This window comes from Pseudomonas paraglycinae (assembly GCF_021601625.1).
Taxonomy (GTDB): domain Bacteria; phylum Pseudomonadota; class Gammaproteobacteria; order Pseudomonadales; family Pseudomonadaceae; genus Aquipseudomonas; species Aquipseudomonas paraglycinae.
In genome coordinates, this window is the sequence record NZ_BQHR01000008.1 from 170,966 (window position 1) to 228,636 (window position 57,671).

Below are 57,671 nucleotides of genomic sequence, written 5' to 3' on the forward strand. Positions count from 1 at the left end.
TGGCGCCCAACGGGTTTTCGTTGCTCGCCAGCTTGACGATGCTTGCCGGATCCAGATCCAGCTCGCGCGCCAGTTCGTCCACGGGCTTGCCCGGTACGTAGGGCGAAAGTTGTTGCACGCCCGGCTGTGCCAGAGCGAGGAAGTTGCCACTCATTGCTACCACCCCTTAAAGAACTGCTTTCGGGTAGGAACCCAGCACCTTGAGTGCTACTGCTTCCTGACTGATCTTTTCCAGTACACCTTTGATCAGCGGATCACGGTGATGACCGACGAAGTCGATGAAGAACACGTAGGTCCATTTGCCGCTGCGCGACGGACGGGTTTCGATCCGGGTCAGGTCGATCCCGTTGTCATGGAACGGCACCAGCAGCTCATGGAGCGCGCCAGGCTTGTTGCTCATGGACACGATGATCGAAGTCTTGTCGTCGCCGGTCGGTGGCACTTCCTGGTTACCGATCATCAGGAAGCGCGTGGAGTTGTCCGGGCGATCTTCGATCTTCTCGGCCAGACGGGTCAGGCCATACAGCCCGGCCGCCATGTCGCCGGCGATCGCCGCCGAGTTCCACTCACCCTTGACCCGCTTGGCCGCTTCGGCGTTGCTGGACACCGCCACGCGCTCGACATTCGGGTAATGGGCGTCCAGCCATTTGCGGCACTGGGCCAGCGACTGAGCGTGGGAATAGATGCGGCTGATGCTGTCGGTCTTGGTGTTTTCACCGACCAACAGGTGGTGGTGAATGCGCAACTCGACTTCGCCGCAGATCACCATGTCATGTTCGAGGAAGCTGTCGAGGGTGTGGTTGACCGCGCCTTCGGTGGAGTTCTCCACCGGCACCACGCCAAAGTTCACCGCACCGGCCGCCACTTCACGGAACACTTCGTCGATCGCCGCCATCGGCTTGCTGATCACCGCGTGACCGAAGTGTTTCATGGCCGCCGCCTGGGTGAAGGTGCCTTCCGGACCGAGATATGCAACTTTCAGCGGGTTCTCGAGGGCCAGGCACGAAGACATGATTTCGCGGAACAAGCGCGCCATCTCTTCGTTGCCCAACGGCCCCTTGTTGCGTTCCATCACACGCTTGAGAACCTGCGCCTCACGCTCGGGACGATAGAACACTGGCTGCTCGCCTTCGGCCAGACTGGCCATCTTGACCCGGGCAACTTCTTCGGCGCAGCGCGCGCGATCGCTGATCAGCTGGAGGATCTTCTCGTCCAGGTTATCGATGCGAACGCGCAGCGCCTTGAGCTCCTGCTCGGACATCAGGAATGCTCCTTCTCGAATTCAGCCATGTAGCCAACCAGCGCTTCCACGGCGTCCAGACCCAGAGCGTTGTAGATCGAGGCACGCATGCCGCCAACCGAGCGATGGCCCTTGAGGTTGAGCAGGCCACGGGCGTCGGCGCCAGCCAGGAACGCCTTGTCCAGGCGCTCGTCAGCCAGACGGAACGGCACGTTCATCCACGAGCGGGCGTTGACGCTGATCGGGTTGGTATAGAAGTCACTGTTGTCGATGAAGCCGTACAGGCGATCTTTCTTCGCCTTATTGCGCTGCTCCATCGCGGCGACGCCACCCTGCTCCTTCAGCCACTCGAAGACGAGGCCCGAGAGGTACCAGGAATAGGTGGCCGGGGTGTTGTACATCGAGCCGTTATCGGCCGAGACCTTGTAGTCGAGCATGGTCGGGCACGAACTGCGGGCGCGGCCCAGCAGGTCTTCACGGACAATCACTACCACCAGACCGCTCGGGCCGATGTTCTTCTGCGCGCCGGCGTAGATCAGGCCGTACTGCGACACATCGATCGGACGCGAGAGGATATCGGAGGACATGTCGACCACCAGCGGAACGTCACCAGCCTCGGGAACCCAGTCGAACTGCAGGCCGCCGATGGTTTCGTTGGACGCATAGTGCAGATAGGCCGCACCGGGGGTCAGCTTCCACTCGTTCTGGCCAGGGATGGCCAGGTAGTCATAAGGCTTGGCGCTGGCGGCAACATTTACGTTGCCGAAGCGACGCGCTTCCTCGATGGCTTTCTTCGACCAGATGCCGGTTTCGACATAGTCGGCAGTGCCGTTCTCGGGCAGCAGGTTCAGCGGAATCTCGGCGAACTGTTGGCTCGCACCGCCCTGCAGGAACAGCACTTTGTAATTGGAGGGGATGGACAGCAGATCGCGCAGGTCTTGTTCGGCCTTCTCGGCGATGGCCACGTAGTCATCGCTGCGATGGCTCATTTCCATGACCGACAGACCCTTGCCGTGCCAGTCGAGCATCTCGGACTGGGCACGCAACAGGACAGCTTCAGGCAGCGCAGCGGGACCTGCGCAGAAGTTATAGGCTCGTTTGCTCACATCCACTCTCGCTATGCAATCACGGTAGCGGACAGAGCAAACACTCTGCCCTGCTACGATTTGGTTAGTCTTGCGACTTTTCTTCGTCTGCGGCGTCCGCCTGCAGGTTGTCGACCGCATCGTCCGGTTCGGCGCCGATCACGCCCTCTCCCAGTTCGACACCTTCTTCACCTTCAAGCTCTTCACCCTCGACTTCCGACGGCTCCTGGACCCGCTCCAGACCGACCAGGGTCTCATCCTTGGCCAGCTTGATCAGGGTCACGCCCTGGGTGTTACGACCCAGGCTGGAAACTTCGTCGACACGGGTACGCACCAGCGTGCCCTGGTCGGAAATCAGCATGATCTCCTCGCCATCGAGCACCTGAACCGCACCGACCAGACGGCCGTTACGCTCGTTGCTGACCATGGCGATCACGCCCTGGCCGCCACGTTTGTACTCAGGGAACTCGGTGATCGCGGTGCGTTTGCCGTAGCCACGCTCGGAAGCGGTGAGGATCTGGCTGCCTTCTTCCGGGATCAGCATCGAAATCAGCTTCTGCCCTTCCGGCAGACGCATGCCGCGCACACCGCGGGCGGTACGGCCCATGGCACGCACGTCGGATTCCTTGAAGCGGGTGACCTTGCCGCCGTCGGAGAACAGCATTACTTCACGCTCGCCATCGGTGATGGCCGCGGAGATCAGCACGTCACCTTCGTCCAGTTCCAGCGCGATCAGACCGACGCTGCGCTGACGGCTGAAGGATTCCAGCGGGGTCTTCTTCACGGTGCCGTTGGCGGTGGCCATGAAGATGTAGTGACCTTCGGTGTATTCCTCGACCGGCAGCATGGTGGTGATGTACTCACCATCATCCAGCGGCAGCAGGTTGACCAGCGGACGACCACGGGCGGCGCGGGACGCTTCAGGGATTTCGTAGGTTTTCAGCCAGTACACCTTGCCCTTGCTGGAGAACAGCAGCAGCGTGGTGTGGCTGTTGGCGACCAGCAGGTGAGCGATGTAGTCCTCATCCTTCACGCCGGTAGCCGATTTGCCTTTACCGCCACGACGCTGGGCCTGGTACGCAGCCAGCGGCTGGGTCTTGGCATAGCCACCGTGGGAGATGGTCACGACGCGCTCTTCTTCCGGGATCATGTCGCCCAGGGTCAGGTCGAGACGGGCATCGAGGATTTCGGTGCGGCGCACGTCGCCGTATTCGGCACGGATCACTTCCAGCTCTTCGCGGATCACTTCCATCAGGCGCACGGCGCTGTTGAGGATGCGGATCAGCTCGCCGATCTGGTTGAGGATCTCTTGATACTCGGCCAGCAGCTTTTCGTGCTCCAGGCCGGTCAGACGGTGCAGACGCAGTTCCAGAATGGCTTGTGCCTGTTCCGGCGACAGGAAGTACTTGCCGTCGCGCAGCCCGTATTGCGGATCGAGGTTTTCCGGACGGCACGAATCGGCACCGGCACGTTCCACCATCGCCACCACAGCCGAGGATTCCCACGGCGTGCTGACCAGCGCTTCCTTGGCTTCCGACGGCGTCGGCGAAGCCTTGATCAGGGCGATCACCGGGTCGATGTTCGACAGGGCAACGGCCTGACCTTCGAGGATGTGACCGCGCTCGCGCGCCTTGCGCAGTTCGAACACGGTACGGCGGGTAACCACTTCGCGACGGTGACGGACGAAGGCTTCCAGCAGGTCCTTGAGGTTCAGGATCCGCGGACGGCCGTCGATCAGCGCAACGATGTTGATGCCAAATACCGATTGCAGCTGGGTCTGGGCGTAGAGGTTGTTGAGGATCACCTCAGGCACTTCGCCGCGACGCAGCTCGATCACGACGCGCATACCGTCCTTGTCGGACTCGTCGCGCAGTTCGGTGATGCCTTCGAGTTTCTTCTCTTTTACCAGCTCGGCGATCTTCTCGATCAGGCGTGCCTTGTTCAGCTGGTAAGGGAGTTCGGTGATGACGATCTGCTGACGGCCACCGACCTTGTCGATGTCTTCGATGATCGAACGGGCGCGCATGTAAATGCGGCCACGGCCGGTGCGGTAGGCTTCGATGATGCCGGCGCGACCGTTGATGATCGCGGCAGTCGGGAAGTCCGGACCGGGAATGTATTGCATCAGCTCATCGACGGTCAGCTCGGGGTTGTCGATGAGGGCCAGGCAACCGTCGATAACTTCACCGAGGTTGTGCGGCGGAATATTGGTCGCCATGCCCACGGCGATACCGCTGGAACCGTTGACCAGCAGGTTCGGAACGCGGGTCGGCATGACCGCCGGGATCAGTTCGGTGCCGTCGTAGTTCGGCACCCAGTCCACGGTTTCCTTGTGCAGGTCGGCCAGCAGCTCGTGCGCCAGCTTGGTCATGCGCACTTCGGTGTATCGCATGGCCGCGGCGTTGTCGCCGTCCACCGAACCGAAGTTGCCCTGGCCGTCGACCAGCAGGTAACGCAGGGAGAAAGGCTGCGCCATGCGGACGATGGTGTCGTACACCGCGGTATCACCGTGCGGGTGATACTTACCGATCACGTCACCGACGACACGGGCAGATTTCTTGTACGGCTTGTTGAAGTCATTGCCCAGCTCGCTCATCGCGAACAGCACGCGACGGTGCACGGGCTTCAAGCCATCGCGCGCATCCGGCAGTGCACGGCCGACGATCACGCTCATCGCGTAGTCGAGATAGGACTGTTTCAGCTCGTCTTCGATATTGACCGGGAGGATTTCTTTGGCCAGTTCGCCCATGAGAAGCCTGATTCCTTTTTCTGGTGAAACTTCGCCATATCCATAGGGGACGCACGAAGCTCGTCGATGCAGGCCGAGTGCCATGCGCCGACTTACGACAAATCGACAAGTTGACCCTGGATTTGCGCAGTGAAGACAACCCCGTGGGGCTGCCTCGGAAAACGCCGGATGTTATCACAAGAGCCGCCACGCACCTATCCCCCAGATGCGCATGGAGCATAGTTAGATGACCGATGACAGGCTTAACGGGGACGAGAGAGGCTCAGAGCTTCCCTGAATGCAAATTTCGGGGCGAAATTGCGGATGTTTATTGACTTTCAAGGCCCCATCGCGAGCAGGCTCGCTCCCGCAAGGTTCTGTGGCGATCACGAAACCTGTGGGAGCGAGCCTGCTGCGAAGAGGACAACGCGGACATCAAGCCAATCAATGCAGGCGCTTGCGGCACATCAACTGCGCCATCTTCGCAGTGTCCGGGCGCTCGACGATGCCTTTTTCGGTGACGATCGCATCGATCAGATCCGCCGGGGTCACGTCAAACACCGGGTTGAACGCTTCGACGTCAGCCCCGACACGTTTGCCGCCAACCTCCAGCAACTCGGCGCCGTCGCGCTCCTCGATCGGGATGTCGTCACCGCTGGCCAGATTCATGTCGATGGTCGAACTCGGCGCCACCACCATGAAACGCACGCCGTGGTGCATAGCGTTGACAGCCAGTTGATAGGTGCCGATCTTGTTCGCCACATCGCCGTTGGCGGTGATCCGGTCGGCGCCGACGATCACCCAGGTCACGCCTTTGGTTTTCATGATATGCGCGGCGGCAGAGTCAGCGTTCAGGGTCACCGGAATGCCTTCGTTGGCCAGTTCCCACGCGGTCAGGCGCGAGCCTTGCAGCCACGGCCGGGTTTCGTCGGCGTAGACGCGCTCGACCATGCCTTCGATGAACGCCGCGCGAATCACTCCGAGCGCCGTCCCGAAACCGCCGGTTGCCAGGGCGCCGGTGTTGCAGTGAGTGAGAATCGCCTGGGCATTGCCCTGATGCTTGCGGATCAGGTCGACGCCGAGCTGGGCCATGGTCAGGTTGGCTTCGCGATCGCTTTCATGAATCGCAATGGCTTCAGCTTCCAGCGCCGCCAGCGGATCGGCGTTTTCCTTCAAGCGGTCCAGCCGGTCGTGCATGCGGTTCAACGCCCAGAACAGGTTGACCGCCGTCGGACGAGAATCGGCCAGCAGCATGAAATCCTCTTCCAGCGCCGCGTACCAGTCGCCACCTTCGGCAATCCGGGCACGGGCCGCCAGCACGATGCCGTAGGCGGCACTGATGCCGATAGCCGGCGCACCGCGCACCACCATCGAACGAATCGCTTCGGCCACGCCAGCGGCGCTGGTGTAGGCGATCCAGTTTTCCTCGAACGGCAAAACGCGCTGATCCAGCAGGTGGAGCGCGCCATCACGCCAATCGATGGCCTTTACTTTCTCCGCAGCCAACAGTCGATCGCGCATCCCTCACCCCGCACTCATGAACAAAAGCCGCCGATTATAGCGATCCCCCCGCGAAGACGCTCGGGTATACTTCGCCATCCTTTACAAAAGCACTGGAACCGACCCTCGATGCCGAAACCTGCCATTGCGCTCGACTTATTATTGCTGCCGACCTGGCTGGTACCCGTCGAACCTGCAGGCGTTGTGCTCAAGGAGCATGGCCTGGGCATCCGCGACGGTCGCATCGTGTTTATCGGCCCGCGTGCCGAAGCGCTGAAGTGTAACGCCGCCGAAGTCCGCGAACTGCCGGACGTTTTGCTCAGCCCCGGCCTGATCAACGCCCACGGCCACGCCGCGATGACGCTGTTCCGTGGGCTGGCCGACGATCTGCCGCTGATGACCTGGCTGGAAAACCACATCTGGCCGGCCGAAGGCAAATGGGTCGATGAAGATTTTGTGCGTGACGGCACCGACCTGGCCATCGCCGAGCAGATAAAAGGTGGCATCACCTGTTTCTCGGACATGTACTTCTTCCCGAAGGTTGCCAGCGAGCGCGTGCACAACAGCGGAATCCGCGCGCAGATCGCGATTCCGATCCTCGACTTCCCGATTCCGGGTGCCGCCAGCGCCGATGAAGCCATTCGTCAGGGCGTCGAACTGTTCGGCGACCTGAAGCATCACGAGCGCATCAAGATCACCTTCGGCCCTCATGCACCCTACACCGTGGGCGACGAGAACCTGGAAAAAATCCGCGTGATCGCCGAAGAGCTGGACGCCTCGATACACATGCACGTCCACGAAACCGCGTTCGAAGTGCAGCAAGCGGTCGAACAGCGCGGCGAACGCCCGCTGGCCCGCCTTGGCCGACTGGGCTTGCTCGGCCCGCGCTTCCAGGCCGTGCACATGACCCAGATCAGCGATGACGACCTGGCGTTGCTGGTAGAAAGCAACACCAGCGTGATCCACTGCCCGGAGTCGAACCTGAAACTGGCCAGCGGCTTCTGCCCGGTGGAGCGCCTGTGGCAGGCCGGAGTCAACGTGGCGGTCGGCACCGATGGCGCCGCGAGCAACAATGACCTGGACCTGCTGGGTGAAACCCGCACTGCCGCTCTGTTGGCCAAAGCCGTCGCCGGCTCGGCCACCGCGCTGGACGCCCACCGGGCGCTGCGCATGGCCACGCTGAACGGCGCGCGAGCCCTGGGGATCGAAGCCGAGACCGGCTCGCTGGAGCTCGGCAAGGCGGCCGACATCGTCGCCTTCGACCTGTCCGGCCTGGCGCAACAACCGGTCTATGACCCGGTCTCGCAGCTTATATACGCCACCGGTCGCGACTGCGTGAAACACCTGTGGGTTGCCGGCAAGCAGTTGCTCGACGACCGGCGCCTGACCCGACTGGACGAACAACAGCTCGGCGAAACCGCCCGGGCCTGGGGCCGACGCATCAGCGGCCACACCGAATCGTAAACACCCCGGGGCAAACTCCGGGGCTACAGCCCTTTTCAAGTTTTAGAGGATTGAAATCATGAGCAACGTCGACCACGCCGAAATCGCCAAATTCGAAGCCCTGGCCCATCGTTGGTGGGACCGCGAGAGCGAGTTCAAACCGCTGCACGACATCAACCCGCTGCGGGTCAACTGGATTGACGAACGCGTCAATCTGGCCGGCAAGAAGGTCCTCGACGTCGGTTGCGGCGGCGGCATCCTCAGCGAAGCCATGGCCCAGCGCGGCGCGACCGTGACCGGCATCGACATGGGCGAAGCGCCACTGGCGGTCGCGCAACTGCATCAGCTGGAATCCGGCGTGAACGTCGAATACCGGCAGATCACCGCCGAGGCCCTGGCCGAAGAAATGCCCGAGCAGTTCGACGTCGTCACCTGCCTGGAAATGCTCGAGCACGTACCGGACCCTTCCTCGGTGATCCGCGCCTGCTTCCGCATGGTCAAGCCCGGCGGCCAGGTGTTCTTCTCCACCATCAACCGCAACCCGAAGGCGTACCTGTTCGCCATCGTCGGCGCCGAATACATCATGAAGCTGCTGCCGCGCGGCACCCACGACTTCAAGAAATTCATCCGCCCGTCCGAGCTGGGCGCCTGGAGCCGCATGGCCGGCCTGACCGTCAAGGACATCATCGGTCTGACCTACAACCCGCTGACCAAGCACTACAAGCTGGCGGCGGACGTTGACGTCAACTACATGATCCAGACCCTGCGCGAGGAGTAAGCCGATGGCCATCAGAGCAGTCCTTTTCGACATGGACGGCACTCTGCTCGACACCGCGCCGGACTTCATCGCCATTTGCCAGGCGATGCGCGCGGATCGTGGCTTGCCGCCGATGAACGACAAACACATCCGCGATGAAATCTCCGGCGGCGCCAAGGCCATGGTCGCGGTGACGTTCTCGATGGATCCGGAGTCGCCGGGCTTCGAGGAATTGCGTCTGGAGTTCCTTGAGCGCTACCTCGTCGGTTGTGCCGTGCACAGCAAGCTGTTCGACGGCATGGGCGAATTGCTGGCCGACATCGAGAAAGCCAATCTGGTCTGGGGCGTGGTCACCAACAAGCCGCTGCGCTTCGCCGAGCCGATCATGCAGCAACTGGGGCTGGCCGAGCGCTCGGCCCTGCTGATCTGCCCGGATCACGTGAAGAACAGCAAGCCGGATCCCGAGATGCTGACCCTGGCCTGCAAGATGCTTGATCTGGATCCGTCGACCGTTCTGTTTATCGGCGATGATCTGCGCGATATCGAATCCGGCCGTGACGCCGGCACCAAAACCGCTGCCGTGACCTATGGCTACATCCACCCCGACGACAACCCTCGGCACTGGGGCGCGGACGTGGTGGTGGATCATCCGCTGGAGTTGCGCAAGGTGCTCGACAACGCGCTGTGCAGTTGCTGAGTGGTGCGGCAAAGCGACCATCGCTGAATTCCCGCGCATGACGCGGGAACGATCAGAAGTTAATGGATTAGAGGTTTCTTATGTTTGATTACTCCGCTCGCCCCGAATTGCTCAAGGATCGGGTCATTCTGGTCACCGGTGCCGGTCGTGGCATCGGCGCGGCTGCCGCCAGGACCTACGCCGCCCACGGTGCAACCGTGCTGCTATTGGGCAAGACCGAAGCCAACCTGACCCAGGTCTACGACGAGATCGAAGCAGCCGGGCATCCGCAGCCGGCCGTGATCCCGTTCAACCTCGAAACCGCCCTGCCCCATCAATACGATGAGCTGGCGGCGATGATCGAGACCGAGTTCGGCCACCTCGACGGCCTGCTGCATAACGCCTCGATCATCGGCCCGCGCACGCCGATCGAGCAGTTGTCCGGTGAAAACTTCATGCGCGTCATGCAGGTCAACGTCAACGCGATGTTCATGCTGACCAGCACGCTGCTGCCGCTGCTCAAACTGTCGCAGGACGCCTCGGTGGTCTTCACCTCCAGCAGCGTCGGGCGCAAGGGCCGTGCTTACTGGGGCGCCTATGGCGTGTCGAAGTTCGCCACCGAAGGCCTGATGCAAACCCTGGCCGACGAAGTCGAAAACGTCGCCCCGGTACGCTCCAACAGCATCAACCCGGGCGCCACTCGCACCAGCATGCGCGCTCAGGCTTACCCGGGGGAAAACCCGCTGAACAACCCGACTCCGGAAGAGATCATGCCGGTCTATCTGTACCTGATGGGCCCGGACAGCACCGGTATCAATGGCCAGGCCTTCAACGCCCAGTAATGCCATACGTCGCATTTGTTGCCGTGGCGGAATACCGTCGCGGCATGCAATTGCCGCTTTGAGCACGGAAAATTCAGTCAAATAACCACCGCCCTTCTTTTCGTTAAAATCTCAAGCCATTGATCCACAACGGTTTTAATAAAATATGAACCGTATGGCACGACTTTCGCTCTACATTTCCTCAAAGCACGCCGTGTGAAGGCAGTCGGGCAAAGCCTGATTCGATAGCTGACTAATCGTCATCGGGCAGACTAAACTTACGCCAAATGTCCTACGGGACTGATGGATCAGTATGACGCGCAGCCCATAGCCGCTCTCACCCAGCCTGTAAGACAGACTTACTGCTTAGGGGCTCACGCCATATGAAATCACCCTCCCAGACCACTGCAATTGACTTCGACAATGCCAAATTGCAACGCCTGGGCTTTGGTCAGCAGCCACCTCTCCTGGCGCGACCTGCCAGCCTGGCGCAATTGCGCCAGCAAATGAGCCTGCAACTGCAAACCAGCCTTGAGCCTCAACGCATCCTCGGTCTGTTTTTCCGCGAGGTTCAGCGCCTGGTGCCGCTGGACGCCTTGACCTACGTGCACAATGGCAGTGACCTGCGCCTGGAGTTCGGTGCCCGCGGTCACCACTCGGCCAGCTACAGCCTCAGCCACGAAGGCGAGCACATGGGTGAGCTGGTGTTCCGCCGCAACCAGCGCTTCAGCGAACAGGAACTGGGCAATCTCGAATCGTTGCTGTCTGCGCTGCTGTATCCGATGCGCAATGCGCTGCTGTACCGCGCAGCAACACAAAGCGCGTTGCGTGATCCGCTGACCGGCGCCGGCAACCGCATTGCCATGGAGCAGACGCTGCTGCGGGAAATCGAGATGTCACGCCGGCACCTGCAACCGCTGTCGTTGCTGATGCTGGACATCGATCATTTCAAACAGGTCAACGACCTCCATGGTCACAGCGCCGGCGACGACGTGCTCAAAGCCGTGGCGGCATCGATCAAGGGTCAGTTGCGCAACGTCGACATGGTGTTCCGTTATGGCGGGGAAGAGTTTCTGATCCTGCTGTCCAACACCGGTCGCGATGCGGCCGCCATGGTCGGCGAGCGCCTGCGCCAGGCAGCGCAGTCCCAGGATTACTACGCAAATAACCAATTGATCGAACTGACCGTGAGCCTCGGCTGCTCGACTCTGTTGCCGGGCGAATCCGCCGACAGCCTGCTGCGCCGCGCCGACAGCGCGCTGTATGTCGCCAAGCGCGAGGGCCGCAATCGCCTGACCATGGCGGGCTGATTATTCGCCGCCAACAAAAAACGGGAGCCAAGGCTCCCGTTTTTTTATGGATGTCGCCGAAATCAGCTCTCGACCAGCGCCCGACGTTCACGCCCGACTAACACCCGCTCCGACAGTTCGAGCTGCATGCAGCGCTCGAGGAACAGGTACATGTAGTCGTAGCTCTTGCAGATGGCCTGTCGCAGCTCAGCCTGCAGGGCTTTGCTCGGATTCAACCCGGCCAGGGTGCAGATGATCTCCAGCGCTTCCCACGGGTGGGCATCATCGTACTGGGCGTGCATCTTCAGCCATTTCATGGCCCGCTTTCGATCTTCCTCAGGGAAGGCCGCGGCGTAGACACCCGTCGAACACACCAGCGCCGACCACTCCCCGGTCGCGCCTTCGATGGCGTAGTTGGTGGCCGCGATGGCCACGATCAGTGAATCCGCCGAACTGGTGTGCCAGCACCAGTGGCTCAGGGCATGCAATTCCGGTGGCACTTGCTGCGCCTGCAGGTCTTCCAGGCTCACCCCATGGGCCCGGCTCCAGTGCAGCCAGTAATCGGCGTGGTTGAGTTCGACGCGAATGTTGCGCATCAACCAGCGCCGCGCCATGTCTTCACCCGGATGACGGGCGAATTTGGTCTTGGTGAGGTTCTGCGCCATGTACAACGCGAATTGCTCAACGACGGGCCAGCCCCCGATCAGGTACTGGCGCATGGTTTTGGCGCTGAGCTTGTTATCACGCATGCGCAGATAAAGTTCATGTTCGACAACCCGGCGTTTGCTCTCGCTGCAATCCTGGATCAACTGTTGCGCCCAGGCGGGATAACTTGCAGCTTCCATGAGTGGTCCGGTTCGGTTGAATGTGTCGATCACTGTTCGGCTCCTTTTGATTTGTGATTGTACGGATCGGCAAGAGACTTCAACGGAACGTGCCAGGCGCCTTGAATAACAACGGCTGCGGTCTGGCGGGCCGACTTTGCAAACTGTCACAGGTAAACAACTGCGGGCGTTCGATGACATAACCCTGAGCGTAATCCACGCCGATTTCAAGCAATGCCTGCTCGATCTGCGCTGTTTCGACAAACTCGGCAATTGTCTGCTTACCCATGACATGCCCGATGTGATTGATCACTTCGACCATTGCACGGTTAATCGGGTCGTCCAGCATATCCTTTACGAAACTCCCGTCGATCTTCAGGAAGTCTACAGGCAAATGTTTCAGATAAGCGAATGAAGACATTCCGGCACAAAAGTCATCGAGTGAGAAATAACAACCCAAGCCTTTGAGTTCATTAATAAATCTGATTGCACTCCCGAGATTTGCAATGGCACTGGTTTCTGTAATTTCAAAACAAATCATTTCAGGCGGTACGCCGTAGTTATCAAACTGCTCGCGTAGAAAGTGCAAGAACGCGTCATCTCCGATAGTAATGCCTGAAAGATTAATCGCACACATTGCCAGAGGGCCTTCGCACTCTTCGTTAATACATTGAGCAATAACCTTAAATACATTCTGCACAACCCAGCGATCCAGCGACGTCATCAAACCGTAACGTTCCGCCGCGGGTATGAAACTGTCCGGCAGGATCATCCGGCCTGCCTCATCGTGCAGACGCAACAGGATTTCGATGTGCCCGCGGGTGCCACCGGCAACCGAACCCAGTGGTGCGATTTCCTGGGCGTAGAGACAGAAGCGGTTTTCCTCCAAAGCCATATGCAGGCGTTGCACCCAAGCCATCTCGCCAAAACGCAGGGACAGTTCCGAGTCGTCGGCGTGGTAGACCTGCACCCGGTTGCGGCCCTTTTCCTTGGCCATGTAGCAAGCCATGTCGGCGGCCCGCAACGAGGCCTCGAGGGTGGTCGGGTTCTGTGCGACGTGCACCAGACCAATGCTGACGGTGGTCAGGAACGGCCGCCCCTTCCAGACGAAATGCAGGTTTTGCACGGTCTGACGCAGGCTCTCGGCGATCTTCTCGGCCGCCTCCGGTGCGCAGTTCTCCAGCAGGATGCCGAACTCGTCGCCGCCCAGCCGCGCCAGCGTGTCGCCCTCACGCAAGCCCGATTGCAGCAACGCGCAGATATGGCGCAGCAACTCATCGCCTGCCGCGTGCCCGCAGGTGTCGTTGACCAGCTTGAACTGATCCAGATCGAGGAACATCAGCGCATGTCGCCCGGCCTGCCGCGTCAGGTTGTGCAGGGCCTGTTCCAGGCGGTATTCGAACTCGCGACGGTTGGCCAGGCCGGTCAGCGCATCGTGGGTGGCCTGCCACGACAGATTGGCGATGTATTGCCGCTCCTGGGTCATGTCATGCAACACCAGCACCGTGCCGCTGACCTTGCCGGCATTGCGGATCGGCGCGCCGACCAGGGTCACCGATACGGTGCTGCCGTCCAGTCGCTGGATCAGCTTCGAGTGTTCGCTGCCGCCGGTGAGCTGGCCGCTGAGAATGTGCTCGATCAGGGTCAGTCCTTCGGTCTGGGCATTGTCGTCCAGCAGATTGAACAGTGCTGCCAGCGGCAGACCGGCAGCCTGCCCGGCCTTCCAGTGGGTCAGCGCCTCGGCGGCCGGGTTCATGTAATCGATCGCCCCGCTCACATCGGTGGTGATCACCCCGTCGCCAATCGAATGCAGGGTCACATGGGCCCGATCCTTTTCCAGTTGCAACGCTTCGGCGAAGGCATGCCGCTGTTTGAGCAGCTTGCGGGTGCGCAGCAGTGCCAGCACGATCAGGCCCAGCGCGGTGGCGAGGTTAGTGAACAGCAGCAGGCGCAGGATCATCCGCGAGCCTTCACCCAAGGCATCGCTGAACGCCTTGGCGGCCGGGGTCACGCCATCATTGATCGCAAAGATCCGGTCTTTCCAGCGGCGGATATCGGCTTCGGTGGCGGCATTGGCGGTGATGCGCTGATGCATCTCCTGCGCCACGCCGTCGAGTTCCACCAGATAGGCGTCGCCCAGCGTCCAGCGGTCGATGGCGGTTTCCAGATAACTGAAGTGACGAAAGTTCAGGTACAGCCAGATCAGACTGGAAACGTCGTCCGGATGGTTACCGCCCTTGAGAATGCCCTCACGCGCCGCTTGAAGGTCGGGCGGTTGCTTGTCCAGCGCCAGGCGCAACTGGTGACCGCCCTGAGGCACGGCAATGGCGTTCTGGTACTTGAGATAAATCGCTTCGTCGCGACTGTCAGCGTACAGGTTGAGGTAATAGATCGCGTCTTTCTGGCCCTTGGACCAAAGGCTTTCACCAGCGACATAACCGCGAACGGCCGACAGGACGTAAAGACTCACGCCCCCCAACAAGGCTTGAAACAACACGACGGCGATAAATGGCCAGACGATGCCCAGCAACCGAGGCGTTCCGAGAGTCCGCTTTTGCTTCATGGAGTTCCTTGCGTGGTCACTGCCTGATTGTCCGTCTCTATCAGACCAACCCCCAAAGACTAGGAGGCGTTCGGGGTTCCGGCAAGCGGCGGATCCGCCTCAGTTCAGGACAAACGCCGGATAGACATATGTACAGCCACGGTCGCTGGCGGCATCGATCTACTGGGCACTTCAGGCATCCAACCCTCTGTAACGGGAATGCCTTCACAAGGAGTGTGATATGCCCTCGACGTTTTCAGCTTCAACCGACTTATCGACAACCGCAGAAACCAGCGCCATCGAGGCGCTTGGACTGGATACCGGCCCGGATATCGAATCCCTGATTCCCCAACCGACCGGCCGGGACCGCAAAAGGTCCAAGGCAGCCCGAGTCGCAACACCGGCTATTGCACCCGCCATGACCCTCGAACAGTACATGGCACAACGCATCAATGGACGAATGCTCGACACGGTCAAAACCTTTTTGATCGGCAAACCTTCGCTGATCCGTCATTTGAGTGGCGATATCCTGCGGCTCGCCGACACGGACGAACTGCGCGCGACCCCTTCGGTTTTCCTCCAGCGAGTACTGAATTCCCCCGAATCACTGGACCTGACAGAACGGCTTCTGAAAAGGCTCAAATGGTTCGGTGCATCCCCCGGCGAACAGACGCCGCCGTCCGTGCGCTATCAGTTGTCATGCAAAGCCATCTGCCTGCATTTGCATGCGCCGTCTCCCGACGAGTCGCAGGAGCTCGCCGGATTCCACTGGCAAGACCCTGCTCACTGGGGCAAAAGCTACCAGACCCTGCGCCGCGATTTCGAACAGCATTTGCTGCGTACCCGACGAGTTGCCACTACCAAAGAGGCGATCCTGCTGGCCCAGATGTTTCAACATCGCCTGTCGAAAGACTTTGCCGTGCGCGATATCCCGCCCGAGCTTCGTTACAAGACGTCGATCGTGTGGGTGAACTTCATGCACGGCGTGCTGCTGGCCGAGGTGCTTGGCCTGGATCAGTCGCAACCCTTGTCTTTCCAGCAACTGGTCAGTTTGCCTCTGGAACGCAGTACTGGCGCCTCCCCCGCAGAGCTGGAAACAATTGCACGACTGCGAATAGGCCCCGCCCTTGAATGGGCGGTGTGCACTGGCGTCATCCCGGCGCGAGCGGCATCCGGTCACGATCATGAAGACATCAAGCGAGCGCTGACTGCGCTGGAAGAACAAAGCGAAAACCTGAACAAGGCCGTGATGACGCTGGATTCAACCCCGCCTGACCGGATACAGATGGCCAGGGAGGTGCTGGCTGACCGGTTCAGTGGTTTTACGTTCAACAAGGACGGACGCAAGTTGATGTCTGCCGATCCGAGCCATAGTCATTCAAGAGCACCACTGGACCAGAAGAATCAGCAGGGCCACGACTTTCTGGATGTCTATGCAGACGGCCAACTCGATGGCGAAAAGCGATGGATTGTCTCCATGCCCGACGGCAAAACGCGATCCACCACAGCACTCCGGCTGGATGAGCAGCGCGTCCTCTACGCCGAGCGTGAAAACTCGCGGGGTGGTTATGAACGGGTAAATGCAGATGACTACAGCTGGGCCGGCAAATCCTTGCCGGATATCAATGCGCAGTTTGAAAGCGCCTTCAACCAATATCTGGCGACGATCAGGCCGCCCTATCAGACCTTGATCGCCAGCTTGCTGACTTCACTGCCAGCGAGCGAACGTCAGGCATTGGCAATGGGTGAAATCGAGTTGTTGGGGATGCGTCGAAAATCAGTACCCAACGAACCGCCGGATCTGACCCGGGCCAGGAAGGGCTTCGTTATAAAAGTGACCCACCAGGGAAATATTGCCTACTACGAGCTGATCCCGAGTGCCGGCGTCATTCGCCTTCGACCCACCTTGAGGTTTTCAACCGTCAATGGCGTTCGGACCGAGTTTGCCTTGCACGCCACCATCCCCGGGCAAACCTATTCACCCGAGCGTGACATCAGTACTTCGTTGCTGCTCGACTGGTCGGCCCATCTCCACGGCAGGACACCTGCCGCCCGGGGGGCCTACATCGGCTACCTCGACACCGTGGGCACTATAGCCGCAGCCTCCATGGGTACCGAGACCGATGCTGCGACGCTGACATCACGACTGGACGCACTGGCCAACTACATCGCGACAAACTACCTCTACGTCGATGAAGAACACCTGCGCCAGCAAGCCCGAGGCATGACAATCTTCGACAGCCACAGGGCGAAGATCGAGAAACGGCTGGAAGTATTCGTGACGATCGTCAAAGGGTTCGTTCCTTTCTGGGGCAGTATCGAGGACCTGCTCTCCGACGATGTCAAAAGCAAAGCCCTGGGCGGAATCGGACTCCTGTTCGACCTGGCTTCGTTCCTTTGCCCGATCGGCAAATTCATCTCGGGTTCGGTGCGCCTGCTCCGCGCCGCTGCCGGCACCACTCGCATGGTCGTCAATGCAACGCTGCCGCCGTTTTCGACATTGGCCCGCCAACTCCTCACCCGCTCACTGGCAAACCTCAACCCACTGGACGGTATTCCCTCGCTGCTCAAGGGTCTGGGAAGCGGTGCCGGAAAAGGGCTGCTCTTCATCGGCGGAGTGAGCGTTGTCGGCATCAGAAAACTGACGGGAAAGGCCGATGGCTTCCGCTTGGTCCAGAATCTGCCACAAGCCATCGATCCCGGGGACTGGAAGCCGCTGACGAACGGTGATCAGCTCGCGACGGTCAACGGTATTGATGATGTACTCCTGCGCCATACAGATTCTTCGGGACTGGAACGCTTTCATCTGGTCGACCCGATGACCTCCCTGCCCTACGGCCCGCGCCTGCGCAACAACGGCAAAAATCTCACGCAAGGTCGATCCGGCTTCAAGACATTGCCCCCGAGCGAAACCCACGTCGTTGCGCAAGTTCCAGAACACGCCCATGTTCGTGAAGTGCTTGAGGTCGATGGTCGAACCACGCTGCTGATTGATGACATCCCTTATCGACCGGACGGCAACCAACTGCGCCGCGCCGACCTGATCGATGATCAGTCGCTACTCAAAGCCCTGCCCTGCAGAGTGCGGCGCATGCCGGGGTCGGACGCCTGTAAAACGAGCTATGTCACCCGCAATCCGGCCCCCACGCCAGCCAACGGCACTTACGACACGGATAAAGGCTGGGCACCCTGGTTCGGGGACAGCATTTACACTCCGGCCACAGCGGGTCGAGCGATGCTGCTCGAGTTCCTGAAAAAGAAAAGCAGACACCCGGCGGTGATAGCGTTTCAAAAAGGGATTTACGGGAGGATCAAAGTGGATATCCCCTTCGGCACCCGGAATCAGTTCGACACCTTCGAGGCCGGCGCCATCATCGTCCCCGCTATCGACGACTCAAGGCACTATGTGTTCACCCGACTGGACGCCGGATCCTTCTACATCGCCGAACTGCCCAAAGGTCAGAGCCTCACCACTCCGTTGACGCTGCGCAAGGCCAATACCCTGCCTGCCAATCTGAAGGGTGAGCTGATGACGGTGTACACCGGGTCTCTCAATGCCAACAACATGGCGAGAATCTACGGTATTCCAGCCGTAGAACGCGCCCTCGAAACCATGGAGAAAATTGCCATTCGCATTGGTGGTCATGCGAACCCGCCCGACACGCTCAAACTGCTTAAAGTCGATACCAGCCCCGGTGAAGCGGTGTTGTTCGATCATTCCACACGCATGATCGTCAACCGGCTGCCGGACGGTGCAGCATCCTGGTCACGTAGCAGGGATGCTTCAGACAGCTTTCGCCAACGAACCGCCGATATCTTCGATACGCTGTTTTGCGAGAAAACCATCAATATCCAACAAAGCGCCGACCTGAAAATCAATCGGACAATGGACAAGTTGCAGGCGCTGCTCCCGTCTCGTTTACAGGGACAGAATCCGAGAAACATCGCCTACGCCGACATCCTGACTTCGAACGGCAAGCGCGAGGTGTATGTCAGCGTTTCCGGAGCGCAAGGACTGACCGGGGAACTGCCTTTGTTCAAGCCTCCATTCGCGCCGGACAAAGTGATCATCGGCGACACCACCTACTTCAATATCGACTTCGACCAGACCTTCAACAGAACCTCACTGGAAGTCTCGAGCAAAGGGCAATTGGTGGCGATTCCCCATACGATAAAGGACATCGACACCTACACGCCTGCGCTGACCCGTCGGCCGACCTCTCTGGACAGCGAGGCCAAACTGATCAGTGTGCTTCGCAAGAAATACCCCGAAAACCACATGATCGCTTCGGTCGACGTGGCTACAACCATGCCTCCATGCACCAGTTGTTCAGTGATCGTCAAAGAGTTTGGCTACGACGGCACGGCCAACGCACTGGAGGTGCTATGGAAATGATCTACAACCTCTGCAAATGCCCATAAAGCTTGGCGTACAACCCGCCATCGGCAATCAGTTGCTGGTGGTCGCCGTCTTCGGCCACTTGCCCGCCGTCGAACACCAGCACCCGATCCGCCTGCTTCACCGCTGACAGGCGGTGGGCGATGATCAGCGTGGTGCGGCCATGGAGAAAGCGCGCCATGGCCTGGTGCAGGTTGTATTCGGTGGCGGCGTCGAGGGCTGACGTCGCTTCGTCGAGGATCACCACTTTGGGTTCGGCGAGGATCATCCGCGCGATGGCCAGACGCTGGCGCTGACCGCCGGACAGACGCACGCCGGCGCGGCCGACGATGCTGTCCAGCCCGTCCGGCAAGGCGCGGATGGTGGGTTCGAGCTGGGCGATTTCCAGTGCCTGCCAGCAGGCTTCATCGCTGCGGGTGCGGCCCATGGTCAGGTTGGCGCGTACGGTGTCGTTGAACAGCGCCGGATGTTGCAACACCACAGCCACGTTTTCCCGGACCGTTTCCAGGCCGATTTCCTGCTGGGTCGATCCGCCGAAACGGATCGTCCCGGCCAGTGGCGTGTAAAGGCCCAGCAGCAATTGCACCAAGGTACTTTTGCCGCCGCCACTGGCGCCGACAATCGCCACTTTCTCGCCCGGCGCGATGGACAGGTTCAACTGATCCAGCACCAGTTCGTCGCCGTAACCGAAGCTCAGACCCTGCACCTGAATCCCGACGGTATCGCGGCCCTTGAACGGGTCGACGCCGCCGGGGTATTGCGGCTCGTCGGCGCGGGCCAGCAGTTCGTTGATCCGCGACAGCGCACCGCCCGCCGCGTAATAGGCGTACTGCAGGTTCAGCAGTTGTTCGACCGGGCCGATCATGAACCACAGGTAGCTGAACACCGCGAGCATCTGGCCGATCGACAGGTCGGAGAACAACACCGTCAACATGGCCGCCGCGCGGAAAATATCGATGCCGAACTGGAACAGCAGACCACTGGCGCGGTTCGACGCATCGGTCTTCCACTGCGAGTTAACCGCGTAGTTGCGCACTTCCTGCGCACGCAGACCCAACCGTCCGAGGAAGAAGCCCTGCCGGTTGCCGGCGCGCACTTCCTGGATCGCATCGAGGGTTTCGCTCAGCGCCTGGGTGAAGCGCGAGGTGCTGTCGTTCTCCAGTTTCTTCAGGTGCTTGACCCGTTTGCCCAACTGCACGGTGGCGTAGATCACCAGCGGGTTGAACAGCAGGATCAGCAGCGCCAGCTTCCAGTGCATCCACATCAGGATGCTGGCGGTACCGACCAGCGTCAGCATCGCCACCAGGAAACGGCTGAGGGTTTCGCCGACAAACTTGTCGAGGGTATCGAGATCGGTGACCAGGTGCGTGGTAACCGTGCCGCTACCGAGGCTTTCGTATTCGCCGAGGGAGATCCGTTTGAGTCGTTCAATCAAACGCACGCGAATGCGATAAACGATGTCCTTGGCCAGCCGCGCAAACAACCGCGCCTGCAACACGCCAAAACACAGGGCGCTGCAGCGCAGGGTCAGCGTCACCACCAGCATCAGGCCGATGTAGCCCGCCGCTTGCTGCCACATTGAGGGCAGCACGTGGTTCATGACTTTCAGCGCGGCATCGCCGTGGCCGAGCAGGACTTCGTCCACCAGCAACGGCAACAGCAGAGGAATCGGCACGCTGCACAGCGTCGCCAGTACGGCCACGCCGTTGGCGATCCACAGGGATTTTTTGTGATGAAGTGCCAGTCGCCGGACTTCAGCCCAGCTCAGCCGGTCGACACGCTTGACGGCTGGCGTGTCATCGGCCGGGTCAGACACAGACCGCGCGCTCCAGCCATCGACCGAGCAACGGCGACAGTTCACTGAGCGGCTGGTAGCCGTTGGTCAGCAACGCCAGTTGGCCGTTGCGTTCGGCGAGCAGGGTCGGGAATCCGGCGATGCCCAGATCCTGCACCCAACTGAAATCGGCCTGGGTTGCCTTGTGCTGATCGGCATGATCGAACAGCGCAGCAAATTCGATGCGCGGGACGCCGGCCTGCTCCGCCAGCTCCACCAGAACGCTGGCCTGGGTGACATCGCGACCTTCAGCGTAAAACGCGTGCTGGATCAACCCGACCAGTTTCCACGCGCAATCCGGTGCCAGGCTGCGCGCGGTGACGATGGCCCGGCAGGCAGGTTCGGTGTCGTAGACAAAGCCGTCCGGCAACGCGCCTTCCAGCTTGAACGGCTGTCCGGTGGCCTCGGTGACCGCCTGCCAGTGTTCGAGAATGTAGCGCCGGGTGGTCGGCTCCAGCGCCGCACCACTGCCGGTGCGCAACCCGCCGACCACCAGGTGCAGTTCCACCCCGGCTGCCTGCGCCTGCTCCACCAATGCCTTGGCGACCGGGGCAAATCCCCAGCACCACGAACACATCGGATCCATCACATAGAGCAGGCGTGCAGACATGATTAAGCCTCGGTGGATGCTTGCTTATAGTTGTAGCCGATCGGGTGCGGCATGTTGCGCGCTTTTGCCAGTTCGATCTGTTTCTGGCGGTCGATCGCACTGCGGCGAGTCTTCTCGCTCAGGGTGTCCCAGCAGTGCGGGCAGCTGATGCCGGCCACGTAATGCTCGGAGGCGCGATCTTCAACGCTGACCGGGGTGCGGCAGGCATGGCACTGATCGTAGTCGCCTTCGCTCAGGTCATGGCGCACGGTCACGCGGTTGTCGAAGACGAAGCAGTCGCCCTGCCATTTGGTTTCTTCCTGCGGCACCTCTTCGAGGTACTTCAGGATACCGCCCTTAAGGTGGTAAACCTCTTCGAAGCCTTCGCCAAGCATGTAGCTCGAAGCTTTTTCGCAGCGAATGCCGCCGGTGCAGAACATCGCGACCTTCTTGTGCACGGCCGGGTCGAAGTGTTCTTTGATGTAGTCGGGGAATTCGCGAAAACTGGTAGTTTTCGGATCGATGGCGCCTTCGAAGGTGCCGATCGAGACTTCGTAATCGTTGCGGGTGTCGATCAGCAGCACTTCCGGATCGCTGATCAGCGCGTTCCAGTCCTTGGGCTCGACGTAGGTGCCGACCTTCTTGTTCGGGTCGACGCCTTCGACGCCCAGGGTCACGATCTCTTTCTTGAGCTTGACCTTGGTGCGATAGAACGGCTGCTCGTCGCAGTACGATTCCTTGTGATCGATATCGACCATGCGCGGATCGTTGCGCAGCCAGGCCAGCAGGCCGTCGATGCCTTCGCGGCTGCCGGACACCGTGCCGTTGATGCCTTCTTCGGCGATCAGCAGGGTGCCTTTGATGCCGTTGTCGACCATCGCTTGCAGCAGAGGCTCGCGCAGGTTGACGTAATCTTCGAGGGTGACGAACTTGTACAGTGCCGCCACGACAATCGGTTGTGTCATGGGTATTTCTCCAGGTGGCTACCCTCGTAAAGGGTGAACCGGATGCGAAAAAAAACGCGCCGGGTGAGCGGCGCGTTGCGGATTCTAGCAAAAAACCTCAGTTCATTGCTGCAAGGCTCAATGCTTGCTGCCGCCGGCACAGGTCGGCGACGCCGGAGCGACGCCTGTCTCTGCCCATTCCTGCGGGGTGTAGGTATGCAGCGCCAACGCATGGAACTCGCCCATCAGCTCGCCGAGCGTGCCGTAGACTTTCTGGTGGCGCTTGACCCGGTTCAGGCCTTCGAACTGCGCACTGACCACCACTGCCTTGAAGTGGGTCTGCAACCCGCGACTGTGCATGTGGCTTTCGTCCAGCACTTGCAGATGCTCAGGCTGAAGCAGCGCCAGCGTCGATTCGATGCGTTGTTGCATGGTCATCACGAACTCCGCTTACTTCTTCTTGGCCGGAGCCGCGCCTTTCGGTGCCAGCTCGTTGGTCATGTCGTCCAGCAGCTTGTTGACCACCGGTACGGCGCTTTCCAGTTTGGCCTGGGTCATCTGGGCCGATTGCTGGGTCAGCTGCGGCATTTTTTCCAGAACTTTCTTGCCCAGTGGCGACTGGTAGAACGCAACCAGGTCTTTCAGCTCGGATTCGCTGAAGTTGCTGGTGTAGAGCTTGACCATGTCCGGTTTCAGCTTGTTCCAGCCAATGGCCTGATCCAGAGCGGCATTGGCCTTGGCCTGATAGGTATCCAGAACGGCTTTCTTGGATTCCGGCGCCTTGGTCTGTTCAAAACGCTGGGCGAACATTTGCTGAACCTGCATGTACACCGGAGTGCCCAGCTTGTCAGCGTGCGCCAGGGTCAGGAAAGCTTCGGCACTGGCGTTGTGGCTGGCGGTATCGGCAAGCACCTGGCCGCTGGCGCAAACCAGGGCAACCGCGGTGCAGATGGCACGAAGACGAGTCATCGAGTTTCCTTTTCAGCTAGGCGAGGTAAAACCCCAAGGGCGACCATTCTGCGCCTGAATAACGCTGCGGCTCAACCCCCGGGCCTTGCCGTGCTTGATTGGCGGGGATTTGCCGGTCAACAATCGACCGGATGGAACCACCCGGGCCGACACCGGCCTAAACTGCGCAAACAGACCAACAGGAGTGTGCACGATGAGCCGTATCGAAACCGACAGCCTGGGCCAGATCGAGGTCCCGGACGACGCTTACTGGGGCGCTCAGACGCAACGCTCGCTGATCAACTTCGCCATCGGCCAGGAACGCATGCCCTTGCCGGTACTGCACGCACTGGCCCTGATCAAGAAAGCCGCGGCCCGGGTCAACGACCGCAACGGCGATCTGCCTGCCGACATCGCCCGCCTGATCGAACAGGCCGCCGACGAAGTGCTCGACGGCCAGCATGACGACCAGTTCCCGCTGGTGGTCTGGCAGACCGGCAGCGGCACCCAAAGCAACATGAACGCCAACGAAGTGATTGCCGGCCGCGCCAACGAACTGGCCGGTAACCCGCGCGGCGGCAAGACGCCGGTGCACCCCAACGATCACGTCAACCGCTCGCAGAGCTCCAACGACTGCTTCCCCACCGCCATGAGCATCGCCACTGCGCAAGCGGTGCAGACCCAACTGTTGCCGGCGATCGCCGAGCTGTCGGGCGGCCTGGCCGAACTGTCGGCGCGACACATGAAACTGGTGAAAACCGGTCGCACCCACATGATGGACGCCACGCCGATCACCTTCGGCCAGGAGATTTCCGGTTTCATAGCGCAGCTGGATTACGCCGAACGGGCAATTCGCGCGGCGCTGCCGGCAGTTTGCGAGCTGGCGCAGGGCGGCACCGCGGTCGGCACCGGGCTCAACTCGCCGCACGGTTTCGGCGAAGCGATTGCCGCTGAACTGGCGGCGTTGTCCGGCCTGCCGTTCGTCACCGCACCGAACAAGTTCGCCGCCCTCGCCGGCCATGAGCCACTGACTACGCTGTCCGGTGCCCTGAAAACCCTCGCCGTGGCGCTGATGAAAATCGCCAACGACCTGCGTCTGCTGGGTTCCGGTCCGCGTGCCGGTTTTGCCGAAGTGCGCCTGCCGGCCAACGAACCGGGCAGTTCGATCATGCCCGGCAAGGTCAACCCGACCCAGTGCGAGGCGTTGTCGATGCTCGCCTGTCAGGTGCTGGGCAACGATGTGGCGATCGGCATCGCCGCCAGTCAGGGTCACCTGCAACTGAACGTGTTCAAACCGGTGATCATCCATAACCTGCTGCAATCGATCCGCCTGCTGGCCGATGGCTGCAGCAATTTCCAGCAGCATTGCATCGCCGGGCTTGAGCCGGACGCCGAAGTCATGGCGAAACATCTGGAACGCGGCCTGATGCTGGTAACGGCGCTGAACCCGCACATCGGCTACGACAAGTCGGCGGAAATCGCCAAGAAGGCCTACAGCGAAGGCAAGACTCTGCGTGAAGCGGCGCTGGAGCTGGGTTATCTGACCGATGAAGAGTTCGATGCCTGGGTGCGGCCGGAGAACATGATCGAGGCCGGGGCCAAGGGCTGAGTCATCCCGATCCTTCCCGTGCCCGGCACGGGAAGGTCATCCGACCAACAGTTTCGCCCGCCGGGCCTTGAGCCCGGCAATCAGCGAAGGCCCGAGCGCCACCAGCGCCGAACCCAGCACCACCAGCACCGCCCCGGCATACCCCAGCAGATTGATTTGTTCGGCGTGCACATATTCAGGCCACACCCCGGCCGCCACGGCCACTGCACCGAACGTCACCAACGGCGTGATCGCCAGCGTCGCACTGACCCGTGAGGCTTCCCAATGCGCCAGCGCCTCGGCAAACGCGCCGTAGGCGATCAGGGTGTTCATGCAGCACGCCAGCAACAGCCAGCCCTGCAACGGGTTCAGCGACAGTGCTTCGAGCGGATGCACCCAAGGCGTCAGCAACAGGGCGCAGAACAGGTAGATCACCATCATCACCTGCAGCGAATTCCACACCGTCAGCAATTGCTTCTGACCCAGTGCGTAAAAGGTCCAGACCGTCGACGCCAGCAGCACCAGCAACACGCCAGCGGTGTAGTCGGATAAAGACGTGAGCAATTCAGCCAGACGTTGATTGAAGAACAATGCAAAACCGATCAGCAGCACTGCCAGACCAATGCCCTGACCAATACTGAAGCGCTCCTTGAACACAAACAGACTGGCGATCAGCAGCATGATCGGCCCCATCTGCACCACCAGTTGCGCAGTGCCGGGGCTGAGCAGGTTCAGGCCCATCAGGTACAGCACGTAGTTGCCCACCAGCCCGAGCACCGCCATCAGCACCAGCCAGCCGCCCTTCGGCCCGAGCACTTTGCGACTCGGCAACCTTTTGGTCGCCGCCAGATAAAGGAACAGACAGCCGCCGGACACCAGCAGGCGAAACCAGGTCACCGTGACCGGGTCCATCACCACCAGCACCTGCTTGAGCTTGATCGGCAGGATTCCCCACAGAAACGCCGTCAACAACGCCAGGAACATGCCGTACACCCAACGACCCGATGAAACGTGCATGAGAACCCCAAGCGCCAGAGACAGGAGCGCTCATTCTAGGCGCACAGCCCCTGCCCGACACAGGGACAGTTGCGCTCCAGCCGCAAATGAAACTGTGCAGGTCGCAGCAGAAAATTGACGATGGGCCGTTGATCGGCCGGCCGGGCAAGGTAAGTGGTTCAGGCATAAGCTTCTTGGATCCAGCACGGGACATCACTCACCAAGGAGACCCCGTCATGTTAGGCATGCGCGCCCAGGACACCGCCCCCGCCACGCACTTTCGCAGCGACCGCGTGTGCCGGGTCAACGGCGAACTGTATTTCAGCACCCGGGAAAACACCCTCGAAGGGCCGTTCGACAGCCACGAGAAAGCCGAGCAGGAAATCCGCGCGTACATCGCGCGGATGCAGTTGATGGATTCTGGCAGGTCGAACTAGCGTACGGCCTCAAACAACCCGGTCGCGCCCATCCCGCCGCCCACGCACATGGTCACGATCCCGTAACGCAGATTGCGCCGCTGCAACTCGCGCACCAGATGCCCGACCTGCCGTGACCCGGTCATGCCGAACGGGTGGCCGATGGAAATCGAGCCGCCGTTGACGTTGTACTTCTCGTTGTCGATTTCCAGACGGTCACGGGCGTACAGGCACTGCGAGGCGAACGCTTCGTTCAATTCCCACAGATCGATATCCGCCACCTGCAAGCCTTTGGCCTTGAGCAGCTTCGGCACCGAGAACACCGGGCCGATGCCCATTTCATCCGGCTCGCAACCGGCCACGGTGAACCCACGGAAAAACGCCTTAGGCTTGAGCCCCAGTTGCAGGGCCTTTTCCAGGCTCATCACCAGCGTCATCGAGGCGCCGTCGGACAACTGCGACGAGTTGCCGGCAGTCACCGAACCGTCCTCGGCGAACACCGGTTTCAACCCGGCGAGGCTTTCATAGGTGGTGTCCGGGCGATTGCAGTCGTCGCGATCGACGAGGCCGTCGAGGATCTGCACCTCCCCACTGTTCTTGTCTTCAACACGGTACTTCACCGCCATCGGCACGATTTCATCGTTGAACAGGCCGGCAGCCTGCGCCTGGGCGGTGCGGATCTGACTTTGCAGCGAGTAACGATCCTGGGCTTCACGGCTGACGCCATAACGGCGCGCCACCACTTCGGCGGTCTGGCCCATGGTGTAGTAGATGCCGGGCGTCTGCTGCTTGAGCAACGGGTTGATCAGGTGATCGGTGTTGACGCTTTTCAGGGTCAGGCTGATCGACTCGACGCCGCCGGCGACGATGATGTCGCTGCAACCCGAAGCGATCTGATTGGCGGCAATCGCAATCGCCTGCAAGCCCGAAGAACAGAAACGGTTGAGGGTCATGCCGGCGGTGCCGGTGCCCAATTGGGAGAGCACCGCCACGTTGCGGCCAATGTTGTAGCCCTGGGCACCCTCGTTGGAGCCGGCGCCGACGATGCAATCCTCGACGCTGGCCGGGTCGATGTCGTTGCGCGAGAGCAACGCATTGACGCAATGGGCCGCCATGTCATCGGGACGGGTCTGGTTGAACTTGCCGCGAAAGGACTTGGCCAGGCCGGTCCGTACGCTGTCGACGATCACCACTTCACGCATGGCATACCTCATTGTTGCAGTCGGTTGAGAGTGGACCGAGCATAAGTCCACCCAATCGCCGACCGCGACAATCATTCACCTCGCGTATGCGGGCCCATCGGTTCAGTCCTTGTGCTTCTTGGCTCGCTTGTCGGATTTCTCGAACGCTTCTTCCAGCGCCCGGTTGATCGTGCGCAGCACCTTGACCCGGGCCCAGCGCTTGTCATTGGCCTCGACCAGGGTCCACGGCGCAATTTCGGTGCTGGTGCGGTCGACCATGTCGCCCACGGCAGCGCGATAGGCGTCCCACTTGTCGCGGTTGCGCCAGTCGTCTTCGGTGATCTTGAAGCGCTTGAAGGGGATTTCTTCGCGCTCCTGGAAGCGCTCCATCTGCGTGTCCTTGTCGATGGCCAGCCAGAACTTGACCACGATCACCCCGGCATCGGCCAGTTGCTCCTCGAAGTCGTTGATTTCGCCATAGGCACGCATCCAGTCGGCGGTACTGCAAAAACCTTCGACCCGCTCCACCAGCACCCGGCCGTACCAGGAGCGGTCGAACACGGTGAATTTGCCCCGCGCCGGGATGTGCCGCCAGAACCGCCACAGATACGGCTGCGCCCGCTCCTCTTCGGTGGGCGCGGCAATCGGCACGATGTTGTACTGACGCGGATCGAGCGCCGCCGCGACCCGGCGAATCGAACCGCCCTTGCCCGCCGCATCGTTGCCTTCGAACACCGCCACCAGCGCGTGACGACGCATGCGTTTGTCACGCATCAGCCCCGACAGTCGCGCCTGCTCGGTGATCAGTTGTTCTTCGTAGTCTTTTTTGTCCAGACGCTGGGTCAGGTCGAGGCTGTCGAGCAGGTTCAACTGATCGACGGAAGTCCCCAACGGTGCAGCGTTGACCTCATGGGGATGCACATCGGGACGCTTCAAGGCGTTTTGCAGCCCTTCGAGCAGAATCTTGCCGACCGTCAGGCTGCGGTAGTACGGGTCGACACCCTCGATGACATGCCATGGCGCGTAATCGCGACTGGTACGGCGCAACACGCGCTCGCCGTATTTGACGAACTTGTCGTAGGTCTGCGATTGCTGCCAGTCCAGCGGGCTGATGCGCCAACTGTGCAGCGGGTCATCGGCCAGGGCCTTGAGCCGCGCCTTCATCTGTTTCTTGGACAGGTGGAACCAGAACTTGAAGATCAGCGCGCCTTCATCGCAGAACATCTTTTCCATGCGCTCGGCGCCGGCAATCGCCTGATCCAGTCGCGGATCCTTGAACAAGCCGTGGACCCGGCCCTGCAACATCTGGCTGTACCAGTTGCCGAAGAAAATCCCCATCCGCCCCTTGGCCGGCAGCATCCGCCAGTAACGCCAGGCCGGTGGCCGCGCCAGCTCTTCGTCGGTCTGCTGGTCGAAGGTGCGCACTTCGATCAGGCGCGGATCCATCCATTCGTTGAGCAGCTTCACCGTCTCGCCCTTGCCGGCGCCTTCGATGCCGTTGATCAAAATGATCACCGGGAAACGCTTCTGCTGCTGCAACTCGAACTGGGCTTCGAGCAAGGCTTCACGCAGGGCGGGCACGGCGGCTTCGTAGGTGTCTTTGTCGATGGCGTGACCGATTTCAGCGGATTCGAACATAGGGACGGCTCCTTCCAGGATTCAGCAAGACTAGCGGATTGGGCTCTGGCGCGGCACAGAAATTCCCGCCGGCGGCGGATTGTCCTTGAGGGATCGTCAGCAAGGCTTGCCATGGATCAAGCGCCGCCTGCGTGATCGGCTAGAATGGCCGCCTTGTCGTTGCCGAGCCTGCCATGAAACCTGTAATGCCCCACGCCCAACTCGACTGGGATGACCAGGGACGCCCGCGTTCGCGAGTGTTCGACGATGTGTATTTTTCCGACCAGTCGGGGCTCGATGAAACCCGCTACGTGTTCCTTGAACAGAACCGTCTGGCCGAGCGTTTTGCCGCGCTGTCGGCGGGTGGGCGACTGGTGATCGGTGAAACCGGCTTCGGTACCGGGCTGAATTTTCTCTGCGCCTGGCAGTTGTTCGAACAGCATGCGGTGGCCGGTGCGCGGCTGCATTTTGTCAGCGTCGAAAAGTTTCCGTTGAGCCCTGCCGACCTGCAACGGGCGCTGGCGTTGTGGCCTGACCTGAAGCCATTCTCCGATCAGTTGCTCAAGCATTACGTGGCAATTCATCAAGGTTTCCAGCGCATTGTTCTGGATAACGGTCGTGTGACCCTGACGCTGTTGATTGGCGATGCACTGGAGCAGTTGCCGCAACTGGATGGCCAGATCGACGCGTGGTTTCTCGACGGTTTCGCCCCGGCGAAAAACCCGGAAATGTGGACCGCCGAACTGTTCGCCGAACTGGCGCGATTGGCGGCGCCGGGCTCGACCATCAGCACGTTTACCAGCACCGGTTGGGTGCGGCGCTTGCTCAACGCCGCCGGCTTCAAGATGAAACGCACGCCGGGCATCGGCCACAAATGGGAAATCCTGCGCGGCGAATTTCTCGGCTGGCCCGAGGGTGTTGCGCCACCTGCGGCGGCAAAACCGTGGTTCGCCCGCCCAACAGCGTTGACAGGTGACCGTCGAGCCCTGGTGATCGGCGCCGGTCTGGCCGGTTGTGCCACGGCAGCCAGCCTTGCAGCACGGGGCTGGCAGGTCAGTCTGCTGGAACGGCATGACGCGGTGGCCCAGGAAGCTTCGGGTAACCCGCAAGGCGTTCTGTATCTGAAACTGTCCGCCCACGGCACCGCACTGTCGCAGTTGATTGTCAGCGGTTTCGGCTACACCCGTCGCCTGCTGGAAACCCTGCAACGCGGTACCGACTGGGATGACTGCGGCGTGCTGCAACTGGCGTTCAATGAAAAGGAACGCGAGCGTCAGGCGCAACTGGCGGCGGCGTTTCCCGAAGACCTTCTGCAATGGCTCGATCAACCCGACGCTCAGGCCCGCGCCGGGATCGGTCTGGCCCATGGCGGTTTGTATTATCCCGAAGGCGGCTGGGTGCATCCGCCCGCATTGTGTCAGGCGCAAGCCGCACAACCGGGCGTCACGCTGCTCACCCATCAGGAAGCCATTGAGCTGCGCAAGCTTGACGGTCAGTGGCAGGCCTTCGACGGTGAACGATTGATCGCAACAGCCCCCGTCGTGGTGCTGGCGGGTGCTGCCGAAATCAAGCGTTTTGCCCAGAGCGCCGACCTGCCCCTCAAGCGCATTCGCGGGCAGATCACTTGCTTGGCGCAGACCACACAAAGTCAGGCGCTGAGCACGGTGGTCTGCGCCGAAGGTTACGTAGCACCGGCACGCTTTGGCGAACACACCCTCGGCGCCAGCTTCGATTTCAATAACGACGACCTGACCCCGACCACCGCCGAACACCTGGGCAATCTGGCGATGCTCGAAGATATCTCCACCGATCTGGTCGCACGCCTGCACATCAGCGAACTCGACGCGGACAGCCTTGAGGGCCGCGCCGCCTTCCGCTGCACCAGCCCCGACTACCTGCCGATTGTCGGCCCGCTCGCCGATCGCGAGGCCTTCACCGCGGCCTATCGCGCCTTGAGCAAGGATGCCCGGCAAGTGCCGGACACTCCGTGCCCGTGGCTGGACGGTCTGTACGTCAACAGTGGCCACGGCTCACGCGGGTTGATCACTGCACCACTGTCTGGCGAGTTGCTGGCCGCGTGGCTGGACAACGAACCGCTGCCGCTGCCAAGAGCGGTGGCCGAGGCGTGTCATCCCAACCGTTTTGCCTTGCGTGAACTGATTCGCGGGAAGGCCTGAGGGACGCCGGCCTGCACTCTGCAGGTTCGGCAAATCCCGTGATGACTGACCGCTGTTCGAGCAGCCCTACCCAAGCAGCACAACACCCTCCAACTCCTCCCTTCTGCGCCTCGCTCCCTTGCCTGCCATCGGTCGGCACATCACGCCTTATAACTCATTGTTCTAAAACTCCGACGTCCGCGCCGGGGTCAGTCTCTGAGTACCCACCATTTTTGGCGGGTCCCGATTGCCCCTCCCCAACGGAAAAACCGGTAAGGACTTTATGTGCGGATTAGCTGGCGAGTTACGTTTTGATCAACAACCTGCAGACCTTGCAGCCATTGAGCGAATCACCCATCACCTGGCCCCTCGCGGCCCCGACGCGTGGGGCTTCCATGCCCAGGGGCCGATTGCCCTGGGCCATCGACGCCTGAAAATCATGGACCTGTCGGACGGCTCGGCGCAGCCGATGATCGACAGCCAACTGGGCCTGTCCCTGGCCTTCAACGGCGCGATCTACAACTTCCCGGAACTGCGTGCAGAACTCGAAGCGCTCGGTTATGCGTTCTACTCCGGCGGCGACACTGAGGTGCTGCTCAAGGGTTACCACGCCTGGGGCGAAGCGCTGCTGCCGAAACTCAACGGCATGTTTGCTTTCGCCATCTGGGAGCGCGATGCCCAGCGCCTGTTCATCGCCCGCGACCGTCTCGGTGTGAAGCCGCTGTACCTGTCGCGCACCGGCCAGCGCCTGCGTTTTGCTTCGGCTCTGCCGGCGCTGCTCAAGGGCGGTGACATCAACCCGATCCTCGACCCGGTGGCGCTCAACCATTACCTGAATTTCCACGCCGTGGTGCCTGCGCCGCGCACCTTGCTGGCCGGCATCGAAAAGCTGCCGCCAGCGAGCTGGATGCGCATTGAAGCGGACGGCACCACCGAGCAGAAAACCTGGTGGACCCTGCCCTACGGCCCACACGACGACGAGAAAAACCTGACCCTGGAAGACTGGCGCGACCGCGTGCTCGACAGCACCCGCGAAGCCGTGGCAATCCGCCAACGGGCGGCAGTGGATGTCGGCGTGCTGCTTTCCGGCGGCGTCGATTCGAGCATGCTCGTCGGCCTGCTGCGCGAAGTCGGCGTAGAGAACCTTTCGACCTTTTCCATCGGTTTCCAGGATGCCGGTGGCGAACGCGGTGACGAGTTTCAGTATTCCGATCTGATCGCCAAGCACTACGGCACTCAGCACCATCAATTGCGCATCGACGAAAGGGAAATTATCGAACAACTGCCCGCTGCGTTCCGCGCCATGAGCGAGCCGATGGTGAGCCACGACTGCATCGCCTTCTATCTGCTGTCCCGCGAAGTGGCCAAGCACTGCAAGGTTGTACAGAGCGGCCAGGGCGCCGACGAGTTGTTCGCCGGTTATCACTGGTACCCGCAAGTCGACGGCGCGGCCGATCCGTATGCGGCCTATCGCGAAGCGTTTTTCGACCGCAGCTACGACGATTACGCCGCCACGGTGCAGCCGAAATGGCTGACCGCCAATGACGCTGCCGGTGACTTCGTGAAGGAACATTTCGCACAGCCGGGCGCCGATGCGGCGGTCGACAAGGCCCTGCGCCTGGACAGCACGGTGATGCTGGTGGACGACCCGGTCAAACGCGTCGACAACATGACCATGGCTTGGGGACTGGAAGCGCGTACGCCGTTTCTCGACTATCGACTGGTGGAATTGTCGGCCCGTGTTCCGGGCAAATTCAAACTGCCGGACGGCGGCAAGCAAGTGTTGAAAGAAGCCGCGCGACTGGTCATCCCGAGCGAAGTGATCGACCGCAAGAAAGGTTACTTCCCGGTGCCCGGCCTCAAACACTTGCAGGGCGATACCCTCAACTGGGTGCGCGAACTGCTGCTCGATCCGAGTCAGGATCGCGGCCTGTTCAACCCCGCCATGCTCGACAAACTGCTGACCGATCCACAAGGCCAGTTGACCCCGTTGCGCGGCTCCAAGCTGTGGCAACTGGCGGCTTTGAACCTGTGGCTCAGCGAACAAGGAATCTGATCGATGAAACCTCACGCCACGGCTTACAGCCAACGGCTACTACGCGGTCAGACACCGTCCTACGAACGCTTGCAGGCGCGTCTGGCCGAGGACGGCAGCGAGCCGGCCGCCGAGCCGATTGCGGTGCATTGCGGCTGGGGCCGGTTGCTGATCGGCCACACTTTTCCCGATCCGGCCAGCCTTGCCCGGGAACTGCTCAACGAACAACCGGGCGAACGCGACATTGCCTTGTACGTCGCGGCGCCGCAGCAGATTCTCGGCCTTGAGCCGACCCAACTGTTTCTCGACCCGTCCGACACCCTGCGCTTGTGGTTCAGCGATTATCGTCAGGCGACCAGGGTGTTTCGCGGCTTCCGTATTCGTCGCGCGCAAAGTGACGCGGACTGGCAGGCGATCAATCAGCTGTATCAGGCGCGCGGCATGTTGCCGATCGATGCCACCCTGCTCACCCCGCACCATCAGGGCGGCCCGGTGTACTGGCTGGCGGAAGACGACGACAGCGGCGCGGTGATCGGCAGCGTCATGGGCCTCAATCACCAGAAGGCCTACAACGACCCGGAAAACGGCAGCAGCCTGTGGTGCCTGGCGGTCGACCCGCAGTGCTCGCGTCCCGGTGTCGGTGAAGTATTGGTGCGCCATCTGGTCGAGCATTTCATGAGTCGCGGTCTGAGCTACCTCGATCTGTCGGTGCTGCATGACAACCGGCAGGCGAAAAATCTCTACGCCAAACTCGGTTTTCGCAACCTGCCGACGTTCGCCATCAAGCGCAAGAACGGCATCAACCAGCCGCTGTTCCTCGGTCCGGGGCCGGAGGCGCAGTTCAACCCTTACGCGCGAATCATCGTCGAGGAAGCCCATCGACGCGGCATCGATGTGCAGGTGGATGACGCCGACGCCGGACTGTTCACCCTCAGTCATGGTGGGCGCCGGGTGCGTTGCCGTGAATCCCTGAGCGACCTGACCAGCGCCATCAGCATGAACCTGTGCCAGGACAAAAGCCTGACCCACAAAGTATTGAAAGCCGCCGGACTGAATGTGCCGTCGCAGCAGTTGGCGGGAAATGCGGACGACAATCTGGCGTTTCTCGATGAGCACCAGCGAGTGGTGGTCAAACCGCTGGATGGCGAACAGGGCCGAGGCGTGGCGGTGGATCTGCAGACCATCGAGGACGTGCAGAAGGCCATCGAAGCGGCCAGGCAGTTCGACACTCGCGTGCTGCTGGAAAGCTTTCACGAAGGCTTCGACCTGCGGATTCTGGTGATCGGTTTCGAGGTGGTTGCAGCGGCGATCCGCAGGCCGGCGGAAGTGGTCGGCGACGGTCATCATTCCATCGGCGCGTTGATTGAAGCGCAGAGCCGACGCAGACAAGCAGCCACCAGCGGCGAAAGCAAAATCCCGCTGGACCACGAAACCCAGCGAACCCTGCATGCGGCCGGTTACGACTACAGCAGCATCCTGCCGGCCGGTGAGCATCTGTTCGTGCGGCGCACGGCGAACCTGCATACCGGCGGCACGCTGGAAGACGTCACGGCGATTCTGCACCCGACCTTGGCCGAGGCCGCCGTGCGCGCGGCTCGGGCGCTGGAGATTCCGATGGTCGGCCTCGACCTGATGGTGCCGGCGGCGGATCAACCAGAGTACGTCTTCATCGAAGCCAACGAGCGAGCGGGTCTCGCCAACCATGAGCCTCAACCGACGGCCGAGCGGTTTGTCGATCTGTTGTTTCCGCACAGTCAGCCGGCCGTTTGATCTCTCTTCGGCGTCATTCCCGCGTTCAACGCGCGAATGACGCCCCGCAACAGGAGTTTCCATGACCACCCAAATTCCCGAACCGGATCTGAACTACCTGCAGAAAGTCCTGCTGGAAATGCTCGCCATTCCCAGCCCTACCGGGTTCACCGACACCATCGTGCGTTACGTCGCCGAGCGTCTGGAAGAACTCGGCATTCCCTTCGAGATGACCCGTCGCGGCACGATCCGCGCCACCCTCAAGGGCAAGAAAAACAGCCCCGACCGCGCGGTCTCGGCGCACCTGGACACCATCGGCGCCGCCGTGCGCGCGGTGAAAGACAACGGGCGTCTGACCCTGGCGCCGGTGGGTTGCTGGTCGAGCCGGTTTGCCGAGGGCAGCCGCGTCAGCCTGTTCACCGACAACGGTGTGATTCGCGGCAGCGTGTTGCCATTGATGGCTTCCGGGCATGCCTTCAATACGGCCGTGGACGAGATGCCGATCAGTTGGGATCACGTCGAGCTGCGTCTGGACGCCTACTGCGCGACCCGCGCCGATTGCGATTCGCTGGGCATCAGCGTCGGCGATGTGGTGGCCTTTGACCCATTGCCGGAGTTCACCGAAAGCGGTCACATCAGCGCCCGACATCTGGACGACAAAGCCGGTGTCGCCGCGCTGCTGGCAGCACTGAAAGCCATCGTCGACAGCGGTCAGGAGTTGATGATCGACTGTCATCCGCTGTTCACCATCACCGAGGAAACCGGCAGCGGCGCAGCAGCAGCGTTGCCGTGGGACGTCAGCGAATTCGTCGGCATCGACATCGCCCCGGTCGCGCCGGGCCAACACTCCAGCGAACACGCGGTGAGCGTGGCGATGCAGGATTCCGGCGGGCCTTACGACTATCACCTGTCGCGGCACCTGTTGCGTCTGGCAGGCGAGCACGAACTGCCGGTGCGCCGCGACCTGTTCCGCTATTACTTCAGCGACGCCCATTCGGCGGTCACTGCCGGTCACGACATCCGCACCGCCCTGCTCGCCTTCGGCTGCGACGCAACCCACGGCTACGAACGCACACACATCGACAGCCTGGCGGCGCTCAGTCGCTTGCTGGGGGCGTATATTCTGAGTCCGCCGGTGTTCGCCAGCGATGCGCAACCGGCCACCGGATCACTGGATCGCTTCAGTCATCAGATCGAACACGAAACGCAGATGGAGAGCGACACCCGTGTGCCATCGGTGGACAGCCTGGTGGGGCAACGCTCGGACAGCTGAGTCTGGCCCTCGGCGATCATTCGCCGTAGCATCCCGACATTGATTTAGCCGAGGTGCCCATGCTGATTCCCCACGACGCGCTCGAAGTCGACACCCTCACCCGCCTGATCGAGGATTTCGTCACCCGCGACGGTACCGACAACGGTGACGACACGCCGCTGGAAACCCGCGTATTGCGGGTTCGCCAGGCGCTGACCAAAGGCCAGGCGTTGATTGTTTTCGATCCGGAAAGCGAGCAATGCCAGTTGATGCTCAAGCACGACGTGCCCAAGCACCTGTTCGACTGAAAACGGTCAGCGGCCCTTGCCGCTGGCCTGTTTGCGCTGGATCCGTTCGTAGACCTCGGCGCGATGCACGCCGATCTGCTCCGGCGCTTCGACGCCGAACCGCACGCTGGAGCCGTTGACCGCCAGAACGCGCAGAGTGATGTTGTCGCCAATGGAAATCAGTTCACCGACAACACGGCTGAGTACAAGCATGGGGGTTGTCCTTCAAGGTTTGCGAGCCTCGAAGATGCGCGGGTTTCGACCGCCCTACAATGCACGCCGGGCAATTCAGTCATTCCCTACGCATCAGGTCGCGCAAGCCTTCAGACGTTTCCTTCAAGGCTGCAAGATTCAGCTCGCGGAAAACCGTGGTCCGAACAGGATCACACTGGCCCCGATCACACACAGCGCCACCCCGATCCAGTCCGAACCCAACGGGCGGATGCGCTCGACCACCGCCAGCCAGCCAATCGAAGCAATGATGTAGATGCCGCCATAAGCGGCGTAGGCGCGACCGGCGTAAGTCGCTTCGACGCGCGTCAACAGCAGCGCGAACAGGGTCAGGCTGATCAGCGCCGGGATCACCCACAAGGCGCTCTTGCCCTGGCGCAGCCACATCCAGAACGCGAAACAGCCGGCGATTTCGAACAGCGCGGCGAGGAAGAACCACAGGTAGTTGAGCATGCAAGACATCTCGTCAGGGTGACTGTTGCGGCCACCCTAACGATGCGGCGAACCCCGGGCAAGTTCAGCCGTTGTTCTGTTTGGCCTTGGCGCGCATCTTTTCGGCCATCGCGGTCATTTCGTTGTACAGCAGCTGCGGATTCTTCTGTTTGAGCGCCCAGGCCATACGCCCTTGTTCGTGAGGCAGGATCATGAACTCGCCGGCCGCGACTTGCTGGTAGATGTAGTCGGCAATATCGCTGGCGGTGATGGGCGAACTTTCCAGCAACTTGCCGACCTGGGCTTTCATCGCCGGCGTCGGGCCACGGAAGGAATCCAGCAGATTGGTCTGGAAGAATGACGGGCAGACCACATGAACCCCGACTTCCTGTTGGGCCAGTTCAATCAACAGGCTTTCCGACAGCGCCACTACCCCGGCCTTGGCCACGTTGTAGTTGCTCATCGCCGGGCCCTGCATCAGTGCGGCCATCGAGGCGATGTTGATGATCTTGCCCTTGCTCAGTTCCAGCAGCGGCAGGAACGCCTTGCAGCCCTTGACCACGCCCATCAGGTTGATCGCGATCTGCCAGTCCCAGTCCTCCAGCGACAGTTCGCTGAAGAAACCGCCCGAGGCCACACCGGCGTTGTTGACGATGATGTCGATGCCGCCAAGTTTCACTTCGCAGGCCTGGGCGAACGCCGTCAGCTGGCTGTAATCGCGCACGTCGCAGCGCTGGATGAAGCCGTCGCCGCCAGCCTCGCGAACCAGTTTCAGGGTCTCTTGCAAACCGGGTTCGCTGACGTCGGACAAGGCCAGTTGCCAGCCTTCACGCGCCCAGCGCAGCGCGATTTCGCGACCCAGGCCTGAGCCCGCGCCAGTGATCATCATGCGATTTTGCATAGCAGACAGCCTTGTTGTTCCGGGGAAGATGCGCGGAGTGTAGCGAAGGATCCGCAGCGACCCACGCTCCATCAGATTGCTGAATGGCGAGGGCAAACCGCAACAACAAACGAAATAAGCAGGCGAGCCAAATACCTTAAAAAAACATTGAATTTTCTTTCATGTGCACCAGTCGGAATTAACAAGCCGGCTGGATTTAATTCAACTTCCAGCCGCCCTTGAACACCAAGACTTAACAGACACTATCAACAAGGAAATAGACATGGGCACAATTTTAATCATTATCCTGATCCTGTTGCTGATCGGTGGTCTGCCGGTCTTCCCGCACTCCAGAAGTTGGGGTTATGGCCCATCGGGCATTATCGGCGTAGTGCTGGTAGTCCTGTTGGTGCTGTTGTTACTCGGTCGGATATGACTGTTTGACCGACAAAAAAAGAGGCCCTTCAAGGGCCTCTTTTTTATGGTGCCGACTGATCAGTCCGGCTTGCCGTTAATCACACCGGCGGCGTTGTCCATCAGGCTCTTGGTCGCCGTTTGCAGGAACGCTTCGAGCTTGAGTTTCAGCTCGGCTGTGCGCGGAGCATCCGGTACCACTTCAGCGTGCGGGTTGGCACCCAGCTCGTACTGATAGATCTTCGGTGCCATTTCCTTCTCTTTCGGCAGCACCAGGATCTGGTCGGCGGTGACGATGGCGGTGGTCTGCTCGCTGCCCGACGGCTTGATCACACCGAAACCGGTGTCACCCTGCGGCAGGTTCAGCAGATCGCGGCCCCAGCACTGATGGCGCACTTCGCCACCGAGGCGACCCATGATGGTCGGCACGATGTCGATCTGAGTGCCCACGGTGTGGTCACGGGTACCGAATTTTTCCTGGATGCCCGGTGCGATCATCAGCATCGGCACGTTGAAGCGGCCCAGGTCCATTTCGGTGATCTGACGCTCGTTGCCGAAGCCGTGGTCGCCGACGATGACGAACAGGGTTTCCTTGAAGTACGGCTCCTTGCGGGCTTTCTCGAAGAACTGGCCCAGCGCCCAGTCCGCGTAACGCATGGCGGTCAAGTGCTCGTTGAGCGTGCCACGATCCGTCACGCGCTCGACCGGCAGCGGCGTCGGCAAGGCGTACGGCGTGTGGTTGGACAGGGTCTGCAGCAGCGCGTAGAACGGCTTGCCGTTTTCCCGTGCCTTGAGCTCCACCAGACCGCGGTCGAACATGTCCTGGTCGGACACGCCCCAAGTCGGATCGGAGAACACCGGGTTCACGAAGTCGTTGCGGCCGACGAAGTTGGTCATGCCCTGGTTGCTGAAGAAACCGGACTGGTTATCCCAGGCAAAATCACCGTTGTAGACGTAGACATCGTCATAGTCACGAGCGCTGAGCAACTGCGGCAGGCCGGACAGCTTGTGGCTGCCTTCCGGGGTCTGCATCAGGTATTCGAAACCCGGCAGGTTCGGGAAACATGCCATGGTGGCGAACATGCCCTGGTGGGTGTGGGTGCCGTTGGAGAAGAAACGGTCGAACAGCAGGCCTTCCTTCGACAGCTTGTCGAGGTACGGCGTGATGTTGCCCGGCGCGCCCAGAGCACCGACCGAGTGACCGGCCATGCTTTCCATGAGGATCACGACGACGTTCTTGATCGGCAGGGTCTTGTCGGCAGGCGGCGTGTACTCACGACGCACGGCGGCGATATCGGCATCCACCAGTTTGTCGTCCGGCATCACCAGCATCTCGCGGACCACTTTCTGCGCCTGATCCTGCGGCAGCGTGGCTTTCCAGATGTTGTCGCGATCCTCGCCCATCCGGTCCTTGGCCGCCGCGATCAGCGACAGCGTGCCGTTGAGGCCGAGCTGATTGGCGAAGTTCGATTCGGTGGTATACACGTCCCCCCAACGCAGCGGCGGGCCTTGACGCAGGGTGCCGCGAGCGGCCACCACGCAGACCAGCAGGCATACTACGAAGACAACCAGACGCGCATACCATGGCGCCACTTGACGGGTGCCGACGTTGCCACCGCTGAACGGACCACGCGGACGGGTCAGACGGTCGGCGCCCTTGAACGCCAGGGTCAGGATCAGCGTGCCCACGGCCCAGGCCAGCAGATAACGCACCACCGGGAAACCGTACCAGAGCATGCTCATCACGGTTTTCGGGTCTTCCTTCACGTACTGGAACACCAGGCCGTTGAGGCGCTGGTGGAACTCGCGATAGAAGTCCATCTCCATCAGACCGAGGAACAGTGCAATGCTCGAAGCAACGGTCAGCCACAGACGGAAGAAACCGCGGGCCGCCATGGCCCGGGCACTGAACAGCGCCAGCACCAGCGGAATGCACAGGTACACCACCAGACGCACATCGAAGCGCAGGCCGTTGGCGAAGGCTTCGAGGAAGGTCGAGGCCGGGGTGTCGAGGATCATCTCGCGGTTGTAGACCAGCAGCGCGAGGCGCAGCACGGAAAACATCACCATCATGACCAGCGCGCACAGGAGCGTGTAGGCCAGATGCGATTTGACGGTCGGTTGCAGCAGGCGACTGGAAGATCGCTGCTGACTCAGGGCGTCCGGGTTTGCCATGTCGTTTTAGGACCCATTGGAAGTTGAAGTTGCAAAAATTCAGCTGCGCCCTGCCCTCTGTTGGCCATTCCAGGCCCCGGGGCTTGCGCGGAGCGCAAATGTTGCACGATCACCGGCGGCATTGCCATTGATTAGTGCCCGTTGCCGGACGCTTTCATTCAAGGCACGGCGCACCGGGACAGGTGCAGACAGCGCGGGCGAATTGTCTTGGAGACTTTGTGAAAATTTCGTCCAACGCATATCTGGAAACACAATAAACCCGGAAAACAAAACGCCCCGAGTTCTTCGGGGCGTTTACAGATGAACGCGACAGTTACTTCTCGGCGCGTTCTTTCAAGGCTTTGAGGGTGTTGAACGGTGCATCGACCACAAACTTGTTGGCGATCATCGACGGCACGCTGCCGCCCGGCTCGGTGTGAACCTGATAGGTCACTTCAACCTGGTCGCCTTTTGGTACGAACTTCCAGAAGCCTTTGACTTGAGCAACCCGCACAAAGCCCTTTTCTTCAGGCAGGTACTTCGGCACGCCTTCCAGATTACGGGTCAGGCTGCCATCGGCGCCTTCAACAGTGGTGACATGCAGAATCGAATCGCGCGGAGTCACCGGCCATGGCGTGTTGAACTGAGTGTAGGTCCAGCTCTGGTCGCCTTCGTGCTTGAGCAGTTTCTGGGTCTTGCATTCGTGAATCCAGGCGCAGGCACCGGAAACGTCTTCCTGCAAGGCGCGCAGTTTGGCGATGGTGGTCTTCATCACGGTCACGCCCTGATAAGACTTGTAGTCCGAACCCGGCACTTCGCTCAGGGAGACCTTGATGCCGTCCTCGTTCTTGGCGACTTTCCAGTCTTCAGCCTGGGCGGCCGAGGTGGCCAGCACGGCCGTCAAACCACACAACACAGCGATACGATGCAGCGAACCCATAGTCTTATTCCTTATTGTTGAAGTTCCGTTCGTTTGACACATCACGCCGCCGTCATCTGCTCCCACCAGCCGAGCAGTCTGATCGCGTCGTCCTGGCTGCTGCCGCAGACTTCGGGATCGGCCTTGAATCCTGAGCAGACCGCTGGACGTTCCGGTCGGCCGAAAATGTTGCACAGGTTATCGACCGACAACTGAACGCAGCGTTCACCGGCAGGTTTGCCATCGGGCATGCCTGGAATCGGCGAACTGATGGAAGGGGCAATGCAGCAGGCGCCACAGCCTTCACGGCATTTCATGACGACGCACTCCTCGCAGCGGGCAATGTGTTAAAGGGACGCGGAACAGGGTAACCGCTTAAACGGCTGTTTTAAATTGCCTGAACCGGGGTTTTTACGCAGAAACGAAAGTGACTGAACAGTCTCCGACAAAGCGTCTGGTCTGCGGGTCACCGATGGGGACGATTTATTGCTTGAACTCGAAATCCAGCGCCGCGCCTTCGACTTCCCGACGCTCCTCATTGCGCAGTTGCAGCTGCATTTCGTTGCTGAGCAGACGGCCGTTGAGCTGAAACCCGTTGTTCTTGTCACCGAACATTTGCGGCAGAATCGGTTCGCGTTTGGGCAGCGTCACGGAGCCAGGTGGTTTCAATTCCTGAACCATATCTTTGGGCAGGCTCAAATCGAGTTTCGCGGACGGCAACGGCGTCTTGGCCACTTCTTTTGCCGACTTCGACTTGGAAGCGACCGGTGCGCGCTTCTTGGCTGGAGCAGCCTTTTTCTGCGGTGTTTTTTTCGCTGGAACGGTTTTCTTGGCCGTGACCGGTTTTTTCGCGGTAGCGGTGGCCGGCGTCTTTTCCTGCGCCGCAGCCGCCAAAGCGCCGGGCACATGACCCATCAACAGCAAGCAGAACACGACCCAGGCGGCAGAAAATTTCGCTTTCATGAACCCAACGAAGCTAACGGCAGATAGCCATATGCTCGCCTGTTGGACGTCACATGACAAGCGCCCTCAATGTTTCAAAACCCGCCGGCCATCTCCTGGCAGAGCTGGGTCGCCAGCATCCCGAGGGTCATCAGCGCCCGTTCCGCCTCGCGATTCCACGGGATGCCGCAGTTCAACCGGATGCAGTGGTTGAACTGTTCGGTGTTGCTGAAGATCAGGCCTGGCGCAATGCTGATGCCCTGTTGCAGCGCTCGCACGTGCAATTCCTGGGTGTTGACCCGCCCTGGCAGACTGACCCATAGAATGAATCCACCGGTCGGCCGGGTCATCTGAGTGCCTTCCGGAAAATACTGCTGAACCGCCAGCTGGAATGCGCTGAGATTTTTTCGGTATTCCTGGCGGATGTACCTTAAATGCCGGTCATAGCCGCCGTTTTCCAGGTACGCCGCGATGGCCATTTGCGTGACGCTGCACGCCGAATGGGTGCTGAAAGTCTGCAAGCGCTGGATTTCCTGCTGGTACTTGCCGGCGATCATCCAGCCGATGCGCACACCGGGCGATAATGTCTTGGAAAAACTCGAGCAGTAGATCACCCGATCGAGCCGGTCGTAGGCTTTGAGTGATTTTGTGCGACCCTGTTCGAACATCAACTCGCCATAGATGTCGTCTTCGACGATCTGGATATCGAAGTCCGAGGCCAGTCTCAGCAATTGCTTCTGCCGTTCTTCCGGCATGGTGCCGCCGAGTGGATTGCTCAGACGGGTGGTCAGCACCAGCGCCTTGATCGACCATTGGTTGGCCGCCAGTTGCAGGGCTTCGAGGCTCATGCCGGTGGCAGGATCGCTGGGAATCTCGATGACTTTCAGGCCCAGCAGGTCAGCCAGTTGCAGCAACCCGTAATACGTCGGTGATTCGGCGGCGATCAGGTCACCGGGGCGAGTCAGCACCCGCAACGACATCTGCAAGGCGTCGACGCAACCGTGGGTGATCACCACTTCCGAAGGGTCGACGACAACGCCTGCATCACGCATGCGAATCGCCACCTGGCGGCGCAGCGGCTCGAAACCCGGGCTGAACATGTAGCTGAACGCCCGAGGGCTGTGAAAGCGGGTGACCTTGGCCAGCTGCTGATGCAAGGCGCGCACCGGCAGGTAATCGACACTCGGCACCGCCGCACCCAGCGGGAACACGCCTTCACGACGGGATTCGACCAGCACTTGCTGAATGATGCTGCTGCGGGTGACCAGGCCTGGCCGTTCGACCCGGGCAATGTCCGGCGTGGGCGCCGTCAGTGCGGGAGTCTGGTGCACGTAGTAACCGGACTGCGGCCGCGCGCGGATCAGGCCCTGATCCTCGAGATTGGCGTAAGCCTGCAACACCGTGGCATGGCTGACGTTGAGCTGCGAACTCATCTTGCGCACCGAAGGCACGCGCTCGCCCGGTTGATAGACGCCACGGCGGATATCTTCGGCCAGCTGTTGAGCAATACGTTGGTAGAGCAAGAGATTGGTCATGACGCAGCACTCGATTTCACGGGCGTTTTATTCTTGTGTGAAACAATACCGGAACAGTTTGGAAGTGTACTGGGACAGTTGCCATATTAGTCAACCATACAGTGCTGTGTCGGTTAAATCTGTACTGCTTTGTGAGGTAATCGACAGACGTAAAAAAGCCCGGCGCTGCCTGACAGCCCGGGCTTTCCAGTAACGCCACCCTCAGCGGGTGGCGCCGAGCTGGCCTTTTTCGTCGGAGAACACGATTTCCACCCGACGGTTCTGCGCACGCCCACGCTCGGAAGCGTTTGCGTCCACCGGGTATTCGTCGCCGTAGCCTTCGACCTGAATGCGTTTTTCGTCGATGCCCAGATCCGTCAGCACGTCCGCTACCGACTGCGCGCGATCGCGGGACAGCTTGAGATTTTCCTGCTTGCCGCCGGTGCTATCGGTGTAGCCCTCGATGCGCACGACGCGTTTCGGGTTGAGTTGCAGAAATTGCACGATCTTCAGCACCACGCGGTTGGCCGAATTTTTCAGTTCGGCTTCGCCGGTATCGAACAGCACGTCACCCAGGGTCATCACCAGGCCACGGTCGGTCTGGGTGGTGGCCAGCGCAACGATCTGCTCTTCCAGCCATTTGCCCTGCTGTTGCACGCTCAGCAGTTTCGACTCGCGCAGGGCCAGTTGCAGGCGCTGGCGTTCAAGTTCCAGTTTCGCTGCGCGTTCTTCGTTGAGCACCTGATTGGTGTGCTCACGGGCGATTTCGCTGTAGCGCTGACTCAGGTAGGCGTAATGCACCACGTCCGAGCCGCTGCCCCAGTACGTCGACAGACGATCGGCACGGGCCAGGGACTCACCGGCGCGTATCACGTCTTTCGGCGCGATACGCAGCACGTTGGAATCTTCCTTGACCTTCTGGAAGTCGGTGCTGGCCTGCTGCAATGCGGATTCACTGTGCTGACCGGCGCAGCCGTACAGGCTGGCGCAACCGGTGAGGATCAGAGCGCCGAGGGTTTTGGACTTCAGGCTCATTGGGCATCCCCCAGTTGCTTGCGCAGTCGGACGATGCGGGTGTTGAGCACATTCACTTGCTCTTCGCTCTTCTGGGTCAACACTTTGGCTTCCGCCAGACGGGCGTCGAGTTCGGCCTGTTCGAGGCGCATCCGCGCATTCTTGTACGATTCGCCGGCCATGCTGCCCTTGGCCCGGTTGAACTTGTCTTCTGCCAGTTTCATTTCCGGCACGTCTTCAGCGGTGGCGCCCACGGCTTTGGCTTGCTCAAGGGCCTGCTCGGTCAGGCGCATTTGTTCGTTGGGTGCCGGATCGCTGGCGCAACCGGCCAGGGCCAGAACGGCCATGGCCGCGAAAAGAAGTCGATTACTCACTAAGAATCCCTACTGTTTTGGGGCGCTGACAGGTGGTTGCGGCGGCTGTTGCTGCTGCGCCTTCCAGCGCTCGATGTTGCGTTGCAGCGCGGCTTCCGTCAGGCCGGACGCGGGCAATTCTGTCATCTTTTTGGCCAGCTGTCCGCGCAACCACGGATCGTTGCAGGCCGAGTTGTGCGAAACCGCGAGGAACAGACCGGGCCGGTCGATGGGTTGTTCAAAAGCCAGCAGATCATTGGCCATGCCCAGTGCCTGCGCGGCTGCCATGCCCGAGTAGCGACCGGCGAGTACATATTCCACCTCGCCCAGCAGAAGTTTCTGAAACGCCTGGGTCAGGTTTGCCGTACGGGTCAGGGTCAATTGCTGCTCGGCGAAAGTGCCGAATGCCGGGGTCATTCGAGACTTTTCCGACAAGCCTCCGGTATGCCCGTACAGATCCTTCGCTTCGCTGTAGACCAGAGTCGACCCCTTGCGGGTCCAAACTAGATAGTCGTTTTCCAGCAACGGCGGGTGAATGTAGTCGAGGTTTTCCAGCTCATTGAAGGTCAGCGGCGCGTCAGCCAGCATGTCCATGCGTCCGCTGCGCACTTCGTCGAGGGCCTGGGAACGCTTGCCTGCGTATAGCAGATCGACTTTGATCCCCAGCTCTTTCGCCACCTGTTGCAACAGGTCAGCACTGGCACCGATCAGTTGTTTGGGGTTCTGCGGATCCTGCCAGAGATACGGCGGTGCATCCGGGCTGCCGGTGACGACCAGCCGCTCGCACTTGCCCGCCGCCACCGACAGGCCCGGCAACAATGCCAGCCCCAGTAACCACGAGCAGCCCAACCGACGATGCAGATCCATGGCGAAACGCTCCCACTCAAATCCGAGACAAAAAAAGCCCGACCAAAAGGTCGGGCTCTTTATAAGTGAAGCGGCCGGATTAGACCAGCTTCTCCAACTCAGGTACGGCTTCGAACAGATCCGCCACCAGGCCGTAATCGGCCACCTGGAAGATCGGCGCTTCTTCGTCCTTGTTGATCGCAACGATCACTTTGGAGTCTTTCATGCCGGCCAGATGCTGGATCGCGCCGGAGATACCGACGGCGATGTACAGCTGTGGTGCAACGATCTTGCCGGTCTGACCGACCTGCATGTCGTTCGGTACGAAACCTGCGTCGACCGCGGCGCGGGAAGCACCAACAGCGGCGCCCAGCTTGTCGGCCAGGGCGTACAGGTGTTTGAAGTTGTCGCCGTTCTGCATGCCGCGGCCGCCGGAAACGACGATCTTGGCAGCGGTCAGTTCAGGACGATCGGACTTGGCCAGCTCTTCGCTGACGAAGCTGGAAGTGCCGGCGTTGTGAGCAGCAGCAACGGATTCAACCGAAGCGGAACCGCCTTCAGCGGAAACCGGATCGAAACCGGTGGCACGCACGGTGATCACTTTGATCGCTGCGGTCGATTGCACGGTAGCGATGGCGTTACCGGCGTAGATCGGACGCTTGAAGGTGTCAGCGCTTTCGACCGAGATGATCTCGGAGATCTGGTCAACGTCCAGCTGGGCAGCAACGCGCGGCAGGATGTTTTTGCCGTTGGAAGTAGCGGCAGCCAGGATGTGGCTGTAGCCAGCGCCCAGCTCTGCAACCAGCGGAGCAACGTTTTCCGGCAGCTGATGCGCGTAGGCAGCATTGTCAGCGTTCAGGACTTTGCTCACGCCAGCGATTTTCGCAGCGGCTTCAGCCACGGCGCCAGCGCCCTGGCCTGCAACCAGAACGTGGATGTCGCCGCCGATTTTGGCAGCGGCAGCCACGGTGTTCAGGGTGGCCGGAGCCAGCACCTTGTTGTCGTGTTCGGCGATTACCAAGATAGTCATGATCAGATTACCTTCGCTTCGTTTTTCAGTTTCTCGACCAGTTCAGCCACCGACTTGACCTTGATGCCCGCGCTGCGTGCAGCCGGCGCTTCGACTTTCAGGGTCTTGTTGGTGGAGGCGGTGGAAACGCCCAAAGCGTCCGGAGTGAGCGTCTCGAGAGGCTTCTTCTTGGCTTTCATGATGTTTGGCAGGGACGCATAGCGCGGCTCGTTCAAACGCAGGTCGGTGGTGACGATCGCTGGCAGTTTCAGGGAAACGGTCTGCGCGCCGCCGTCGATTTCGCGGGTCACGGCAACGCTGTCGCCGGAGACTTCGACTTTCGAGGCGAAAGTGCCCTGACCGTAGCCGCTCAGTGCAGCGAGCATCTGGCCGGTCTGGTTGTTGTCGCTGTCGATGGCCTGTTTGCCCAGGATCACCAGCTGAGGCTGTTCCTTGTCGACCACGGCCTTTAGCAGCTTGGCCACGGCCAGGGAAGTCAGGTCTTCAGCGGATTCGACGAGGATGGCGCGGTCGGCACCCAGAGCCAGTGCGGTACGCAGCTGTTCCTGAGCGGTGGACGGGCCGATGGAGACGACGACGATTTCAGTCGCAACGCCTTTTTCTTTCAGGCGTACGGCTTCTTCCACTGCGATTTCGCAGAACGGGTTCATCGACATCTTGACGTTGGCGAGGTCTACGCCGGAATTGTCCGCCTTGACGCGAACCTTGACGTTGTAATCCACAACGCGTTTGACAGCTACAAGAACCTTCATGGATTCCTCGTTACTCTCCGGTGAAAAGAAAGTCGCCTAGGCGAACCTGGCGGTTGATGCTCATCGGGCACAAGGGCACCTCTAAAAACGCCGGCTGAGCGGGATGACCGTTCGTCAGTCGTGACCGACGAGTCATGCCGCTTCGCGGTGTGTAAACTGCGCGCCGAACCTGCGCTGCGCATCACCGGTTACCGCCTACGCCCTGTCTTTAGAGGTGCTCTTGAAACCACCATTCAGCCTACGGCGAGCGCAAAACCGCCCGTATCTTGACCGGAACGCCCATTCTGGTCAATACGCCAAAATGCCCTGTCATAAGCCGCGCTTCTTTGATTTCTCTGGGCTGGAGCCGATTCAAACAAACGTTTGTATTGGACGCTAAGAGTGGTGTAGATATAATGCGCCGCCTAGAGAGAAAGGTGGTTTGCCCATTATTACCCTTGACGTTAACGTAAAGGCAATAACGGATACGACACCGAACCTCCAAATTAGAAAAAAAACTGTTGAGCCTTGAGTAGGAGATAGCCTGTGGAACGCGAATACATGGAATTCGACGTGGTCATCGTCGGTGCCGGCCCCGCTGGCCTGTCCGCCGCCTGCCGTCTGAAGCAGAAGGCCGCCGAAGCCGGTAAGGAAATCAGCGTCTGCGTGGTCGAAAAAGGCTCCGAAGTCGGCGCACACATCCTGTCCGGTGCCGTGTTCGAACCGCGCGCTCTGAACGAACTGTTCCCGGACTGGAAAGAACTCGGCGCCCCGCTGAACACGCCCGTCACCCGCGATGACATCTTCGTGCTGAAAAACGCCGAAAGCGCGCAAAAAATTCCTGACTTCTTTGTGCCCAAGACCATGCACAACGAAGGCAACTACATTATCTCCCTCGGCAACCTGTGCCGCTGGCTCGCTCAGCAGGCCGAAAACCTGGGCGTGGAAATCTACCCGGGCTTCGCCGCTCAGGAAGCGTTGATCGATGAAAACGGCGTGGTACGCGGGATCATCACCGGCGACCTCGGCGTCGACCGCGAAGGTCATCCGAAAGAAGGTCTGTACACCCCGGGCATGGAACTGCGTGGCAAATACACACTGTTCGCCGAAGGCTGCCGTGGCCACATCGGCAAGCAACTGATCAAGCGCTACAACCTCGACAGCGATGCCGACGCCCAGCACTACGGCATCGGCCTGAAGGAAATCTGGGAAATCGACCCGGCCAAACACCAGCCGGGCCTGGTGGTGCACACCGCCGGTTGGCCGATGGACATCATGGGCACCGAGAACACCGGCGGCTCCTTCCTCTATCACCTGGAAAACAATCAGGTGGTAGTCGGTCTGATCGTCGATCTTTCCTACAGCAACACCTACCTGTCGCCGTTCGACGAATTCCAGCGCCTCAAGCATCACCCGGTGCTCAAGCAATATCTGGAAGGCGGCAAGCGCATCAGCTACGGCGCTCGCGCAATCTGCAAGGGTGGCCTGAACTCGCTGCCGAAAATGGTCTTCAAGGGCGGCGCGCTGATCGGTTGCGATCTCGGCACCCTGAACTTCGCCAAGATCAAGGGCAGCCACACCGCGATGAAGTCCGGCATGCTCGCCGCCGAGTCCGTGGCCGACGCGCTGTTCGCTGAAAAGGACGGCACCGAAGAGCTGACCACCTACGTCGACGCGTTCAAGAAGAGCTGGCTCTACGAAGAACTGTTCGCCAGCCGCAACTTCGGCCCGGCGATCCACAAGTTCGGCGCTATCGTCGGCGGCGGTTTCAACTGGCTGGATCAGAACATCTTCGGCGGCAAACTGCCGTTCACCCTGCACGACACCAAGCCGGACTACGCCTGCCTCAAGCTCGCGGCCGACTGCAAGAAGATCGACTACCCGAAACCCGACGGCAAGATCAGTTTCGACAAGCTGAGCTCGGTGTTCATCTCCGGTACCAACCATGAAGAAGAACAGCCGTGCCACCTGAAACTGACCGACCCGACCATCCCGCTGAGCAAGAACCTGCCGCTGTATGACGAGCCGGCACAGCGCTATTGCCCGGCCGGCGTGTATGAAGTGATCACCAAGGAAGACGGCGAGAAACGCTTCCAGATCAACGCCCAGAACTGCGTGCACTGCAAGACCTGTGACATCAAGGATCCTTCGCAGAACATCACCTGGGTGACGCCGGAAGGCGCCGGCGGCCCGACCTACCCGAACATGTAAGTCGAATTGCTGAACATCAAGGCTCCCGAAACGGGGGCCTTTTTGTTGCCCGCGATTCAGTGCATCACATCAATACTTGTGGCAGTTCAGGCAGCGCGCTCATCCCCCGGACTGCGCTCGAAATAGCGTTTGTACTCGCGACTGAACTGCGACGTGCTCTGATACCCCACCCGATGCGCCACCTGCGCCACTCCCAGTCCCTCGGCGATCAGCAACGTCTGCGCCTTCAACAAACGTAAACGCTTCAGATACTGCACCGGCGACAGCAACGTGCTGCGTTTGAAATGCTCATGAAAGGTCGACACGCTCATGTTCGCGCAGCTGGCCAGCGTCTCGACGTTCAACGGTTCGGTGTAGTGCGAATGCAAATGGCTGATCGAAGCCGCCACCCGGGCAAACTGCCCCTGCTGCTCCACCAATGCCCGCAACACATCAGCCTGAGGTCCGCGCAACGCCACGAACAATAACTCTCGTACACGCGCCGGCCCGAGAATCTGGCATTCCAGCGGATCGTGCAGACAGCGCAACAAGCGTTCGACGCAACCGCGCATGTCATCGTCGAGCACCACCGAGGTCATCGACTCCGGTGTCTGCGCCGGAATATGCCGCCCCGGTGCCAGCCCCATGGCCAGCACCAGTTCACCGAGCAGCACCCGGTCGATCGCCACCGACACACCCAGCAACGGCGCGTCCGGCAACGCGTATGTCTCGCACTCGAACGGCACCGGCAACGCCTGGATCAGGTAATGCCCGGCGCCGTACTCCATAGTGCGCGGCCCCAGATACGCCAGTTTGCTGCCCTGGGCGATGATCATCAGGCTTGGTTCATAAATGTGCGGGCCACGGGCGACGTCGCAACTGGCGCGCAACACCTGCACGCCCGGCAGCCCGGTCTGGCTGTAACCATCGCGCAGCGCCAGCGGTTCGATCAGCGAAACCAGGGTGGCGTTGGCATCAAGGTGACGGGTCAATTGCATCGGGTGGCTCTTTAGAAAAAATCACGGAAAAAGGGATAAAAGCATCATCGCAGATCCTTTTGCCAATGCGACCGATCAACCCCGCATGCCGGAGGATTAGGCATGACACCCGGAGGAATCGCCATGGCCGGACGACTGGACGGCGCCCAGAATGCGCCGCCTCACCTGTCACTGCTTTTGCGAGGTTTCACATGTACACCGCCATCGGCTATGCCGCTCAAACGGCCACCACCCCCCTCGCCCCGATGAAATTCGAACGCCGCAGCCCACGGGTCGACGACGTCGCCATCGAGATCCTGTACTGCGGCGTCTGCCACTCCGACATCCACCAGGCGCGCAACGAATGGGGCATCGCCGTTTACCCGTTGATGCCCGGCCACGAGATCGTCGGAAAAGTCACCGCCGTCGGTGCGAATGTCACTAAACACAAGGTAGGCGATCTGGTTGGCGTCGGTTGCATGGTCGACTCCTGCCGCACCTGCGAAGCCTGCCAGTCGAACCTCGAGCAATACTGCCTCGAAGGCCCGACCATGACCTATGCCACCCCGGACCGGGTCGATGGCAGCAACACCATGGGCGGTTATTCGGACAGCATTGTGGTCAGCGAACACTTCGTGGTGCGCATTCCCGAGAAGCTGGATCTGGCGGCTGCCGCACCGATTCTCTGCGCCGGCATCACCACCTACTCGCCGCTCAAACACTACGGTGTAAAGGCCGGCGACAAGGTCGGGATTCTCGGCATGGGCGGCCTCGGTCACATGGGCATCAAGTTCGCCAAGGCCATGGGCGCTGAAGTGACGCTGTTCACCCGTTCGGCAAGCAAGGCTGAGGAAGGTCGTCGCCAGGGCGCCGATCACGTGATCGTCTCCACCGACGAAGAGCAGATGAAAGCTGCAGCCGGTCGTTTCGACTTCCTGCTGGACACCATTCCGGTCCAGCACGATCTCAACCCGTACCTCGACACCCTGCGCTTCGACGGCGTGCACATTCTGGTGGGTCTGATCGAACCGATCGATCCGCCGGTACACGCCGGCAAACTGGTGATGAGCCGTCGCGTGTTGGCCGGCTCGCTGATCGGCGGCGTCGCCGAAACCCAGGAAGTGCTGGATTTCTGCGCCGAGCACAACATCAGCTGCGACATCGAAATGCTCGACATCCGCCAGATCAACGAGGCCTACGCGCGGATGATCGCCGGTGATGTGAAGTATCGCTTCGTCATCGACATGGCGACTCTGAAGCTCTGATTCCTCAGACCTTCAAGCCAAGCTCCGCCGAGAGCCGGGCCGTGACCCCTTTGATCAGGGGAATCAGCTCGGCCATTTTTTCCAGCGGCATGTACGGCACGGTGCTGGCGATGCTGATGGCCGCGACGATGCGCTTGCTCGCGTCGCGGATCGGCGCCGCCACGCAGCGGATCGACGGCTCGTTGTCTTCCAGATCGAACGCGTAGCCGCCGGCCACGTATTCGGTCATCCGCTGCTCCAGCTGCTCCCACGACTGCTGGGGATGTTGCGGCCAGAACTGACTTTTCCCACCCGCCGGCAGACTGATGTCGTACAGTCGCTGCCAGTCCTGCGGTGCGTCATCCAGCATCAGCGCCTTGCCGATCCCGGTCCGCGCCAGCGGCATGCGATGGCCGACCCGCGAGCGCATTTCCGGGCCGTTGCGCCCCGGATTCTTCAGCAAATAAAGCACCTCGTCGCCTTCACGAATGCCCAGGTGAACGGTGTCGCCGGTCAGCGCCGACAACTCGTCCAGATAAGGCCCGGCCAGGGTCACCAGCGGCAATTCCTCACGTGCCTGGAAACCCAGTTCGATCAGCTTCGGCCCCAGCAGATAACCGACTTGCGGCACGACCCGCAGGTAGCGCTCGTCCACCAGACAACTGGCCAGACGATGAGTGGTGCTGCGCGTGGTGCCGATCAGGCGGGCAATCTCTTTGAGATCGCGGGCGCCACTGGCGACGGCCTGCACCACACCCAACCCGCGAAGCAGGGTCTGGGTGCCGGTTGGCGCGGCGTCCTTGGCGGTTTTTGGGGCGTCTTCCTGCATATCCAGCCTTTAGCGTTGAGCGAGGGAACGGGCGGCATTATGGTCGCCCGACATAGCCGACTACAACTCGATGCGCTCGACCTTGCCCACCAGCAGCACGTAGGACAAAGCACCGATCAATGCCAGAACCGCGATGTAGGTGATCGCCGGCGCGAACGAATCGCCACTGGCCAGGAAGCCGATGACAATCGGCGTGGCAATCGCCGACAGGTTGCCGATGAAGTTGAACACCCCGCCGGTCAAGCCCAGCAACCGCGCCGGCGCCAGTGTCGAGACCAGCGACCAGGTGATCGACGCCAGCCCGTTACCGAAAAACGCCAGCGCCAGGAAGGCAATCACCAGCGGCGTCGATTCAACGAAGTTGGCGCCGATGATCGAGGTGGAAATCAACAGCCCGCCAATGATCGGCAACTTGCGCGCAAACCCGACGGTGCAGCCACGGCGAATCAGGAAGTCGGAAAAGAACCCGGAGCACAGCACGCCGATAAACGCGGCGAGAAACGGCAGCGACGCCAGCAGACCGGACTTGATGAAGTCCATGCCGCGATATTTCACCAGGTAGGTCGGGAACCACGTCAGGAAAAACCACAGCGTCGAGTTCAGGCAGAACTGGCCGAGGTAGATCCCCCACAACTTGCGTTTGCTGAGGACGATGCCGAGATCGGTCCAGCTGAATTTCGCCTTCACTTTGGCGGTTTCGGCGGCGATATCCACCAACCCGCCGCCCTCGCGAATCAGGTCGATTTCGCCTTGGTTGGCGCCTTTGAAATCACGTGGTTCGCGATACACCGCGTACCAGATCGCCGCCCACACGATGCCCACCGCGCCGGTCACGACAAACACCATATGCCAGCCAAATTCATGTTGCAGCCACGCCAGCACCGGGGTCAGAAACGCCAGCCCGACAAACTGCCCGGAGGTATAGAAGCCGATGGCCGTGGCCCGTTCACGCTCGGGGAACCAGGTCGTCACCACACGGCTGTTGATCGGATACGCCGGTGCTTCCAGCGCACCGACCGCCATGCGCAGCACGAACAGTGCGATGAAACTGGCCGCGAAACCGAGCATCACCGTGGCCAGCGACCACAACAGCAGCGCGACGCTATAAAGAATGCGCGGCGGCACCCGATCCACCAGCCAGCCGCCGGGGATCTGCATGGCGGCGTAGGTCCAGCCGAACGCCGAGAAGATCAGCCCGACGTGCACCGGGTCGATGCCCAGATCCGTCGTCAGCGCCGGGGCGGCAATCGACAGGTTGCTGCGGTCGAGGTAGTTGATGACCACGGTGATGAACAGCAACACCATGATGAAAAATCGCTTGCGGCTGGGCGTGACTAACGTCGCTTGCCCGGTGAGGGTTTGCGGTTGCATGGGGAGCGCCTCTTCTTATGTTTATTGAGGTCGGATTTAGCAGGCGAGATCGTTCCCACGCTCTGCGTGGGAACGATCCCGTAGTTCTCGTCGAGCTCACGGCAAAGAATCAGCGAATCACCACTCGGCAAAACTGCCATCGGCATGGCGCCAGATCGGGTTGCGCCAGCGGTGGCCGACCGCCGCGCGTTCGATCACGTATTCCTCGTTGATCTCGATTCCCAGGCCCGGGCCGTTGGGGATTTTCACGAAGCCCTTGTCATAGTCGAACACCCGTGGATCCTTCACATAGTCGAGCAGGTCATTGCTCTCGTTGTAATGGATGCCCAGGCTCTGCTCCTGGATAAACGCGTTGTAACAAGCGGCGTCCAGTTGCAGACACGCCGCCAGCGCAATCGGCCCCAGGGGGCAGTGCAATGCCAGCGCCACGTCGTAGGCTTCAGCCATGTTGGCGATCTTGCGGGTCTCGGTGATGCCACCGGCGTGGGACGCATCCGGCTGGATGATGTCGACGTAACCTTCGCTCAACACACGTTTAAAGTCCCACCGCGAAAACAGTCGCTCGCCAAGTGCGATCGGGGTACTGGTCAGCGGTGCCAGCTCTTTCAGCGCTTCGTAGTTTTCGCTGAGCACCGGTTCCTCGATGAACATCAGTTTGTACGGGTCGAGTTCCTTCATCAGTACCTTGGCCATGGGTTTGTGCACCCGTCCATGGAAGTCGACGCCGATGCCGACGTGCGGCCCCACCGCATCACGTACGGCGGCAACGTTGGCCAGGGCCAGATCGACCTTTTCGAAGGTATCGAGGAATTGCAGCTCTTCGGTGCCGTTCATTTTCACCGCAGTGAAACCACGACCCACCGCCTCTTTAGCGGCCCGCGCGGTGTCCGCCGGACGGTCACCGCCGATCCACGAATACACGCGGATCTTGTCCCGCACCTGACCACCGAGCAGGTCGCTGACCGACACACCCAGCGCCTTGCCCTTGATATCCCACAACGCCTGATCGATGCCGGCCAATGCGCTCATATGGATCGCGCCGCCGCGGTAGAAGCCGCCGCGATACAGCACAGTCCAGATGTCTTCAATGTTGCGTGGGTCTTTGCCGATCAGGTAGTCGGACAATTCCTCAACAGCAGCGGCGACCGTATGGGCGCGCCCTTCGACCACGGGCTCGCCCCAACCGGTCACGCCCTCGTCGGTTTCGACTTTCAGGAAGCACCAGCGCGGCGGGACGATGAAGGTGGTGAGTTTGGTGATTTTCATCTGCTTGTCTCTCTTGTTAGATGCAGCGCACGCAGCGCCGGAAAAGTCTTAGCGAAGGGCTTTCCAGGCCGCCACGTAGGCCTTGGCATTGGCCGCCACTTGCTCAGTCGTCATGCCCGGTTTGAACAGCCCGGAACCGAGGCCGAAGCCTTTGACGCCGGCGTCGGTGAACGCCTGCATGTTGTCCGGGGTAATGCCGCCGACCGGCGCCAGAATCGTTCCGACGGGCAACACCGCCAGCCAGGCTTTCACCACTGCCGGGCCCATCTGTTCGGCCGGGAACAGCTTGAGAATGTCCGCGCCCTCCTCCAGCGCCGCGAAGGCTTCGGTCGGTGTGGCAACGCCCGGCGACAGGTACAGCCCCGCCGCTTTCGCTGCCCGCAACACCTTGGCATCGCTGTGGGGCATGACGATGACTTGGCCGCCAGCCTCCTTCACCCGTTCGACCTGTTCCGGGGTCAGCACCGTGCCGGCACCGATCAGGCAATCGGCGGGCAGGGTCTTACGCAGGATGCGAATGCTTTCGTACGGCGCAGGGGAATTGAGCGGTACTTCGATGACGCGAAATCCGGCCGCATACAGGACTTCTCCGACAGCGGCGGCTTCCTGCGGATGCAGGCCGCGCAGGATCGCGATCAGACCGTTTTGCGCCAGTGCTTGCTTGAGCATGTCAGGCCTCCAGTCAGGGTTAACGGGATGAGGAATCGATCAGTCCGGCGGCGAGCGCCAGTTGCCACAGACCACGCTCGGTGGCTTGCTCGGCCAGGGTCACCCGGGCAAAACCGCAGGCGTCGAGGGCCCGGCTGTAGCGGGCGCACAACTGCGCGTTGCCGATGAGGATGATCGAAGGAAGATGTGTGCTGTTGCGTCGGCGCCGTTGCACGGCGGCCAGCGCCGTCAGTTCATGGCCGATCAGCAGGCCGGACAGATAGTCCGGTTGAGCGGTGGCGCTGAGTTCACCGGTCAGGCCCAGGCTGCGGGCGCTGAACAGGGTCGACAGCACGCCGATGTCGCCCTCTGCCGACAACGCCACCTGCACGCCGCGATCGAAGGCCTCGGCGTCGAACGTCGCGCTGTGCTGTTGGGTACGGCCGAGAATGCTGTGTTCGCTGAGCACGGCGAACACTTCGCCGGTCATGAAGGTGTCGAAGCGGGTGATGCAGCCGTCGGCCACTTCCACCCATTTCGAATGACTGCCCGGCAGGCCGATCAGCAGATCGTTGCCCGCCTCGACCGGCAGATTCTGCAGGACGCCGAGGACCTGGGTTTCTTCGCCGCGCATCACGTTCGGCAGCGTCGAGCGCTGAATCACACCCGGCACGATGTGCACATCGACACCGCGAAGACTGCGAACGGTTTGCAGGGATTTTCCGAGATCGGCGACGTTGGCCGGCGTATCGCGGTAGGACGCTTCGCGCCAGCCCTGAGCGCTGCCGAC

Annotated in this window: 50 protein-coding genes (2 of these 50 running past the window's edge); 16 read left to right on the forward strand and 34 right to left on the reverse strand. The window is 60.9% G+C overall.

The genetic code is table 11. From position 1 onward, the window contains the following. The 5 genes from hisC to mtnA form a co-directional block, all read right to left on the reverse strand. A protein-coding gene (gene hisC / locus L6D82_RS14045; protein ID WP_007950914.1) for a histidinol-phosphate transaminase crosses the window boundary here: on the reverse strand, positions 1–154 show its 5' end (the start). 959 nt of this gene lie to the left of the window's left edge; the window shows 154 of its 1,113 coding nt (coding positions 1–154); the start codon lies at positions 152–154; its stop codon lies off the left edge, out of view. A gap of 12 nt (positions 155–166) precedes the next feature. Next, the gene (gene pheA, locus L6D82_RS14050) at positions 167–1,261 is read right to left on the reverse strand and encodes a prephenate dehydratase (RefSeq protein WP_007950913.1); all 1,095 of its coding nucleotides are present in this window, start codon (positions 1,259–1,261) and stop codon (positions 167–169) included. Then, complete coding sequence (gene serC, locus L6D82_RS14055) at positions 1,261–2,346, reverse strand: 3-phosphoserine/phosphohydroxythreonine transaminase (RefSeq protein ID WP_085745010.1); 1,086 nt, start codon at positions 2,344–2,346, stop codon at positions 1,261–1,263. Before serC ends, pheA begins: the two co-directional genes overlap by 1 nt. A 64-nt stretch (positions 2,347–2,410) precedes the next feature. After that, positions 2,411–5,074, reverse strand: coding sequence for a DNA gyrase subunit A (gene gyrA / locus L6D82_RS14060; RefSeq protein ID WP_236189704.1), 2,664 nt, complete (start codon positions 5,072–5,074; stop codon positions 2,411–2,413). 423 nt (positions 5,075–5,497) lie between these two features. Beyond that, a complete protein-coding gene (gene mtnA / locus L6D82_RS14065; RefSeq protein WP_011335374.1) occupies positions 5,498–6,574 on the reverse strand; it encodes an S-methyl-5-thioribose-1-phosphate isomerase in 1,077 nt (358 codons plus the stop codon). Between the two features lie 108 nt (positions 6,575–6,682). On the opposite strand from mtnA, the gene L6D82_RS14070 reads away from it, so the two are divergent. The 5 genes from L6D82_RS14070 (at position 6,683) to L6D82_RS14090 (ending at position 11,560) form a co-directional block, all read left to right on the forward strand. Next, the gene (locus tag L6D82_RS14070; protein WP_007950908.1) at positions 6,683–8,017 is read left to right on the forward strand and encodes a TRZ/ATZ family hydrolase; all 1,335 of its coding nucleotides are present in this window, start codon (positions 6,683–6,685) and stop codon (positions 8,015–8,017) included. A 58-nt stretch (positions 8,018–8,075) separates the two neighbouring features. Next, positions 8,076–8,774: a bifunctional 2-polyprenyl-6-hydroxyphenol methylase/3-demethylubiquinol 3-O-methyltransferase UbiG gene (gene ubiG / locus L6D82_RS14075; RefSeq protein ID WP_007950906.1), complete on the forward strand. Its 699-nt coding sequence runs from the start codon at positions 8,076–8,078 to the stop codon at positions 8,772–8,774. Positions 8,775–8,778: 4 nt separating this feature from the next. Further along, positions 8,779–9,450: an N-acetylmuramic acid 6-phosphate phosphatase MupP gene (gene mupP, locus L6D82_RS14080; protein WP_074688036.1), complete on the forward strand. Its 672-nt coding sequence runs from the start codon at positions 8,779–8,781 to the stop codon at positions 9,448–9,450. An 80-nt stretch (positions 9,451–9,530) separates the two neighbouring features. Next, entirely contained in the window at positions 9,531–10,271 is a 741-nt protein-coding gene (locus tag L6D82_RS14085; RefSeq protein WP_129972542.1) for a YciK family oxidoreductase, read from the forward strand. A 362-nt stretch (positions 10,272–10,633) separates the two neighbouring features. Further along, positions 10,634–11,560, forward strand: a complete 927-nt coding sequence (locus L6D82_RS14090; protein ID WP_102686482.1) for a GGDEF domain-containing protein — start codon at positions 10,634–10,636, stop codon at positions 11,558–11,560. A 62-nt stretch (positions 11,561–11,622) separates the two neighbouring features. Here L6D82_RS14090 and L6D82_RS14095 read toward each other — a convergent pair whose 3' ends face one another. Beyond that, positions 11,623–12,417, reverse strand: coding sequence for an iron-containing redox enzyme family protein (locus tag L6D82_RS14095; protein WP_007950902.1), 795 nt, complete (start codon positions 12,415–12,417; stop codon positions 11,623–11,625). 46 nt (positions 12,418–12,463) lie between these two features. Further along, positions 12,464–14,926, reverse strand: a complete 2,463-nt coding sequence (locus L6D82_RS14100; protein WP_236189706.1) for an EAL domain-containing protein — start codon at positions 14,924–14,926, stop codon at positions 12,464–12,466. 220 nt (positions 14,927–15,146) lie between these two features. Here L6D82_RS14100 and L6D82_RS14105 point away from each other — a divergent pair, with 220 nt between their 5' ends. Continuing rightward, positions 15,147–19,301, forward strand: a complete 4,155-nt coding sequence (locus tag L6D82_RS14105) for a hypothetical protein (RefSeq protein WP_236189712.1) — start codon at positions 15,147–15,149, stop codon at positions 19,299–19,301. A gap of 1 nt (position 19,302) precedes the next feature. Here L6D82_RS14105 and L6D82_RS14110 read toward each other — a convergent pair whose 3' ends face one another. From L6D82_RS14110 to L6D82_RS14130, 5 genes are all read right to left on the reverse strand, one after another. Further along, positions 19,303–21,120: an ABC transporter ATP-binding protein gene (locus tag L6D82_RS14110; RefSeq protein ID WP_102717094.1), complete on the reverse strand. Its 1,818-nt coding sequence runs from the start codon at positions 21,118–21,120 to the stop codon at positions 19,303–19,305. Continuing rightward, positions 21,113–21,715, reverse strand: a complete 603-nt coding sequence (locus L6D82_RS14115) for a DsbA family protein (protein ID WP_236189875.1) — start codon at positions 21,713–21,715, stop codon at positions 21,113–21,115. Before L6D82_RS14115 ends, L6D82_RS14110 begins: the two co-directional genes overlap by 8 nt. 35 nt (positions 21,716–21,750) lie before the next feature. Continuing rightward, positions 21,751–22,692 (reverse strand): oxygen-dependent tRNA uridine(34) hydroxylase TrhO, encoded by a 942-nt coding sequence (gene trhO / locus L6D82_RS14120; RefSeq protein ID WP_011335384.1) that lies wholly within the window; start codon positions 22,690–22,692, stop codon positions 21,751–21,753. A gap of 117 nt (positions 22,693–22,809) precedes the next feature. Next, positions 22,810–23,109, reverse strand: a complete 300-nt coding sequence (locus L6D82_RS14125; protein WP_007950896.1) for a BolA family protein — start codon at positions 23,107–23,109, stop codon at positions 22,810–22,812. A gap of 12 nt (positions 23,110–23,121) precedes the next feature. After that, positions 23,122–23,640: a DUF2059 domain-containing protein gene (locus L6D82_RS14130; protein ID WP_007950895.1), complete on the reverse strand. Its 519-nt coding sequence runs from the start codon at positions 23,638–23,640 to the stop codon at positions 23,122–23,124. Positions 23,641–23,833: 193 nt separating this feature from the next. On the opposite strand from L6D82_RS14130, the gene L6D82_RS14135 reads away from it, so the two are divergent. Further along, the gene (locus L6D82_RS14135; RefSeq protein ID WP_039770582.1) at positions 23,834–25,228 is read left to right on the forward strand and encodes a class II fumarate hydratase; all 1,395 of its coding nucleotides are present in this window, start codon (positions 23,834–23,836) and stop codon (positions 25,226–25,228) included. A gap of 36 nt (positions 25,229–25,264) precedes the next feature. Here the strand turns inward: L6D82_RS14135 and L6D82_RS14140 are convergent, their stop codons facing one another. Beyond that, on the reverse strand, positions 25,265–26,224 hold the full coding sequence (locus L6D82_RS14140) for a DMT family transporter (RefSeq protein ID WP_129972539.1): 960 nt from the start codon (positions 26,222–26,224) through the stop codon (positions 25,265–25,267). A 215-nt stretch (positions 26,225–26,439) separates the two neighbouring features. Between L6D82_RS14140 and L6D82_RS14145 the strand changes: the two genes are divergently transcribed. Further along, positions 26,440–26,640 carry a DUF6316 family protein gene (locus L6D82_RS14145; protein WP_085745022.1) on the forward strand — a complete coding sequence of 67 codons (201 nt, stop codon included), beginning with the start codon at positions 26,440–26,442 and terminating at the stop codon, positions 26,638–26,640. Here L6D82_RS14145 and L6D82_RS14150 read toward each other — a convergent pair. Both L6D82_RS14150 and pap read right to left on the reverse strand, forming a co-directional pair. Then, positions 26,637–27,821 carry a thiolase family protein gene (locus L6D82_RS14150; protein WP_102686488.1) on the reverse strand — a complete coding sequence of 395 codons (1,185 nt, stop codon included), beginning with the start codon at positions 27,819–27,821 and terminating at the stop codon, positions 26,637–26,639. The genes L6D82_RS14145 and L6D82_RS14150 overlap by 4 nt on opposite strands. A gap of 102 nt (positions 27,822–27,923) precedes the next feature. Further along, positions 27,924–29,438, reverse strand: coding sequence for a polyphosphate:AMP phosphotransferase (pap, locus tag L6D82_RS14155; RefSeq protein ID WP_102686489.1), 1,515 nt, complete (start codon positions 29,436–29,438; stop codon positions 27,924–27,926). Positions 29,439–29,611: 173 nt separating this feature from the next. Here pap and mnmC point away from each other — a divergent pair, with 173 nt between their 5' ends. The 5 genes from mnmC (at position 29,612) to L6D82_RS14180 (ending at position 36,917) form a co-directional block, all read left to right on the forward strand. Continuing rightward, positions 29,612–31,594 (forward strand): bifunctional tRNA (5-methylaminomethyl-2-thiouridine)(34)-methyltransferase MnmC2/FAD-dependent 5-carboxymethylaminomethyl-2-thiouridine(34) oxidoreductase MnmC1, encoded by a 1,983-nt coding sequence (gene mnmC / locus L6D82_RS14160; RefSeq protein WP_236189713.1) that lies wholly within the window; start codon positions 29,612–29,614, stop codon positions 31,592–31,594. A 262-nt stretch (positions 31,595–31,856) separates the two neighbouring features. Next, the gene (locus L6D82_RS14165) at positions 31,857–33,629 is read left to right on the forward strand and encodes an N-acetylglutaminylglutamine amidotransferase (protein WP_236189721.1); all 1,773 of its coding nucleotides are present in this window, start codon (positions 31,857–31,859) and stop codon (positions 33,627–33,629) included. Between the two features lie 3 nt (positions 33,630–33,632). Further along, complete coding sequence (gene ngg, locus L6D82_RS14170) at positions 33,633–35,378, forward strand: N-acetylglutaminylglutamine synthetase (protein WP_236189731.1); 1,746 nt, start codon at positions 33,633–33,635, stop codon at positions 35,376–35,378. A 61-nt stretch (positions 35,379–35,439) separates the two neighbouring features. After that, on the forward strand, positions 35,440–36,630 hold the full coding sequence (locus L6D82_RS14175) for an osmoprotectant NAGGN system M42 family peptidase (protein ID WP_007950879.1): 1,191 nt from the start codon (positions 35,440–35,442) through the stop codon (positions 36,628–36,630). Between the two features lie 59 nt (positions 36,631–36,689). Continuing rightward, positions 36,690–36,917, forward strand: coding sequence for a YheU family protein (locus tag L6D82_RS14180; protein WP_003172962.1), 228 nt, complete (start codon positions 36,690–36,692; stop codon positions 36,915–36,917). A 6-nt stretch (positions 36,918–36,923) separates the two neighbouring features. Here the strand turns inward: L6D82_RS14180 and csrA are convergent, their stop codons facing one another. The 3 genes from csrA to L6D82_RS14195 form a co-directional block, all read right to left on the reverse strand. Next, entirely contained in the window at positions 36,924–37,109 is a 186-nt protein-coding gene (gene csrA, locus L6D82_RS14185; protein WP_039770603.1) for a carbon storage regulator CsrA, read from the reverse strand. Positions 37,110–37,247: 138 nt separating this feature from the next. Further along, complete coding sequence (locus L6D82_RS14190) at positions 37,248–37,580, reverse strand: YnfA family protein (protein ID WP_007950874.1); 333 nt, start codon at positions 37,578–37,580, stop codon at positions 37,248–37,250. Between the two features lie 64 nt (positions 37,581–37,644). Next, entirely contained in the window at positions 37,645–38,460 is an 816-nt protein-coding gene (locus L6D82_RS14195) for an SDR family oxidoreductase (protein WP_085745029.1), read from the reverse strand. Positions 38,461–38,716: 256 nt separating this feature from the next. Here L6D82_RS14195 and L6D82_RS14200 point away from each other — a divergent pair, with 256 nt between their 5' ends. Beyond that, positions 38,717–38,875: a DUF3309 family protein gene (locus L6D82_RS14200; RefSeq protein ID WP_169432680.1), complete on the forward strand. Its 159-nt coding sequence runs from the start codon at positions 38,717–38,719 to the stop codon at positions 38,873–38,875. Positions 38,876–38,934: 59 nt separating this feature from the next. Here L6D82_RS14200 and L6D82_RS14205 read toward each other — a convergent pair whose 3' ends face one another. The 10 genes from L6D82_RS14205 to L6D82_RS14250 all read right to left on the reverse strand — a co-directional run bounded on the left by L6D82_RS14205 (position 38,935) and on the right by L6D82_RS14250 (position 48,377). Then, the gene (locus L6D82_RS14205) at positions 38,935–41,028 is read right to left on the reverse strand and encodes an LTA synthase family protein (protein WP_236189733.1); all 2,094 of its coding nucleotides are present in this window, start codon (positions 41,026–41,028) and stop codon (positions 38,935–38,937) included. A 313-nt stretch (positions 41,029–41,341) separates the two neighbouring features. Further along, a complete protein-coding gene (locus L6D82_RS14210) occupies positions 41,342–41,947 on the reverse strand; it encodes an START domain-containing protein (RefSeq protein WP_007950871.1) in 606 nt (201 codons plus the stop codon). Positions 41,948–41,988: 41 nt separating this feature from the next. Then, positions 41,989–42,243, reverse strand: coding sequence for a YkgJ family cysteine cluster protein (locus L6D82_RS14215; RefSeq protein WP_085745031.1), 255 nt, complete (start codon positions 42,241–42,243; stop codon positions 41,989–41,991). 166 nt (positions 42,244–42,409) lie between these two features. Beyond that, positions 42,410–42,889: a translation initiation factor 2 gene (locus tag L6D82_RS14220; protein WP_085745032.1), complete on the reverse strand. Its 480-nt coding sequence runs from the start codon at positions 42,887–42,889 to the stop codon at positions 42,410–42,412. A gap of 74 nt (positions 42,890–42,963) precedes the next feature. Beyond that, the gene (locus tag L6D82_RS14225) at positions 42,964–44,403 is read right to left on the reverse strand and encodes an aminotransferase-like domain-containing protein (protein ID WP_007950868.1); all 1,440 of its coding nucleotides are present in this window, start codon (positions 44,401–44,403) and stop codon (positions 42,964–42,966) included. 201 nt (positions 44,404–44,604) lie between these two features. Next, positions 44,605–45,417 (reverse strand): OmpA family protein, encoded by an 813-nt coding sequence (locus tag L6D82_RS14230; protein WP_085745033.1) that lies wholly within the window; start codon positions 45,415–45,417, stop codon positions 44,605–44,607. Beyond that, positions 45,414–45,770 (reverse strand): DUF4398 domain-containing protein, encoded by a 357-nt coding sequence (locus L6D82_RS14235; RefSeq protein ID WP_173892743.1) that lies wholly within the window; start codon positions 45,768–45,770, stop codon positions 45,414–45,416. The genes L6D82_RS14230 and L6D82_RS14235 overlap by 4 nt, the downstream gene beginning before the upstream one ends. Before the next feature lie 9 nt (positions 45,771–45,779). Continuing rightward, the gene (locus L6D82_RS14240; RefSeq protein WP_236189735.1) at positions 45,780–46,616 is read right to left on the reverse strand and encodes a substrate-binding periplasmic protein; all 837 of its coding nucleotides are present in this window, start codon (positions 46,614–46,616) and stop codon (positions 45,780–45,782) included. A gap of 79 nt (positions 46,617–46,695) precedes the next feature. Beyond that, on the reverse strand, positions 46,696–47,625 hold the full coding sequence (locus tag L6D82_RS14245; RefSeq protein WP_236189737.1) for an electron transfer flavoprotein subunit alpha/FixB family protein: 930 nt from the start codon (positions 47,623–47,625) through the stop codon (positions 46,696–46,698). Positions 47,626–47,627: 2 nt separating this feature from the next. Continuing rightward, the gene (locus tag L6D82_RS14250; protein ID WP_007950859.1) at positions 47,628–48,377 is read right to left on the reverse strand and encodes an electron transfer flavoprotein subunit beta/FixA family protein; all 750 of its coding nucleotides are present in this window, start codon (positions 48,375–48,377) and stop codon (positions 47,628–47,630) included. 525 nt (positions 48,378–48,902) lie between these two features. Between L6D82_RS14250 and L6D82_RS14255 the strand changes: the two genes are divergently transcribed. Next, a complete protein-coding gene (locus L6D82_RS14255) occupies positions 48,903–50,567 on the forward strand; it encodes an electron transfer flavoprotein-ubiquinone oxidoreductase (protein WP_007950858.1) in 1,665 nt (554 codons plus the stop codon). An 86-nt stretch (positions 50,568–50,653) separates the two neighbouring features. On the opposite strand, the gene L6D82_RS14260 is transcribed toward L6D82_RS14255, so the two are convergent. After that, positions 50,654–51,544, reverse strand: coding sequence for an AraC family transcriptional regulator (locus tag L6D82_RS14260; RefSeq protein WP_007950856.1), 891 nt, complete (start codon positions 51,542–51,544; stop codon positions 50,654–50,656). A 191-nt stretch (positions 51,545–51,735) separates the two neighbouring features. On the opposite strand from L6D82_RS14260, the gene L6D82_RS14265 reads away from it, so the two are divergent. Continuing rightward, positions 51,736–52,788: an NAD(P)-dependent alcohol dehydrogenase gene (locus tag L6D82_RS14265; RefSeq protein ID WP_236189746.1), complete on the forward strand. Its 1,053-nt coding sequence runs from the start codon at positions 51,736–51,738 to the stop codon at positions 52,786–52,788. Positions 52,789–52,792: 4 nt separating this feature from the next. Here L6D82_RS14265 and L6D82_RS14270 read toward each other — a convergent pair whose 3' ends face one another. The 5 genes from L6D82_RS14270 to L6D82_RS14290 form a co-directional block, all read right to left on the reverse strand. Beyond that, positions 52,793–53,596, reverse strand: a complete 804-nt coding sequence (locus L6D82_RS14270) for an IclR family transcriptional regulator (protein WP_007950852.1) — start codon at positions 53,594–53,596, stop codon at positions 52,793–52,795. A 60-nt stretch (positions 53,597–53,656) separates the two neighbouring features. Beyond that, positions 53,657–54,967, reverse strand: a complete 1,311-nt coding sequence (locus L6D82_RS14275; protein ID WP_085696968.1) for an MFS transporter — start codon at positions 54,965–54,967, stop codon at positions 53,657–53,659. 117 nt (positions 54,968–55,084) lie between these two features. Then, complete coding sequence (gene dgoD / locus L6D82_RS14280; RefSeq protein WP_102717086.1) at positions 55,085–56,233, reverse strand: galactonate dehydratase; 1,149 nt, start codon at positions 56,231–56,233, stop codon at positions 55,085–55,087. Between the two features lie 48 nt (positions 56,234–56,281). Then, on the reverse strand, positions 56,282–56,902 hold the full coding sequence (locus L6D82_RS14285; RefSeq protein ID WP_236189749.1) for a 2-dehydro-3-deoxy-6-phosphogalactonate aldolase: 621 nt from the start codon (positions 56,900–56,902) through the stop codon (positions 56,282–56,284). 19 nt (positions 56,903–56,921) lie between these two features. After that, positions 56,922–57,671: the 3' portion of a 2-dehydro-3-deoxygalactonokinase gene (locus L6D82_RS14290; protein ID WP_236189751.1), read on the reverse strand. 240 nt of this gene lie beyond the right edge of the window; only the last 750 of its 990 coding nucleotides appear in the window; its start codon lies beyond the right edge, outside the window — the gene reads right to left on this strand; it ends in the stop codon at positions 56,922–56,924.

Coding starts and splice junctions, on each gene's coding strand:
- pheA (WP_007950913.1), bottom strand. CDS start 1,261: ATGTCCGAGCAGGAGCTCAAGGCGCTGCGCGTTCGCATCGATAACCTG.
- gyrA (WP_236189704.1), bottom strand. CDS start 5,074: ATGGGCGAACTGGCCAAAGAAATCCTCCCGGTCAATATCGAAGACGAG.
- mtnA (WP_011335374.1), bottom strand. CDS start 6,574: ATGCGCGATCGACTGTTGGCTGCGGAGAAAGTAAAGGCCATCGATTGG.
- L6D82_RS14070 (WP_007950908.1), top strand. CDS start 6,683: ATGCCGAAACCTGCCATTGCGCTCGACTTATTATTGCTGCCGACCTGG.
- ubiG (WP_007950906.1), top strand. CDS start 8,076: ATGAGCAACGTCGACCACGCCGAAATCGCCAAATTCGAAGCCCTGGCC.
- mupP (WP_074688036.1), top strand. CDS start 8,779: ATGGCCATCAGAGCAGTCCTTTTCGACATGGACGGCACTCTGCTCGAC.
- L6D82_RS14085 (WP_129972542.1), top strand. CDS start 9,531: ATGTTTGATTACTCCGCTCGCCCCGAATTGCTCAAGGATCGGGTCATT.
- L6D82_RS14090 (WP_102686482.1), top strand. CDS start 10,634: ATGAAATCACCCTCCCAGACCACTGCAATTGACTTCGACAATGCCAAA.
- L6D82_RS14100 (WP_236189706.1), bottom strand. CDS start 14,926: ATGAAGCAAAAGCGGACTCTCGGAACGCCTCGGTTGCTGGGCATCGTC.
- L6D82_RS14105 (WP_236189712.1), top strand. CDS start 15,147: ATGCCCTCGACGTTTTCAGCTTCAACCGACTTATCGACAACCGCAGAA.
- L6D82_RS14115 (WP_236189875.1), bottom strand. CDS start 21,715: ATGTGTTCGTGGTGCTGGGGATTTGCCCCGGTCGCCAAGGCATTGGTG.
- trhO (WP_011335384.1), bottom strand. CDS start 22,692: ATGACACAACCGATTGTCGTGGCGGCACTGTACAAGTTCGTCACCCTC.
- L6D82_RS14125 (WP_007950896.1), bottom strand. CDS start 23,109: ATGACCATGCAACAACGCATCGAATCGACGCTGGCGCTGCTTCAGCCT.
- L6D82_RS14130 (WP_007950895.1), bottom strand. CDS start 23,640: ATGACTCGTCTTCGTGCCATCTGCACCGCGGTTGCCCTGGTTTGCGCC.
- L6D82_RS14135 (WP_039770582.1), top strand. CDS start 23,834: ATGAGCCGTATCGAAACCGACAGCCTGGGCCAGATCGAGGTCCCGGAC.
- L6D82_RS14140 (WP_129972539.1), bottom strand. CDS start 26,224: ATGCACGTTTCATCGGGTCGTTGGGTGTACGGCATGTTCCTGGCGTTG.
- L6D82_RS14145 (WP_085745022.1), top strand. CDS start 26,440: ATGTTAGGCATGCGCGCCCAGGACACCGCCCCCGCCACGCACTTTCGC.
- L6D82_RS14150 (WP_102686488.1), bottom strand. CDS start 27,821: ATGCGTGAAGTGGTGATCGTCGACAGCGTACGGACCGGCCTGGCCAAG.
- pap (WP_102686489.1), bottom strand. CDS start 29,438: ATGTTCGAATCCGCTGAAATCGGTCACGCCATCGACAAAGACACCTAC.
- mnmC (WP_236189713.1), top strand. CDS start 29,612: ATGAAACCTGTAATGCCCCACGCCCAACTCGACTGGGATGACCAGGGA.
- L6D82_RS14165 (WP_236189721.1), top strand. CDS start 31,857: ATGTGCGGATTAGCTGGCGAGTTACGTTTTGATCAACAACCTGCAGAC.
- ngg (WP_236189731.1), top strand. CDS start 33,633: ATGAAACCTCACGCCACGGCTTACAGCCAACGGCTACTACGCGGTCAG.
- L6D82_RS14175 (WP_007950879.1), top strand. CDS start 35,440: ATGACCACCCAAATTCCCGAACCGGATCTGAACTACCTGCAGAAAGTC.
- L6D82_RS14180 (WP_003172962.1), top strand. CDS start 36,690: ATGCTGATTCCCCACGACGCGCTCGAAGTCGACACCCTCACCCGCCTG.
- csrA (WP_039770603.1), bottom strand. CDS start 37,109: ATGCTTGTACTCAGCCGTGTTGTCGGTGAACTGATTTCCATTGGCGAC.
- L6D82_RS14190 (WP_007950874.1), bottom strand. CDS start 37,580: ATGCTCAACTACCTGTGGTTCTTCCTCGCCGCGCTGTTCGAAATCGCC.
- L6D82_RS14195 (WP_085745029.1), bottom strand. CDS start 38,460: ATGCAAAATCGCATGATGATCACTGGCGCGGGCTCAGGCCTGGGTCGC.
- L6D82_RS14205 (WP_236189733.1), bottom strand. CDS start 41,028: ATGGCAAACCCGGACGCCCTGAGTCAGCAGCGATCTTCCAGTCGCCTG.
- L6D82_RS14210 (WP_007950871.1), bottom strand. CDS start 41,947: ATGGGTTCGCTGCATCGTATCGCTGTGTTGTGTGGTTTGACGGCCGTG.
- L6D82_RS14215 (WP_085745031.1), bottom strand. CDS start 42,243: ATGAAATGCCGTGAAGGCTGTGGCGCCTGCTGCATTGCCCCTTCCATC.
- L6D82_RS14220 (WP_085745032.1), bottom strand. CDS start 42,889: ATGAAAGCGAAATTTTCTGCCGCCTGGGTCGTGTTCTGCTTGCTGTTG.
- L6D82_RS14225 (WP_007950868.1), bottom strand. CDS start 44,403: ATGACCAATCTCTTGCTCTACCAACGTATTGCTCAACAGCTGGCCGAA.
- L6D82_RS14230 (WP_085745033.1), bottom strand. CDS start 45,417: ATGAGCCTGAAGTCCAAAACCCTCGGCGCTCTGATCCTCACCGGTTGC.
- L6D82_RS14240 (WP_236189735.1), bottom strand. CDS start 46,616: ATGGATCTGCATCGTCGGTTGGGCTGCTCGTGGTTACTGGGGCTGGCA.
- L6D82_RS14245 (WP_236189737.1), bottom strand. CDS start 47,625: ATGACTATCTTGGTAATCGCCGAACACGACAACAAGGTGCTGGCTCCG.
- L6D82_RS14250 (WP_007950859.1), bottom strand. CDS start 48,377: ATGAAGGTTCTTGTAGCTGTCAAACGCGTTGTGGATTACAACGTCAAG.
- L6D82_RS14260 (WP_007950856.1), bottom strand. CDS start 51,544: ATGCAATTGACCCGTCACCTTGATGCCAACGCCACCCTGGTTTCGCTG.
- L6D82_RS14265 (WP_236189746.1), top strand. CDS start 51,736: ATGTACACCGCCATCGGCTATGCCGCTCAAACGGCCACCACCCCCCTC.
- L6D82_RS14270 (WP_007950852.1), bottom strand. CDS start 53,596: ATGCAGGAAGACGCCCCAAAAACCGCCAAGGACGCCGCGCCAACCGGC.
- L6D82_RS14275 (WP_085696968.1), bottom strand. CDS start 54,967: ATGCAACCGCAAACCCTCACCGGGCAAGCGACGTTAGTCACGCCCAGC.
- dgoD (WP_102717086.1), bottom strand. CDS start 56,233: ATGAAAATCACCAAACTCACCACCTTCATCGTCCCGCCGCGCTGGTGC.
- L6D82_RS14285 (WP_236189749.1), bottom strand. CDS start 56,902: ATGCTCAAGCAAGCACTGGCGCAAAACGGTCTGATCGCGATCCTGCGC.